Origin of the sequence: Dactylosporangium sp. NPDC000555, assembly GCF_040300025.1 — a bacterium.
Classification (GTDB): domain Bacteria; phylum Actinomycetota; class Actinomycetes; order Mycobacteriales; family Micromonosporaceae; genus Dactylosporangium.
In genome coordinates this window covers 1-55,842 of the sequence record NZ_JBEPDB010000037.1, presented here as the reverse complement: position 1 = coordinate 55,842, position 55,842 = coordinate 1, and the positions used below count along the sequence as shown (strand labels likewise).

Genomic DNA, 55,842 nt, shown 5'->3' with positions numbered 1-55,842 from the left:
ACCTGCTGACCGAGCCCGGCATGGGATACCGCCTTCGGCCCTAGCTCACCCTCGCGAGTGGCTTATGCCCGGTTGGCCGGGGGTATCGCGTGGTCTCCCGATGGAGAGGAACGCGCGCATGCAACCTGAAGGCGACGATTTGGCGCCCCAGGCTGACGATGATGCCCCGGCCGCCACGGAGTTCGACAGCGGTACCGTCTCAGCCCCGCCCGTGGGTGCTCCACCCCCCGAAAGCGGGGCGGCGGCCCCGGCGGTCAACGGCGCGCAGTATCGGCCCGCCGGCGGTTCGTCATCGTCGCCTGCGGCGCTCGCGGGTCTGTGGAACGAGTCCGACCGGCAGCGTATCCGGGGCCGGTGGCAGGAGCTGCAGCTGCGCTTCATCGACGATCCGCACCTGGTCGCGGGGGAGGCGGAGCGGCTCGTGCAGGAAGCGGTGACCTCGCTCACCGCCTCGCTGGACGCCCGCCGGGGGCAGCTGCACCAGCAGCGGGCCGCCCGGGGCCTGGACACCGAGAACCTGCGTGCCTCCCTGCGCGACTATCGCGAGTTCCTCGACCGCATCCTCGGCCTGTAGACAGAGGAGGACCCATGAACTCCACGACGATCACGATCGGGCTGGTGGTGCTCGCCCTGGCGGTGGGCGGCTGGATCCTGCTGCGCGGCGGCAAGGAGGAGGAAGAGGAGACCGGCGCCGGCGCGGTCCCTCCGGCCCAGCCGGTCCAGGCGGCCCCGGCCGCGCCGCGCCCCCCGACGGCCGCGGGGGTACCGCAGAGCGCCCCCATGTCGTCGGTGCCCTACGGCCAGCCCGGGATGGGTGGCGGCTACGGTGCGCCCCCGGCCGCGGCGCCGGGCACGTACGGCACCCCCAGCGCCCCGGCCGGCGGCATGTACGGCGGCGGTGGTGGCGGTGGCGGGCAGTTCATGTCGTCGGCGCCGCTGACCAGCGAGGCGCACGCGTACGAGGTGCGCACCCGCTGGCAGGAGCTGCAGCTGCGCTTCGTCGACGACCCGCAGACCGCTGCGGGTGAGGCCGAGCGGCTCGTCGATGACGCGCTCGCCGGGGTGACCGCCTCGCTCAACGCCCGCAAGGACCAGCTCAGCTCCTGGCGCGTGTCCGGGCGCGACGACACCGAGCAGCTGCGCGCGGCCGTGCACGGGTACCGGGACTTCCTCAACCATCTGGTCGGGACGTGACGCCGGCCCTCGACGGCGCCGGACGCTGAGGCTCGCCCGCTCTGGGTGAGCCTTTTCCGATCACCTACCCGGTGGTAACGTCCCGGTACTGTCGAGTACCGCGGGGGCTGAGGTGACCGCATGACCCTGCATTTCGCGCGTTCGGGCTCGGGGAGCCGCTGGTGCTGATCCACGGGATCGGGCACCATTGGCGGGCCTGGGAGCCGGTGATCGGGCCACTGTCGCGCCACCATGACGTCATCGCCCTGGACCTGCCCGGGTTCGGCCGCTCGCCCGCCTCGGAGGCCAACCGCGGGATGCCGACCGCCGTGGCCGCGCTCGGCGAGTTCTTCGCCGAGCTGGGGCTGGACCGGCCGCACGTGGCCGGCAACAGCCTCGGCGGCGCGATCGCGCTCGAGCTGGCCGCCGCCGGGCTGGCCCGCTCGGTGACCGCGCTGTCCCCGGCCGGCTTCGCCACCCCGGCCCAGGTGCGCCGGGCCCTGGCCGTGCTGCGGAGCCTGCGCTTCGGCGCGTTCGCCCCGACGCCGGTGCTGCGCGTCTTCTACCGCACCGGCTTCGGCAAGCGGTTCTCGTTCGGTGCGCTCGTCACCCGCCCCGGTGTGCTCAGCGCCGAGCGCGCGCTCGCCGACACCCTCGCGCTGCGCGACGGCAAGGCGTTCGCGGAGGTGGCCCGGCACGGCGCCACGTACGCGTTCGCCGGTGACCCGTGCGCGGTGCCGGTCACGATCGCCTGGGGCAGCCGGGACCGCATCCTGGAGCCGGTGCAGGCGTCGCGGGCCCGAGATGTGCTGCCCGTGGCCCGCCACGTGACGCTGGACGGCTGCGGCCACGTGCCGATGAGCGACGACCCGCGCACGGTGGCCAGGATCATCCTCGAGACGACCGCGGCGGTACCCCTCAGAAGCGGATCAGCGTCCGGGCGCCTTGACCCGACCGCATCCGGCTGAACGCCGCGCCGACGCCGGAGAGGTCCGTCTCGTCGGTGACGAGCGCGGCCAGGTCGAGCCGGCCCGCCCGGTAGTGCTCCAGCAGCACCGGTACGTCCACGGCCGGGTCGGTGCTGCCGTACATGCATCCGACGAGGGTGCGGGCGAAGTACGCGACCTCGAGCGCGTTGAACGTGACCGGGTCCTGCGCCGAGCCCAGGCCGACGACCGTGGCGGTGCCGCCGCGGCGGGTGGCCGACCAGGCGGCGCGGATCGTCTCGCCGCGCCCGGCGCACTCGATCGCGTGGTCGGCGCCGCGGCCGCCGGTCAGCGCCCGGATCTCCTTCGACAGCCCGTCGTGCGGGGCCAGGAAGTGCGTGGCGCCCAGCGACAGCGCCAGCCGCTCCTTGGCCGGGGCCGGGTCGACCGCGATGATCGCCGACGCGCCGGCGATGCGCGCGCCCTGGATCGCCGCGAGGCCGACGCCGCCAAGGCCGATGACCACGACCGTCTGGCCGGGCCGCACCTTGGCCGCGTTGGTGACCGCGCCGACCCCGGTGAGCATCGCGCAGCCGAGCAGGGCCGCCTCGGCGAGGGGGATGTCGGCCGGCACCGGGATGCAGGCGTGCGCGCCGACGACGGTCTCGGCGGCGAACGCCCCGGTGCCCAGGCCGGCGTAGACGGGCTCGCCGCCGGCGGTGGCGAACGGCACGGCCCGGGCGTCCTCGGCATGGGCGCACAGGTATGGCTCGCCGGCCTCGCAGAACCAGCACGCCCGGCACGGCGGGGACCAGTTCAGGACCACGTGGTCGCCGGGCGCGACGCCGGTGACGCCCGCGCCCACCTCCACGACGACGCCGGCGCCCTCGTGGCCGAGCACGGCCGGCAGCGGCTGGCGCAGGGTGCCGTTGGCCAGCGACAGGTCCGAGTGGCAGACGCCGGCCGCGGCGAGGCGGACCCGCACCTGGCCCGGGCCGGCCGGGTTGAGCTCGATCTCCTCGACGGCGAGCGGGCCGTCGAGCGTGCGCAGGACCGCCGCGAGCGTCACAGCTGGATCGCCTTCACCGTCGTGAACTCCTCGTAGCCGTACGTGCCCAGCTCGCGGCCGTAGCCGGAGTCGCCGATGCCGCCGAACGGGGCGACGGGGTTGAACGAGCCGCCGTTGATGTCGACCTGACCGGTGCGCAGCCGCCGCGCGACGGCGACCGCGCGCTCCTGCGACGCCGACCAGACCGCCCCCGCCAGTCCGTACCGTGTCGAGTTCGCGATGCGCACCGCGTCGTCCTCGTCACGGTACGGGATGACGGACAGCACCGGGCCGAAGATCTCCTCCTGGGCGATGGCGGCGTCCGGGTCGACGCCGGCGAAGACGACCGGGGCGACGTAGTAGCCGACGTCCGGGACGCGGCCGCCGCCGAAGGCCATCGTGGCGCCGTCCGCGAGGCCGCGCTCGATGTGGCCCAGCACCCGGTCGCGCTGCGCGGCCGAGGCGAGCGGGCCCAGCCGGGTGGCCGGGTCCGCGGGGTCGCCGACGGTGTACTTCGCGGCCGCGGCGACGGCGAGCTCGACCGCCTCGTCGTGGCGGGACTCGTGGACCAGCATCCGGGTCCAGGCCGTGCACGTCTGGCCCGAGTTCAGGTAGCAGTTGCCGACGCCGGCCTTCACCGCGGCGGCGAGGTCCGCGTCGGGGAGGATCACGTTCGCGGACTTGCCGCCGAGCTCGAGCGCGACCCGGGTGACGTGGGCGGCGGCGAGCGCGGCGACCTTGCGGCCGGCGGCCGTGGAGCCGGTGAATGAGATCAGGTCGATGCCGGGGTGGCCGGCCAGCGCCGCGCCGGTCGGGTCGCCGTAGCCGTGGACCACGTTGTACACCCCATCGGGCAGGCCGGCCTCGCGCGCCAGCTCGGCGAGGCGGGCCGCGGACAGCGGGGCGACCTCGCTGGGCTTGTGCACGACGGTGTTGCCGGCCGCGAGCGCGGGGGCGACCTTGGCGATCGTCTGGTGCAGCGGGTAGTTCCAGGGGGTGATCGCGCCGACGATGCCCAGCGGTTCCCGATGGATCGTGGAGTTGCCGACCGTCTCGGCGGTCTCGGGCCGCTCCAGGATGTCGATCATCGACCGCAGGACCGCGAGCGGCAGCCCGACCTGGACCTTCTTCGCGATCGGCAGCGGCGCGCCCATCTCGGCGCTGATCAGCGCCGCGAGCTCGGGCGCCGCGGCGCTCATCGCGTCGAGCAGCGCGCCCAGGTGCGCGGCGCGCTCGGCGCGGGGGAGAGCGGCCCAGCCTGGCTGGGCCGCGCGGGCGGCGGCGACGGCCGCGGGCACGTCGCCGGGCTCGACGGCGCCGATGACCTGCTCGGTGGCGGGATTGATGACGTCGATCACGGTGCGGCCCCCTTACTCGAACGCGCTCACGCCGGTGGGAGCCCGCCCGAACTAACGGTGTTAGTTTCTAGGATCGTACCCATGGCCCGTCCCCGAACGCCGCTGCTGAGCCGCGAGCGCATCGTCGAGGTCGCCACCGCGATCGTCGACGCGGAGGGCCTGGACGCGCTGTCCACCCGGCGGCTGGCACGGGAGCTGGGCGTGCGGGCGCCGTCGCTGTACAACCACTTCGCCACGAAGGAGGAGATCGTCGACGCGATCGGCGACACCATCGTGGCCGGCGTGGACCTGTCGATGCTCGGCCGCGACCCGTGGCCGGCGGCGCTGAGGGCGTGGGCGCGGGCCTACCGGGCCGCGTTTCGCGAGCACCCCAACGTGGTGCCGTTCCTGGCCCGCGGTCCGGCGCGCCGCCCGTCGTCGCTGCGCCTGGCGGACGCGGTCCACGGCGCGCTGGTCGAGGCGGGCTGGCCACCGGCGCAGGCCACCCGGATCGGCGCGGCGATGCGCTACTTCGTGGCGGGCTCGGCGCTGGGCTCGTTCGCGCTGGGCTTCGTGGACGACCCGGACCTGTATGCGGGCGACTACCCCCACCTGCGCGACGCCCACCTGCTCGCGGGCCGCCATGCCGACGTCGACGAGAGCGCGTTCGAGCTCGGCCTGGACGCGCTCATCGACGGACTGGAGCGCCGCTTCGCCGCCCTGTGACCGCCGCGCCCCGCCTATGCGGCGGTCGTCTCCGGCATGACCAGCAGCAGCTGGCCGCCCGGGCGGGTGCTCATCCGCACCGGCAGGCGCAGCATGCGGCCGGCGCGGATCATGACGGTCGCGGTGTCCAGGTCGGCGACGCGCAGGCCCGGGGAGCGGCTGCGGGCCGGGCCGGACACCATCAGCAGGCCGCGCCATGCCGCCTCGGCGAGCTGCCTCGAGTGGCGGACCCGGCGGGTCGAGCGCGGCTCGGCCGGAGCGCCACACAGGTCGAGATAGCCCTCCGTCCACGCCCGGTTCAGGAAGACCGCGGCGTCGGCGTCGGCGAAGACGCGGAAGATCTCGTATCGGTGGCGGTTGCCGGCCGTGTAGCGGTGCACGCTCGCCTCGAAGCCGGCGGTGCTCAGCAGGTCGGCCAGCCGGTCCGCGGCCACGGCGCGGTTGAGCTCGGCCAGCGGCCCGGACGGGGCCGGCACGGAACGTGCCCGGGCGCCCCCCTGTGCCCGGGCACGTCCTCCTCCACCACACACCCCGGTACATCGCACCATCACGGCCGCCTCGAACGCGGCGACGGTCAAGGCGCGGTAGCGCTCGCCGCTCGACACGATGTCCATACCGCACACCGTGGCAATCGCGGCCGTGTCGCGGGAACGACCGGCGCCGTTCCTTGAGGAACTCTTGAAGGTGGCGCTCCCGTACCATGGGCCCACGATGCGGGTGATGCTGGTGGAGGACGACGCGCGGGTGGCGGCGGCGCTGGCCGCGGCCCTGCGCCGGCGCGGGCACGAGATCGTGCACTGCCCGACGGCTCAGGCGGCGCTGGACTCGTTCGCCGGCGAGCCGTTCGACCTGATCCTGCTCGATCTCAACCTGCCCGACGGCGACGGCATCGAGGTGTGCCGCACGCTGCGGCGCAAGGACCAGACGGTCGCCATCATCGCGGTGACGGCCCGCGCCGAGGAGCGCGACCGGGTCGCCGGGCTGCAGACCGGCGCCGACGACTACGTCGTCAAGCCCTACTCGATGGCCGAGCTCAACGCCCGCATCGAGGCCGTGCTGCGCCGCGCCGCGCGGGCGCTGCCGCCGCCGAGCGAGGTCCTCACGGCCGGTCCGGTCAGCGTCGACCTGGCCGCCCGGCGGGTCGTGTCCGGCGGGCGCGAGGTGGCGCTGACCCGCAAGGAGTTCGAGATCCTCGCGGTGCTGGCCCGCACGCCCGGCGTGGTCGTCTCCTACGACCGGCTGATTCTCGCGGTGTGGCAGACCAGCTTCGTCGGCCGGCACACGCTCGACGTGCACGTCGGATCGCTGCGGGCCAAGCTCGACGTGCCGGGTCTGGTGCAGACCGTCCGCGGCGTGGGGTACCGCCTCGCGCCATGAGGGTCCGTCTCGGCGCCGTCTACCTCGTGCTGCTCCTGCTGGTGCTGGCGGCGCTCGAGGTGCCGCTGGCCACGACCATCGCCGGCCGGGACACGCAGCGCCTCGTCGCCGACCGGCTCGCCGACGCGACCCGTTTCGCCACGCTCGCCGAGCCCGCGCTGCGCGCCTCCGACACCGCGGAGCTGGCCGCCGAGCTGAGCCGCTACGACGACGTGTACGGCGTCGGTGCCATCGTCGTGGACCAGGACGCCCACGAGGTCATCGCCTCCAACCCCGTCCTGCGGCTCGCCGCCGCCGACGCGCTGCGCCAGGCCCACCGGGCCCTCGAGGGGCGGGAGGCCAGCGACGACGGCACCATCTGGCCGTGGCGGACCGACCCGCTCGTCGTGGCGGTGCCGGTCGGCCGCGGCGGCGAGGTCATCGGCGCCGTCGTGCTCGTCTCGCCGATCCGCCGCAACGCGGGCGGGGTCGGCACGTCGTGGAGCATCCTCGCCGGCGGCGGGCTCGTGGTCCTCTTCGCCGGCATCGTGGCCGCGTGGTCGCTCGCGCGCTGGACCCTGCGCCCGGTCGCCGAGCTCGACGCCGCCGCGCACGAGCTCGCCGCCGGCGACTACGCCGCGCGCGTCCCCGCCGCCGACGGCCCGCCCGAGCTGCGCCGCCTCGGCAGCGCGTTCAACGAGATGGCCGCGACCGTCGCCGACTCCCTGGAGCGGCAGCGCGCGTTCGTCTCGCACGCGAGCCACCAGCTGCGTAACCCGCTCACCGCGCTGCGCCTGCGGGTCGAGGACCTCGGCGCCGACCTCACCGATCCGCAGGCGGTCGAGGGCCACCGGCTGGCGCTGGAGGAGGCCGATCGCCTGGGCGACGTGCTCGACAGCCTGCTGACCCTGGCCCGCGCCGAGCGCGGCCGCTTCGACCTCGTCGACGTCGACGCCGGCGAGACCGCCTGGGCGCGCGTCGTGGCGTGGCAGCCGGTGGCCGGGAGGAAGGCCGTCACGCTGCGGTACGTCCGCCCGGCCCGCCCCCTGCGCGCCCGCGCCGTGCGCAACGCCCTCGACCAGGCGCTGGACGCGCTGATCGACAACGCGGTGAAGTTCTCCGGCCCCGGCACGACGGTGACGGTACGCCCGTCGGCGGACGACGGCGGCGTGGCGCTCCACGTCGTCGACACGGGCCCGGGCCTCACCGAGCAGCAGCGCGAGCTGGCCACCGTGCGCTTCTGGCGTGCCCCCGACGCGCAGAACGTCGACGGCAGCGGCCTGGGCCTGCCGATCGTCGTCGTGCTGGTGGAGGCCTCGGGCGGCCGCCTCGACCTGCTGCCCAACACCCCGACGGGCCTGCACGCCCGCCTGTGGTTCCCGGCCGCCCCGTAACCTCAGGCCTTCTGGGCGCGGTAGTAGCGGATCGCGCCGGGGTGCAGGGGCAGCGGCGGGGTGGAGATCGCCGAGCGGATGTTCAGGCGCGCCGCGGCCTGGTGAGTCTTCGCCAGATCGTCGCGGCCCTCGAACAGCAGCCGCGTGACGCCGTACGCCAGCGGCTCGCTCATCGACAGGCGTACCACGAGATAGTTGGCGATGCCGATCGCCACCGTCGCGGTGATGCCGGCGTACGTGGAGGACGGCACGACGCGCTCGGCGTAGTAGTTGCCGTAGGTGCGGCGCAGCGGCTGCACCGAGTCGGCGAGGTTGAGCAGCCGGATCGGGAACTGCTTGGCCAGCTCGGCGATCGCGGAGACCGGCAGGCCGCCGGAGAAGAAGAACGCGTCGACCCGGCCGTCGCGCAGGGCCTTGACCGATTCGTCCAGGCCCAGCTGGGCCCGCTCGACGGTGATGTCCATGACCTGCAGGACGCGGTCGGCGGTGATCGCGGTGCCCGAGCCCTGCGCGCCGACCGAGACGCGGCGGCCGCGCAGGTCGTCGAAGGACGCGATCGGGCCGCCGGCGCCGACCACGACGTGGATGTAGTCGTCGTACAGCCGGGCCAGGGCGGCCAGGTGCCTCGGGTGGCTCGCCTCGTTGCCGGCGGCGATGTCGGCCTGGGTGAACGCCACGTCGGCGATGTCCTCCAGCAGGTAGTCGACGTTGATCTGCGAGGCGGCGGTGGACAGCACGCTGGTGTGCACGTTGGGCAGGAAGCGGCGGGCCAGCTCGGCGATGGCGGTGCCGTAGCGGTAGTAGACGGCGCCGGGGCTGCCGGTGGCGATGCGCAGCGTGCCGGTCGCCTCGTCGCCCTCGGACTCGCACGCGGTGAGCAACGGCCCGGTCGCCAGGGCGGCGAGCAGCGCACGGCGTCTCATGGGGCCCGGCCGGGCAGCGGGCGCGGGGCGCCGATGCTGGTGACGGCGTCGCGGTGGTGGTGCGCCATACCGCGGAGAGTAGTCACCCCGTGCCCCGGCGATCCAGACGGTCAAGCCGAGCGGTCAACCCAGGCGCGTCTCCTCGGCGAGGGCCAGCACCGCCTCCCGCTGCGAGCCTGCTCGCCGCTGGCGGGTCGCCGACGTGCCGCGCGTCCGCAGGTCGGCCAGCAGGTCCAGCGCCGTCTCCCACTCGCCGCGGGCCTCCAGCGCGGGGCGGGCATGCGTGAGCAGCGCGTCGATGCGCACCCCGGCCGGCACGGCGGTGCGGGTGGCCGGGTCGACGAGGTGGCCACCGATGCCGGAGCGGGCCGCCCGCCACGTGGCCGCGCGCAGCAGGACCTGCGGCGTCTCGGGCAGCGGCCGCCCGGCGGCGTCCTCCTCGGCGGCGACGGTGACCAGGGCGCGAGCCAGCGAGGCGAGCAGCACCACGTCGTCGATGCGCGGGCAGGAGTCGGCGACGCGCACCTCCACCGTCGGGTACCGCGCCGACGGGCGGGCGTCGAAGTACACCATGCCGGCGTCGCTGATCACGCCGCTCTCCACGAGCGTGGCGACGACCTGGTCGTACTCCGCGGCCGAACCGAGGTCGGGCGGCGGCCCGACGGTCGGCCAGCGCGAGGTGACGATCGTGCGGTAGGAGGCGTACCCGGTGTCCTGGCCGGCGAAGAACGGCGAGGACACGCTGAGCGCGAGCAGCGTCGGCAGCCACTCGCGGATACGGCGGGTGATACGCACCGCGAGGTCCTTGTCGGGCACGCCGACCTGCACCTGGCACGCTGCCACCTGCTGCTCGTCGACGAGCCGGCGGTACTCCAGCGCCATCCGCTCGTAGCGCGCGTCGGGGTACACCCGGCTGGGCGTGCTGCCCGAGCCCGGCACGCTGCCGGCGGCGACGACCGCGAGGCCGAGGCGCCCGGAAGCCTCGACCAGCGAGCGGCGCTTCTTGAGCAGGTCGGCGCGCAGCGCGGACAGCTCGGTCTGCACGCCGCTGGCGGTCTCGACCATCGAGCGGTGCAGCTCGGGCTCGGCGTCCGCGCCGCGCAGCACCCGGCGCGCGGCCGGCTCCAGCGCTCCGGTGCCGGCGTCGACGACGTGGAACTCCTCCTCCACGCCGACCGTGTCGCCGACATTCACCATCGGTCGTGCACCGAACCCCGCAGCAGCTCGTCGTAGACGTCGCGGACGGCGGCGTGGGTCTCGGGCGTCAGCGGCGCCGTCCCGGCCGCGCCGGCGTTGGCGCGGGCCTGCTCGCCGTGGCGGGCGCCGGGGATCACGACGGAGACGGCCGGGTGGTCGATGATCCAGCGCAGCGCGAACCGCGTCATCGTCATCCCGCCCGGCCTGAGCGCCGCGAGACGGCGCACCGCCTCCAGCCCGGTGACGTAGTCGACGCCGGAGAACGTCTCGCCCTGGTCGAAGGCCTCGCCGTGGCGGTTGTACGTGCGGTGGTCGTCGGCGCCGAAGGTGGTGTGCTCGTCGTAGCGGCCGGAGAGCAGGCCGCTGGCCAGCGGCACCCGGGCGATGATGCCGACGCCGGCCTTCCCGGCCGCGGGCAGCACCTCGTCGAGCGGCTTGAGCCGCAGCATGTTGAAGATGATCTGCACGCTGGCCACGTTGGGGCGGGCGATCGCGGCGAGCGCCTCCGCGGTGGTCTCGACGCTCACGCCGTACGCCTTCATCCGCCCTTCCTCGACCATGCCGTCGAGCTCGTCGAAGACCTCGTCGGTGCGGTAGACCTCGGACGGCGGGCAGTGCAGCTGCACCAGGTCGAGCGTGTCGACGCCGAGGTTCGCCCGGGAGCGGTCGTTCCAGGCGCGGAAGTTGGCGAGGTTGTACGCCGCCGGCTCCTGCGGCACCCGGCGCCCCATCTTGGTGGCCACGGTGACCCGCCCCGCCGGCGGCAGTGTCCGCAGGAACTGCCCGACGAGCCGCTCGCTGCGCCCGTCGCCGTACACGTCCGCGGTGTCGACGAACGTCACGCCGGCCTCGTGCGCGGCGATCAGCGTCGCCAGCGCCTCGTCCTCGTCGACCCGTCCCCAGTCGGCGCCGAGCTGCCACGCGCCGAGCCCGACGACGCCGACGGGGACGCCGGTGCGCCCCAGAGCCCTCTGCTGCATGGGGTTCACCCTAAGGCCGCGGCCGATCTTCCCGTCGGCCGCCGCCGGCAAATGCTCGTTTCAGACCCGGGTGGCGTTGAAGATCATGGTGGTCATCACCACGCCGCCGGTGCCCGCGTTCGCCAGCACCAGGCGGGGGCTCAGCGACGTGTACGGGTGGTCCTTGTCCACGTAGGTCGCCGTGCGGTTGCCGGTGGAGTACGCGGTCAGCTCGACCCCGCCGTCGGCGGCCGGCTTGCACGTCACCTGCAGCGGCGTCGACGCCGTCGTGGGCGGCCCGGCGTTCTTCGGCTTCGCCGACGCGGCCACCCTCGGGTGCTGGTCGCCGGCGTGCTTGTAGATCTCGATGATTCCGTCGGCGGTGACCTCGAAGCTGTACCCGTTGCTCAGGTCCGCCCCGTCGTAGCACCCGGCGCCGATCCGCGCCCCGCCGGCCGCCTTGCCGATCGCGGCGAACTCCAGGTCGATCGCGAAGCCGCCGCCCGGCACGCTGAGTCGCTGCTCGGGCCCCGGCGCGAGGCAGCGCACGCCCGGCTGCTCGGCGGTGATCCGCAGCGCGTCCGGGACCTCGATCTTGCAACCGCCGGCGGGGCCCCAGGCGGCCTTCTGCTGCAGCGCCGCCACCGTCCTGGTGCCCTTGAGCGTCCACGGGCCGACCGAGCCGAGCCAGCAGGCGATGACCGGCCGCGGCTGCCAGCCCTTGTCCGCGCCGTCGCCGCCGGGCGGCAGCAGCGGCGCCTCCACCGGCAGGAACGACTGGCCGTACGGTACGCCGAGGTAGTCGCCGTAGGACTGCTCGCACATGGCCCGGGACGCGGCCGCGACCGCCTTGGCGCCCGGGTCCACCGTGAACGGCAGGTGCCCCACGAACGTGACCTCGCCGACGTGCGCGGCGTTGCACGGCGCCACGTAGCGCAGCTGCGAGGAGCCGCCGATCCAGTCGAAGCACTCGCCGGTCCGCAGCTCGAACTGCTCGCCGGCGTAGCTGTCGGCGGCCGAGGACGACGGCGCGGCGAGGGCCTTGGCGATGCGCTCGCCGTCGGCGTAGCCGGAGACCGGGAGCCCTTCGGCGAACAGCTGCCGCAGCGACGGCGACAGCCCGTCGACGGTCAGGCCGGTGTCGTGGACCGCCTGCCGGTGCGTCGGCGCGAGCCCGGCGACGACCACGACCCGCCCGTTCTCGGTGCGCAGGTAGTGCTCGAAGCCCAGCCAGTGCCCGGCGCCGACCGCGCCCAGCGGCACCGCGACCGCGACCGCGAGGGCGGCGTAGCCGGCGACGGTGCCCCAGGCCCGCCCGGCCGAGGCGGCGCTGACCGCGGCGGCCGCGGCGAGCACCCCGCCGAGCAGCGCGATCGCCCCGCCGCCGGACAGCACCAGGCGCAGCGGCTCGGCGATCAGGTAGCCGGCCAGGCCGCCGGCCCGGGAGGTGCCGCCGTCGAGCACGCCAGGGTTGCCGCGCACCAGCTGCAGCAGGCCGAGCGTGGCGAGCACGACGCCGGTGGCCCGGGTCAGCACCCGCTCGCGCAGGAAGGACAGCGTCGCCGTGCCGAGGGTGCGCAGCTCGCGGCCCGACCACAGCCGGCGGTCGGCGACCGGCACCAGCGGGATCCGCCACGGCCAGGGCTCCCGCGGCAGCCGGGGCAGCGGCCGGGCGAGCAGCAGCGGCAGGACCGGCAGGGCATAGGCGGCGTAGCCGAGGAAGAACGTGGCCACGGCGCGGGCGGGGCCGTGCACCGGCAGCTCGGGTACCCACAGCAGGACCGCGAGCACCAGCGCGACCGCGACGGTCGCGGCCAGCCGGACCCACGACGGGCGCCGGAGCTTCGGGCGCTCCGGCCGGCGCTCCTCGGCCGTGCGGGGCGGCGGCGCGGTGGCGATGGATCCGCTGTGTTCACCGGTGCGGTCCAGGTCCGGGCGCGGTTGAGCGACGACGGCACGCCGGCGGCGGTGCACCCCGGACTCGGCGGCGGTCGCGCCCCGCCAGTCGGTGAGCGCGGCCCGCACCTGCTCGGCGGCGGCCAGGGCCAGCAGCAGCGCCACGACCAGGGTCAGCACGATCCGCCAGGCCGCCGGCAGGGGCGCGAACCCGAGCAGTGTGGACAGCCCGAGCATCGCCCCGGTGGCGAGGACCAGCAGGGCGGCCGCGGGCAGAGCGGTGCGGGCTCGCCGACCGGCCTCGGACATGGCTGGGAGCATGGCACCCGCGCTCGCGCGCTGGCAAACGGCCTAAACCTGCCTTAAAACTTCCGCGCGTGGCCCGCGGCGCGCGCCTACGCCGGCACGATCCGGTGCAGCAGCGCACGGGCCGCGTCCAGGACGAGGTCGCGGTCGTAGGTCAGCGCGTAGGTGAAGCGGCGCCCGGCGTCCGGGCCGGCGTCGGCGAGGTCCCGGGCAACCAGGGCGCCGGCGAAGTGCGGGCCGACGACGATGACGTTCCACTCGCCACGCAGCGCGTCGTCGCTCGCGAGCGCGACGCCGCGCACGCCGGGCGCCGGCACCCCGGGCAGCTCGGTGCCGAGCACCGCGACGAGCGCGGCGGTCTCGGCGGCGGCGGCGTAGCGGCGCGCGGTCGCCGGCGTGAAGTGCCCGCCCTCCTGCAGCGACGCGAGCAGCATCGGCGGCTCGGCCGGGTCCAGCGCCTGCGCCTCCAGGCAGCGGCTCAGCGGCAGCAGCATGCGCTTGGTCGCCTCGGCGGTCGGCCGGCGCGCGGCGACGACCTCGTACGGGGTGCTGTGCCCGGTCCGGCTCGATCGGGCGCCGGGCTGACCGGCCCGGGCCGGGCGACGCGCGTCCGGGCTCGGGGCCGGCGGCGCGACGAAAGGCACGGCGAGCGAGCAGGTGCGCCCGGCCACGTCGTCCGGCAGGGGGCCGGGCCGGCCGAACAGCCAGCCCTGGCCGAGCGTGGCGCCCATGCCCAGCGCCGCGGCCAGGTGCTCGCGGGTCTCGATACCCTCGGCGAGCACCGCGGCGCCGGCGCGCTCGGCGTAGGCGGCGACGGCGTTGACCACCCGGGCCGCGAAGACGCCCCCGGGCTGCTGGGTGAGGTGCCGGTCGAGCTTGACCACGTCGGGCTGCACGAACGGCAGCACCGACAGCGACCCGGGCCACGCCCCGACGTCGTCCAGCGCCACGCCCCAGCCCGCGGCGCGGCACGCCTCGGCCGCGGCGAGCGGCACCGCCGGGTCGCCGCCGACGGCCCGCTCGCTCATCTCGGTGACGACCCGCAGCCGCAGCTGGGCGTCGAGGATCGCCGGCGCCAGGTCGGGCGGGCACGGCTCGCTCAGCGCGGCCGGCTCGGCGTTGACGAACAGCGTCAACCCCGGCGGCAGCCCGGCGTCGATCGCGGCCCGGTAGGCGCCGGCCCGGCAGGCCCAGTCGAGCTCGGCGAGGCGGCCCCGCTCGGCGGCCGCCTCGAACAGCCGCAGCGGCTCCTCCCACGGGGTGCCGGCCGGGCCGCGGGTCAGCGCCTCGTACCCGACGACCTCGCGCCGGTCGTGCTGCCACGGGTCGAGCCGGACGATCGGCTGGAAGACGGTGGTGACCGCGCGGAGGTCGAGCACGTCGTCGATCGTGCGGATGATGGTGGTGTGGCCCTCCATGTCCGTTCTTTCGGCCCGCCCGGCCGCCGGCTGAGGGTTTCCGCCCGTTCGGGGTAGGTTGTGCCCCCATGGGCAGCTGGCGGGAGATCATCGACGGGATCGCCGAGGACGGGGACTTCGGCGCGGCCCGCCTGGTGCGCGACCCGCGGCGCAAGGGCGGCTGGACGCTGCTCGTCGAGGAGGTGCAGCAGTCGTACGTCGACATGCGCGACCCGACGCGCCTGTCCTTCGAGTACACCCGCCGCCTCGGCTCGATCGTCGACGCCGCCGCGCCGGCCGGGAAGCCGCTGCGGGTGCTGCACCTCGGCGGCGGGGCGTTCACGATGCCCCGCTACGTCGCCGCCACCCGGCCCGGCTCCGCGCAGGTGGTGGTGGAGCGCGACCGCCGGCTGGCCGCGTTCGTCCAGCGGGTGCTGCCGCTGCCGCCGCAGGCCGGGATCGAGCTCGTCTTCGGCGACGCCCGCGAGACCGTGGCCGAACTCGAACCGGCCGCCTACGACCTGGTGATCGGCGACGTGTACGAGGCCGCGCAGATGCCCGAGAGCGTCGCCGATGTCACGTTCGCGGCGTCGGTGGCCCGGCTCCTGGACCCGGACGGAATCTACGCGGTCAACGTCGCCGACCTCGCGCCGCTGGCCTTCTCCCGGTCGCAGGCGGCGACGCTGCGCACCGCGTTCGTCGACGTGTGCCTCATCGTGCGCCCGGACCTGCTGCGCGGCCGCCGCTTCGGCAACGTGGTCTTCGCGGCCGCGGCGCGGGCCGACCGGCTGCCGCTGGCCCGGCTGGCCGCGGTCGCCGCCCGCGACGTGCAGCCGGCGCGGGTCGTCAGCGGCGCCGGCCTGGACCTGCTGGCCGCGGGGGTCGAGCCCGTCCGCATCGACCCGTGAGGCATCCGTCTCGCGTGGATCAGGGCCGATGTGTGATACATGTCACAGCCGACGGTCCGGCTTTGGTGCCCCGGGTGGGATTCGAACCCACACTGTCGGAGGTTTGAGCTCCGTTCCTCTGCCGATTGGGATACCGGGACAACTACGCCGCACCAGGGTACCCACTACTCTGATCGCGACGGTAATCGCCGTCGGACGAGTCGGATCGGATCGGGAGAGCCAGTGGCCGAGGCACAGAGCCGTCGAGTGCTCATCGCGGAAGACGAGGCGCTCATCCGTCTCGACCTGCGGGAGATGCTCGTCGAGGAGGGCTACGACGTCGTCGGCGAGGCCGGCGACGGCGAGACGGCCGTGCGCCTCGCCGAGGAGCTCAAGCCCGATCTGGTCATCCTGGACATCAAGATGCCGATCATGGACGGGCTCGCGGCGGCGGAGAAGATCGCCGGCGGGCGGATCGCGCCGGTCGTCATCCTCACCGCGTTCAGCCAGCGGGACCTTGTCGAGCGGGCGCGGGCCGCCGGGGCGATGGCCTACCTGGTCAAGCCGTTCCAGAAGAGCGACCTGGTGCCGGCCGTGGAGATCGCGGTGTCCCGCTACGCGGAGCTGTCGGTCCTGGAGTCCGAGGTGGCCACCCTCACCGAGCGGCTGGAGACCCGCAAGGTCGTCGAGCGGGCCAAGGGTCAGCTGATGGCGACGTATGGCATGAACGAGCCGCAGGCCTTCAAATGGATCCAGCGCACGGCGATGGACCACCGCATGACGATGCGTGAAGTGGCCGACCGGATCATCGCGGAGACCAGCGGAGGTAACGGTTCGGTCACCGCGGAAATGTAACGGCAACCTTCGACACGCACGACCCCCGCCAGGGCGAAGAACATCGCCGTGGCCCAGGTAATCGGCACTGGGTAACGGTCGGATAAACGCCCCATCGAAGAATCTACCGCGCGGACCGAACGTGGGATAACGTCCCGCCCGCAGGCCGCAGACAACGGTTTGGCCCTTGCGCCGCGTGGTCCCGCTCACCCGCGGGTGCGAGCGCGAGGTCTTCGACGGAGGAGGGTTCGAAGCCTTGAGGCAACGACTGGTACGCGTGGTAGGTGGCATCGCAGCCGCTACGGCCATGCTCGCCGGAGCAGCTGCGTGCAACAGCACGAACAACAACACCAGCGGCTCATCGGGCGGGGGCGACAAGTGCGGCCTTGAGCTTGCGTTTTTCGGCGCGCTGACCGGTTCGTCGGCGAACCTCGGTGTGAACATCGCGCAGGGCGCCGAGCTCGCGGTCAACCAATACAACGAGAAGCACAAGGACTGCCAGGTCAACCTGAAGAAGTTCGACTCGCAGGGCCTCGCGGACGTCGCGCCCGGTCTCGCCCGGCAGGTGATCCAGAACAAGAAGATCGTCGGCGTCATCGGCCCGGCGTTCTCCGGTGAGTCGGAGTCCGCCGACCCGATCTTCGAAGAGGCCGGCATCCCGCTGATCACTCCGTCGGCGACCCAGCCGAAGCTGTCGGCCAACGGCTGGAAGGTCTTCCACCGCGCCGTCGCCAGCGACACCGCGCAGGGCCCGGCCGCCGGCAACTACATCAAGTCGGTCCTGAAGGCGGAGAAGGTCTTCGTCGTCGACGACCAGTCGGCGTACGGTTCCGGCCTCGCGGAGCAGGTCAAGAAGGTGCTCGGCGCCGCGGTCGTCGAAACCGACAAGGTCCAGGCGGACGGCAAGCAGAACGACTTCTCGGCGACCGTCACGAAGATCACGTCGAGCGGCGCCACCGCGCTCTTCTACGGCGGCTACTACCAGAACGCCGGCCTGCTGCGCAAGCAGCTCACCGGTGCCGGCTGGAAGGGCGTCCTGGTCGCCGGTGACGGTGTCAACGACGCCGGCTACATCAAGGCCGCCGGCAACGACGCCGCCGAGGGCACGATCCTGACCTGCCCGTGCGCCCCGGCCTCCAAGGCGAGCGGCACGTTCGTCGCCGACTACAAGGCGAAGTGGAACGTCGACGCCGGCACCTACAGCGACGTGGCCTACGACGCGGCGAACATCTTCCTGCAGGGCATCGACGCCGGCAACACCACGGCGGAGAAGCTCATCACCTACCTGAGCACCGTGAACTACAAGGGCATCGCGAACACCTACAAGTTCACGGACAAGGGCGAGCTGGACCCGGCGCAGATCATCGTCTGGGCCTTCAAGGTCACCAACGGTGAGGTCGTCCCGGACGTCGAGACTCCCAAGAGCTGAGCGGATCGGCTGGGCACGTTTCTAACGCACTACGTCGATCGACCGGTGCGGCCGGAATCGAATTCCGGCCGCACCGACCGTTTCCAGCCGGGAGTCGTACTTGCATTACCTCTCCGAACATTTCAGCAGCCTGTTCCGTGACTTCGGACAGCTGACCACCACCGGGCTCGCCCAGGGCGCCATCTATGCCCTGTTCGCACTCGGCTACACCCTGGTCTACGGCGTGCTGCGCCTGATCAACTTCGCGCACTCCGAGGTCTTCATCGTCGGCACCTTCGGCGCGGTGCTGACCTGGAGCGCGTTCGGCCTGGACCAGAACTCCCACATCGACGGAGTCGGCTTCGTCGTGCTGTACCTGCTGGTGGGCCTGCTGGCCGCGGTGATCGCGTCGGGCGGCACGGCCGTCGTGGTCGAGCTGACCGCCTACCGCCCTCTGCGGCGCAAGAACGCGCCGCCACTGGTCTTCCTGATCACCGCGATCGGCGCCTCAACCGTGCTGTCCGAGCTCGTCGGCGTGCTGACCGATCGCAGCGTGCGCAGCAGCCCGATCTTCGTGCAACCACACGATCTGATCAGGATCGGCAACATGTCGCTGACCAACGTGCAGCTGATCCTGATCGTCACCGCGCTGGTGATGATGGTCGCGCTCGACCTGTTCATCAACCGCACCCGGCTGGGCCGCGGCGTCCGCGCGGTCGCGCAGAACCCGGACAGCGCCGCGCTGATGGGCGTGAACAAGAACCGGGTCATCTCGCTGATCTTCCTGCTCGGCGGGCTGATGGCCGGGGTCGCCGCGGTGATGTACATGATGAAGATCGGCACCACCCGCTACGACGCCGGCTTCTACCTCGGCATCAAGGCGTTCACCGCCGCGGTCCTCGGCGGCATCGGCAACCTGCGGGGCGCGCTGCTCGGCGGCCTGATCCTGGGCCTGGTCGAGAACTACGGGTCCGGGTTCTTCGGCACGCAGTGGCACGACGCCGTGGCGTTCGTCGCCCTCGTCCTGATTCTGCTGTTCCGCCCGACCGGCCTGCTCGGTGAGTCGTTGGGGAGGGCGCGAGCATGAGCGAGACCACCGGAGCGACCAAGCGGGAGCTGCGCAATCCACTGCGCGGCTGGTACGCGAACCTGCCCCGGCCGGCCAGGTGGGCGGTGCTCGCCGTCGTCGCCGCGCTGGCCTACCTGCTGCCGTACGTCGGGCAGGTCCCCGTCGTCGGGCCGCAGATCATCACGGCCGGCATCGACTGGCCCACCGCCCTGTTCAACATGTCGTACTACGTGCTGCTCGCCCTGGGCCTCAACGTGGTCGTCGGATTCGCCGGCCTGCTCGACCTGGGCTACGTCGGTTTCTTCGCCGTCGGCGCGCTCACCGTGGCCGTGCTGACCTCTCCCGACAGCCAGCTGGGAACCAAATGGTCGTGGCTGGCCGCGGTGCCGGTCGCGATCGCGCTGTCACTGATCAGCGGCCTGGTCCTGGGCTGGCCGACCCTGCGGCTGCGCGGCGACTACCTGGCCATCGTGACGCTCGGCTTCGCCGAGATCATCCGCGTGGCCGCGGACAGCACCGAGTTCCTGCGCGGCGACCGGGGCTTCTCCAAGCTGCCGCACCCGCCTGGCACGTACGCCGACGGCAAGCCCATCTTCGCCATCATGGATGCCACGCCGTACTTCTGGCTCGGCGTCACGCTCATCATCCTCGTGGTGATCGGCGCGCGGAACCTCGAGCGCAGCCGGGTCGGGCGCTCCTGGCTCGCGATCCGCGAGGACGAGGAGGCCGCCGAGGTCATGGGCGTGCGCACCATCAAGTTCAAGCTGTGGGCGTTCGCCATCGGCGCCTCGATCGGCGGCTTCGGCGGCGTGCTGTTCGCCGGTCAGCCCGGCTTCGTGAACTCCTCGTCCTTCCAGCTGCTGTTCTCGATCCTGGTGCTGGCGGGCGTCGTCATGGGTGGCTCGGGCAACATCCCGGGCGCCATCCTCGGCGGCGTGCTCATCTCCTACATCCCGGACCGGCTGCGCAACGTCGAGGTGTTCGGCAAGGACGCCTTCGAGTACCGCTTCCTGTTCTTCGGTTTGCTGATCATCCTGATCATGATCTTCCGGCCGCAGGGGCTGATCCCCAGCCGCCGGCGCGCCGCGGAGCTCAAGGACCGCGCGAAGGAGGTGCAGGCGTGAGCGAGACCCAGCGGGAGGAGCACAGCGCCGCCGGGGCGGAGACCCCGATCGACTCGCCGGTGCCGACCGGCTCCAGTCCGGGCGCGTCCCCGCTGGAGTTCCACGAGCGGCCCTTCAGCTCGGGCAAGCGCGGCGACGACGTTCCCATCGGCGAGCCGCTGCTCGAGGTCGACCAGGTGACGCTGCGCTTCGGCGGCGTCGTCGCGCTCAACGACGTGTCGTTCACCCTGCGCAAGGGCGAGATCTTCGGGCTGATCGGGCCGAACGGCGCCGGCAAGACGACCTGCTTCAACGCGATGACCGGCGTCTTCCGCCCCACGTCGGGGCAGATCCGCTTCGCCGGTGAGACGGTCACCGGGCGCAAGAAGCACGAGATCACCCGGATGGGCATCGCGCGCACGTTCCAGAACGTGCGGCTCTTCCCGGAGATGACCGCGCTGGAGAACGTCATGGTCGGCGCCGACTCCCGGCACAAGACCAGCGTGTTCAGCGCCCTGTTCCGGCTGCCGCGGCACTGGCGCGAGGAGCGCGAGGGCCGGGCGAAGTCCATGGCGCTGCTGGAGTTCGTCGGGATCGCCGAACGGGCGGACGACGTCGCCCGGAACCTGCCGTACGGCGCACAGCGGCGACTGGAGATCGCCCGGGCGCTCGCCACCGAGCCGACCCTGCTCTGCCTCGACGAGCCGGCCGCCGGCTTCACCCCGGCGGAGAAGGTCGAGCTGCTCGCGCTGATCCGCGCGATCCGGGCGCGGGGCGTGACCGTGCTGCTCATCGAACACGACATGCGCCTGGTCATGGGCGTCACCGACCGGATCGTGGTGCTCGAGTTCGGCAAGAAGATCGCCGAGGGCACCCCGGCCGAGGTCCGTGACGACCCGGCCGTGGTCGCGGCCTACCTGGGGGTGCCGGCAGATGCTGCTTGAGCTGGACAACGTCAGCCTGCTGTACGGCCGCATCCAGGCGCTGCACGGCATCAGCCTGGCCGTCGAGGAGGGCGAGGTCGTCGCGCTCATCGGCGCCAACGGTGCCGGCAAGAGCACGACGATGCGGGCCATCTCCGGGCTCCGGCCGATCCACGGCGGGGCGATCCGCTTCAACGGCGAGGACATCAGCCGGCTGCGCTCCGACCTGCGGGTCGTGCGGGGCATCGGCCAGTCGCCGGAGGGCCGGGGCCTCTTCCCGGGCATGACGGTCCGCGAGAACCTGGAGATGGGTGCCTACACGCGCCGCGACGCGGCCGGCATCCGGGAGGACATGGAGCGGGTGCTGAACCTGTTCCCCCGGCTGCGGGAGCGCATCAAGCAGCCCGGCGGCACGCTCTCCGGCGGTGAGCAGCAGATGGTCGCCGTCGGCCGGGCGTTGATGACGCGGCCGAAGCTGCTGCTGCTCGACGAGCCGTCGATGGGCCTCGCGCCGATGCTCATCCAGCAGATCTTCTCGATCATCACCGAGATCAACCAGCAGGGCACCACCATCCTTTTGGTCGAGCAGAACGCGCAGCAGGCGCTGTCCCGCGCCCACCGTGCGTATGTGCTGGAGACCGGCCGGATCGTCAAGGCCGGCAGCGGCGCCGACCTGCTCCACGACCCCGCCGTCGCCGAGGCGTACCTCGGCGTCGCGTGACATCGATAACGAAGAAAGAAGGCATCCCCGGATGTTTCTGACGCCCTCCCGGCGACGCGCGGCCGTCGGCCTTGCCGGCGCTGCCGCCCTAGTGCTCTCCATGGCCGCCTGCGGCGAGAAGAAGGACGAGAACACGCCCGGCGCCGGCGGATCCGCGGCGGCCAGCGTCTCCTCCGACAGCGCGCTCGCCGACAAGGTGCCCGCGGCCATCAAGGCCGACGGCAAGATCACCGTCGGTACCGACTCGACCTACGCCCCGAGCGAGTTCCTCGACAACGACGGCAAGACCGTCATCGGCTTCGACGTGGACCTGTTCAGCGCCGTCGCCGGCAAGCTCGGGCTGAAGGCGGAGTTCCAGTCGTCCAAGTTCGAGGACGTCATCCCCGGCGTGCAGTCCGGCAAGTACGAGGTGGGCGTCTCCTCGCTGACCATCAACGACGAGCGCAAGAAGCAGGCGCTGATGGTGAGCTACTTCTCCGCCGGCACGCAGTGGGCGGCCAAGAAGGGCTCCACCATCAACCCGGACGACGCCTGCGGCAAGCGAATCGCGGTCCAGACCGGCACCGTGCAGGAGACCGACGACCTGCCCATCCGGCAGAAGAAGTGCAAGGACGCCGGCAAGCCGGAGATCAAGGTCGACTCGTACCAGGCGCAGAGCGAAGCCACTGCGGCGGTCATCAGCGGCAAGGACGACGCGATGCTCGCCGACTCGCCGGTCTGCGCGTACGCGGTGAAGCAGACCGATGGCCAGCTGGCCCTCGTCGGCCAGATCTACGACTCGGCGCCCTACGGCTACGTCATCAAGAACGACCAGCAGGCCTTCGCCGAGGCGATCCGCGACGCGGTCAAGGCGCTCATCGCCGACGGCACCTACAAGACGATCCTGGCCAAGTGGGGCGTCGACGCGGGAGCGTTGAGCACCGACCCGGCGATCAACCCCTAACCTGCGCGGATGGCACCCGATCCCGCTCCGGCGCCGGCACCGCCCGAACCAATCAAGGCGGTGCCGGTCCGGCACCCCTGGCGCTGGGTCCTCATCGCGGTCCTGGCCGTGCTCACGGCGATGTTCATCCACCTCCTGGTGACCAACGACCACTTCCGGTGGGGGTTCATCCTCGACAACGCGTTCCGGCCGCCGATCATCGCCGGGCTCCGTGGCACGATCCTGCTGACCATCTTCTCGATGGTCATCGGCGTGGTCCTCGGCGTGCTCATCGCGGTCATGCGCCTGTCATCGAACCCGGTGCTGCGCGGGGTGGCGTGGATGTACACCTGGATCTTCCGGGCCATGCCCCGGCTGGTCCTCGCCGTGCTCTTCGGCAACCTGGGCATCCTGTGGGCACGGCTGGAGTTCGGCCTGCCGTTCGACACGCAGATCGGCCGGCTCTTCGGTATCGACGACCTGCGCGTGCGCATCTTCGGCGTGGACGCGCCGACATTCCTTTCCGGTTTCGTCGCCGGCATGCTCGCCCTGGCGCTGTCCGAGGCGGCGTACATGGCGGAGATCGTGCGGGCCGGCATCCAGTCGGTCGACCCGGGCCAGGCCGAGGCCGCCGAGGCGCTGGGCATGAGCCGCGGGCAGGTGCTGCGACGCATCGTGCTGCCGCAGGCGATGCGGCTCATCGTCCCGCCGACGGGCAACGAGACGATCGCGATGCTCAAGGACACCTCGCTGGTGGCGTACACGCCGGTGACCGGTGAGCTGTTCTTCCAGCTGCAGGCGGTCGGCCACCGGACCTTCGTGGTGTTTCCGATGCTCGTCGCGGCGGCCGGCTGGTACATCGCGCTCACCAGCGTGCTGCTCGTCATCCAGCACTTCGTCGAGCGGTACTTCTCCAGGGGGTACAACCGGACCCAGAAGGCCCGCGCGCGCCTTCGTGACCTGGGCGCCGAGACCGGAGGCCGGGTGACCGCGGCATGACCTCAGTGAGTGAATCGATGGTGCGGGCGGAGAACGTCCACAAGTCCTTCGGCCGCCTCGAGGTGCTCAAGGGCATCGACCTGGTGGTACGGCCGGGCGAGGTCTGCTGCGTGATCGGCCCCTCCGGCTCGGGCAAGTCGACGTTCCTGCGCTGCATCAACCATCTGGAGCGGCTCGACGCCGGCCGGATCTGGGTCGATGGCGAGCTCGTCGGCTTCCGCGAGCGCGGCGGGCGGCTCTACGAGATGCACGACCGGGAGGTGGCGATCCAGCGGCGGAACATCGGCATGGTGTTCCAGCGCTTCAACCTGTTCCCGCACATGACGGTGCTGGAGAACGTCATGGAGGCACCGCTGCGCGTGCGCCGCGAGTCCCGGTCCGAGGTGCGGCAGCGCGCGCTGGCACTGCTCGACCGCGTCGGGCTGGCGAACAAGGTCGACTCGTACCCGAACCAGCTCTCCGGCGGCCAGCAGCAGCGGGTCGCGATCGCGCGGGCGCTGGCCATGCGCCCGAAGCTCATGCTGTTCGACGAGCCCACGAGCGCGTTGGACCCCGAGCTGGTCGGCGAGGTCCTCGACGTCATGCAGGATCTGGCCCGGGAGGGCATGACCATGGTGGTCGTCACGCACGAGATCGGTTTCGCCCGCGAGGTCGGCGATACGCTGGTCTTCATGGACGGCGGTGTCGTGGTCGAAGCGGGCAACCCACGCGAGATCATCGCCGGCCCGCAGCACGAGCGGACGAAGGCCTTCCTGGCCAAGGTGCTCTGACCACGGTTCGCCGGGTGGCACGGCACCGGCCGCGCCGCCCCCCGGAAGGGTTCGGGAGGGATTCCGCGACGCGGGGTCGCGGAAAAATGTCAGAGGGGGCGACTAGAGTCGCCAGGCGTGACGGGTTCGACTGACTCCAGGCTGCTGCTGCTCGACGGGCACTCGCTCGCCTACCGGGCGTTTTTCGCCCTGCCCGCGGATAACTTCTCCACCGCAACGGGCCAGGTGACCAACGCCGTCTTCGGCTTCACGTCGATGCTGATCAACATGCTGCGCGACGAGCAGCCCACGCACATCGCCGTGGCCTTCGACGTCTCCCGGCACACGTTCCGGCTGGAGAAGTATGCGGAGTACAAGGCCAACCGGTCCGCTACCCGGCCCGAGTTCTCCGGCCAGGTCGACCTCATCAAGGAGGTCCTCAACGCGCTGCGTATCCCGACCGTGGAGAAGCCGGGCTACGAGGCCGACGACGTGATCGCCACGCTCGCCCGGCAGGCCACCGAGCATGGCTTGCAGACGTCGATCGTCACCGGCGACCGCGACGCGTTCCAGCTGGTCAGCGATGCCGTCACCGTCCTGTATCTCAAGCGCGGCGTCACCGAGATGGACCGGATGACCCCGGCGAAGGTCGAGGAGCGCTACGGGATCCCGCCGGCGCGGTATCGCGACAAGGCCGCGCTCGTCGGCGAGGACAGCGACAACCTCTCCGGCGTCCCCGGCGTCGGCGACAAGACCGCCGCCAAGTGGATCCTCCAGTTCGGCGGCCTCGACGGGATCATCGCCCGGGTCGACGAGATCAAGGGCAAGGCCGGGGAGAACGTGCGCGCCCACCTCGCCGAGGTCATGCGCAACTACGAGCTCAACGAGCTCGTCGACGGGCTCGAGCTGCCCATCGGCCCGCAGGACCTGCGCTGGCACGGCTGGGACCGCGAGGCCGTGCACCAGGTGTTCGACTCGCTGGAGTTCCGGGTGCTGCGCGACCGGTTGTATCAGTATCTCGAAGCCGTCGAGCCCGAGGCGGAGTCCGGCTTCGAGCTGTCCGGCGAGGTGCTGCACGGCGGCGTCGGGGCCTGGCTCGGCGAGCACGCCCCGCCCGGCATCCGGGTCGGCGTCGCCGTCGTCGGGCAGTTCGGCCGCGGCACCGGCTCGCTGACCGGCATCGCGCTCGCCGCCGCCGACGGGCCGGCCGCGTGGTTCGACCCCACCGAGCTCGACGCGGCCGACGACGCCGCCGTCGGCGCGTGGCTCGCCGCCGACGACCGGTTCAAGGTGCTGCACGAGGTGAAGCCGGCCCGGCTCGCGTTCCTGGCGCGCGGCTGGGACCTGAACGGGGTGGCCTCCGACACCGCCCTGGAGGCCTATCTCGCCCGCCCCGACCAGCGTTCCTACGACCTCAACGACCTCGCCCTGCGCTACCTCAAGCGCGAGCTGCGCGTCGACGCGCCCGACAACGGCCAGCTCACCCTCGATGGGCTGGGCGGCAACACCGGCGAGGCAGAGGAAAACCTGATGCTGCGCGCCCGGGCCACGCTCGACCTCGCCGAGGCCATCGACGAGGAGCTGCACCGCGACGGCGACTCCTCGGCCAGGCTGCTCGCCGAGGTCGAGCTGCCGCTGGTCAACGTGCTCGCGGAGATGGAGCGGGCCGGGATCGCGGCCGACACCGAATACCTCAGCGAGCTGGAGGCGCAGTTCGCGGCCGGGGTGAAGGGCGCGGCGCAGAGCGCCTACGGCGTGATCGGGCGCGAGTTCAACCTCGGCTCGCCCAAGCAGCTGCAGGAGATCCTGTTCAACGAGCTCGGGTTGCCGAAGACCAAGAAGATCAAGACGGGCTACACGACCGACGCCGACGCGCTGCAGGGGCTCTTCGCGCAGACGCAGCACCCGCTGCTGGAGCACCTGCTGCGCCACCGGGACGTGGCCAAGCTCAAGACCACCGTCGACGGGCTGCTCAAGTCGATCAGCGACGACGGGCGCATCCACACGACGTATTTCCAGACGGTCGCCGCCACCGGCCGGCTCTCCAGCACCGACCCCAACCTGCAGAACATCCCGATCCGCACCGAGGAGGGGCGGCGCATCCGCCGGGCGTTCGTCGTCGGCGAGGGGTATGAGACGCTGCTGACCGCCGACTACAGCCAGATCGAGATGCGCATCATGGCGCACATGTCGAAGGACGAGGCGCTGATCGAGGCGTTCAACTCCGGCTTCGACTTCCACGCCGCCACCGCCTCGTCGGTGTTCTCAGTCCCCGTCGGCGACGTCGTCCCCGACCAGCGCCGCAAGATCAAGGCGATGAACTACGGCCTGGCCTACGGGCTGTCCTCCTACGGCCTGGGCACCCAGCTCGGCATCAGCCCGGCCGAGGCGACGGTGCTCATGGAGGAGTATTTCGCCACGTTCGGCGGGGTGCGCGACTATCTGCGCCAGATCGTCGCCCAGGCGCGCCGCGACGGTTACACCGAGACGGTGCTCGGCCGCCGGCGATACCTGCCGGACCTCAACAGCGACAACCGCCAGCGCCGCGAGATGGCCGAGCGGATGGCGCTCAACGCCCCGATCCAGGGCTCCGCCGCCGACATCATCAAGGTCGCGATGCTGCGCGTCGACGCGGCCCTTCGCTCCTCCGGCCTGCGCTCGCGCATGCTCCTGCAGGTCCACGACGAGCTGGTGTTCGAGGTCGCCCCGGGCGAGCGCGAGGCCGTGGAGGCCCTGGTGCGCGAGCAGATGGGCGGCGCCTACCCGCTGGACGTGCCGCTCGGCGTCTCCGTGGGCGTCGGAAGGGACTGGAACGCCGCCGACCACTGACGCTCCTCCAGGGCTTCCCCGCCCCGCCCCGCTCTCGTCCGTCCCGCCGGCCGTTCCGCCGCCGGCGGGTCTGGCTGTTCTCTGCCGCCTATGCCGCTGACTCGTTTCGGCCGAGCGGCCGGCTCGGTCTCCCACCGGCCCCGCCCGTCGGCTGGTTCTTGGTCGGCGGGTTGGGCTGGTCTTGCCGGTGCCGTTGCGTGGTCTTCGGTTGGGCGGCCGGCTTGGTGTGCGTCGGCCCGCCCGTCCGCTGGTTCTTCGTCGGGTGGGCCTCGGCTGGTCTTCGTCAGGTGTGCGACGCGCTGGTTCTTGGCTGGGCGTCGGCCGGCGGAGTGATGTCTCGGGTGATGCCGTGCGTCTTGGCCCGGTGGGCCGGGTCTCGTCGGCTGGTCGTGCTGGGGCGTCGGCTCATGCCCTTCTCCGGCCCCCGGTGACTTCGGCTTTCGTGTCCTCGGGGGCGCGCCCTCGTGTTTCGGGCCTCGTCCTCGTAGCTTCGGCCGACGCGGGGGGATTTGTTAGGGACGAATTCTGAAATGTGTGATTTTATGCGGGTTTATTGGCGACAAATATCGCCGTGCCCGGGAAGATCCGGCCTCGTAGCGGGCTCCATTGACCCCACGTCTGCTGGTGGTGGTCGGGCCATTCCGGCTCGATGAGGTCGTTGAGCACGAAGCCGGCGGAGACCAGCTCGCGGATGCGGTCGCCCAAGGTGCGGTGCTGCTCGACATAGGTGGCGACGTGGCGGTCGTCCTCCTCGACGTACGCGCGGCGGTCGAAGTAGGAGTGGACCGCGACCAGGCCGCCCTCGCCCGGGTCGTCGAGGAACACCCAGCGCATCGGGTGGGTGACGGAGAAGGCCCAGCGGCCGCCGGGCCGCAGGACCCGGTAGACCTCGCGCATGACGCGGGCCGAGTCGGCCACGAAGGGCACGGCGCCGAAGGCCGTGCAGGCGATGTCGAATACACCGTCGGCGAACGGCAGGGCGTTCGCGTCGGCCTGCAGGAGGGGCACCTCGACACCCGATCGGGTGACGCCGTCGCGGGCGTGGCGGAGCATGCCGGCCGACAGGTCGGACGCCACGACGTCCGCGCCCTGAGTCCTGAGCCAGCGCGAGCAGGACGCGGCGCCGCAGCCGATCTCGAGCACGCGCTTGCCGGCCACGTCGCCGAGCAGGCGGGCGTCGGCCTCGCGCAGCCCCTCCGGGCACCACACGAAGTCCACGTCGCCCAGGAAGGGACCGTGTTCCTCCTGGTAGGCGTCGGCGTCGTCGTCCCACCATCGCCGGCTGGCCCGGCGGCTCTCGGCGGGACTCACGGCGCGTCGTGTGACGCCTGCGTCAGGTGACGATTCCATGAGGAGCAACGGTAGGCCCTGGCAAAGTCGGCAGATCGGGTCTGGGGGAGGGTTGGACCATGTGGTATTGCGCAGGGTAGGCTGATCGGTGCACTCGTGGGTTTGTGCGCCTCGGCATGGAGCAGGCTCACGGTCGCCGAACACATCCTGAGCTTCCAATGCGTTGATCCTGCACTGCGGCAGGCGGGTTGTGCCCGACGACGGGTCCGCGGGAGCGCGCTAGGTTCACCAGGCAAATCCACCGACCGGAGCAACAGCCCACATGACGAGCAGCATCGAGGCCACCTCGAGCGCCAGCAGCAACAAGGTCACCATCGACGACATCGGTTCCGAGGAGGCTTTCCTCGCCGCGATCGACGAGACCATCAAGTACTTCAATGACGGCGACATCGTCGAAGGCACCGTCGTCAAGGTCGATCGGGACGAGGTCCTGCTCGACATCGGCTACAAGACCGAGGGTGTCATCCCCTCGCGCGAGCTGTCGATCAAGCATGATGTCGACCCTGCTGAGGTCGTGTCGGTCGGTGACCACATCGAGGCCCTGGTTCTCCAGAAGGAGGACAAGGAAGGCCGCCTGATCCTGTCGAAGAAGCGTGCGCAGTACGAGCGCGCGTGGGGCACGATCGAGAAGATCAAGGAGGACGACGGCGTCGTCCGTGGCTCGGTCATCGAGGTCGTCAAGGGCGGCCTGATCCTCGACATCGGCCTGCGTGGCTTCCTGCCCGCTTCCCTGGTCGAGATGCGCCGGGTGCGCGACCTGCAGCCGTATGTGGGCCGTGAGCTCGAGGCGAAGATCATCGAGCTGGACAAGAACCGCAACAACGTGGTTCTGTCGCGTCGCGCCTACCTCGAGCAGACCCAGTCCGAGGTCCGCACCGAGTTCCTGCACAAGCTGCAGAAGGGCCAGGTCCGCAAGGGCGTTGTGTCCTCGATCGTCAACTTCGGTGCGTTCGTCGACCTCGGTGGTGTCGACGGCCTGGTCCACGTCTCCGAGCTGTCCTGGAAGCACATCGATCACCCGTCCGAGGTGGTCGAGGTCGGCCAGGAGGTGGAGGTCGAGGTCCTCGACGTCGATCTGGACCGTGAGCGCGTCTCCCTGTCGCTGAAGGCGACCCAGGAGGACCCGTGGCGGCAGTTCGCCCGGACCCACGCGATTCAGCAGATCGTGCCGGGCAAGGTCACCAAGCTCGTTCCGTTCGGCGCGTTCGTGCGGGTCGACGACGGCATCGAGGGCCTGGTGCACATCTCCGAGCTGGCCGAGCGGCACGTGGAGATCCCGGAGCAGGTCGTCCAGGTCGGCTCCGACGTCATGGTCAAGGTCATCGACATCGACCTGGAGCGCCGCCGGATCTCGCTGTCGCTCAAGCAGGCCAACGAGGGCTTCGTCGAGGGCGAGGAGCACTTCGACCCGACCCTCTACGGCATGTCGGCCACCTACGACGAGCAGGGCAACTACATCTACCCGGAGGGCTTCGACCCGGAGACCGCCGAGTGGATGCCCGGCTTCGAGAAGCAGCGCGAGGCGTGGGAGCAGCAGTACGCTGAAGCCCGCCAGCGCTGGGAGGCTCACACCAAGCAGGTGCAGACCGCCCGCCAGGCCGACGCCACCGCCGAGCCGGCCGCGGCCGCCCCGGCCACGGGCTCGGTGTCCACGTCGACCCCGACCGCGGCCCGCGCGCCGGAGGAGCCCTCGGGCACCCTGGCCACGGACGAGGCCCTGGCCGCCCTGCGCGAGAAGCTCGCCGGCGGCAAGAGCTGACACCAGCATCGCCATAGCGAAAAGCCCCGGCCCGCAAGGGTCCGGGGCTTTTCCCATTCCGCCCCCCGCGGTCGCGGCGCGGCCGCGATACGCCTGGGTGCGCCCGCGCCGGCCGTGGCGATGACCCGCGATGGGCCGCGGCGCTGGGTTGGGGTCGCAACGATCGGCGAGCCTGGCCTCCGGCGCAGGGTGAGGCCATCCGCAGCGGCGGTGCGGCCACGGCGCGGCGTCGCCCGGGCTTCGGTGCGCGCCTGGACGGCTCCTGGCGATGACAGCGGTTGCGCCGCAGTCTGGGTCGGGGTCGCAACGAGCGGCGGGGCGCGGGGCAAAACGGCCATACGCGGTGACGACCAGGCCGACGTCCAGCGAGCGCGGCTCTGGCGCCCCCAGACGCCCCGCCTTCGGCGGCCACCCGGCACCTGAGGGCCGGGTCCGGAGCGTCCCGGGGCCCCAGGCCGGGCATGGTCCTGGGGACGCGCGGAGGGTGCGGTGTCGGCCTACTTCACGCCGGCTACGTCCATGGCACGGAGTTCCTTCTTCAGTTCGGATACCTCGTCGCGGATGCGGGCGGCCAGCTCGAACTGGAGCTCGCGGGCCGCGGACAGCATCTGCTCGTTCAGGTCCTGGATCAGGCCGGCGAGCTCGGCGCGAGCCATGCCTGCGCGGGCAGGGGCGGACGGGGCGCCGGCGGTGGCCGCCGCGCCCTTGGTGCCGCCGCCCTTCTGGCGGGCGCGGGTGCCCTCCGGGGACTTTCCGCGGCTCATTTGGCGTCCGCCGCCGATCACGACGGCGCCGCCCGGGCCGTGGCCGCTCACGGCGCCGGCCGTGTCCTCGGCCTCGCGATAGATGTCGTCGAGGATGTCGCCCAGCTTCTTGCGTAGAGGCTGCGGATCGATGCCGTTGGCCTTGTTGTATGCGACCTGCTTGTCGCGCCGGCGGTTGGTCTCGTCGATCGCGTGGGCCATTGACGGGGTCATCTTGTCCGCATACATGTGCACCTGACCGGAGACGTTGCGCGCCGCCCGGCCGATGGTCTGGATGAGGCTGGTGCCCGAGCGCAGGAAGCCCTCCTTGTCCGCGTCGAGGATCGCCACCAGGCTCACCTCGGGCAGGTCGAGGCCCTCGCGGAGCAGGTTGATGCCGACGAGCACGTCGAACTCGCCGCGGCGCAGCTCCCGCAGCAGCTCCACCCGGCGCAGCGTGTCGACCTCCGAGTGCAGATAGCGGACCCGGATGCCGTGCTCGAGGAGGTAGTCGGTGAGGTCTTCGGCCATCTTCTTGGTCAGCGTGGTGACCAGGACCCGCTCGTCGCGATCGGTGCGCAGCTTGATCTCGTGCATGAGGTCGTCGATCTGGCCCTTGGTCGGCTTGAGCACGACCTCCGGGTCGACCAGGCCGGTCGGGCGAATCACCTGCTCGACGACATCGCCGTGGGTCTTGCCCAGCTCCCACGGGCCGGGCGTGGCCGACAGATACACCGCCTGGCCGACCCGCTCCTCGAATTCGTCGAAGCGCAGCGGGCGGTTGTCCTGCGCGCTGGGCAGCCGGAAGCCGTGCTCGACGAGCGTGCGCTTGCGGGAGGCGTCCCCCTCATACATCCCGCCGATCTGCGGCACGGTGGCGTGCGACTCGTCGATGACGGTCAGGAAGTCGTCGGGGAAGTAGTCGAGCAGGCAGTGCGGCGGGCTGCCGGCCTCCCGGCCGTCGATGTGGCGGGAGTAGTTCTCGATGCCGTTGCAGAACCCGACCTGCCGCATCATCTCGATGTCGTAGGTGGTGCGCATCCGCAGCCGCTGCGCCTCAAGCAGCTTGCCCTCCCGGTCGAGCTCGGCGAGCCGCTCCTCCAGCTCCGCCTCGATAGCGGCGATGGCCCGCTCCATGCGCTCGGGGCCGGCCGCGTAGTGCGTCGCGGGGAAGATCAGCAGGGAGTCGGTCTGGCGGATCTCGTCGCCGGTGAGCGAGTGCAGGTAGGACAGGCGCTCGACCTCGTCGCCGAAGAACTCGATGCGGATCGCGAGCTCCTCGTAGGCCGGGATGATCTCCAGCGTGTCGCCGCGGACCCGGAACGTGCCACGGTTGAACGCCAGGTCGTTGCGTGTGTACTGGATGTCGACCAGGCGTCGCAGCAGCTTGTCGCGCTCGACCTCCTCGCCGACGCTGACCTTCGCGGCCCGGTCCAGGTATTCCTCCGGCGTGCCGAGGCCGTAGATCGCCGACACGGTCGCGACCACGATGACGTCGCGGCGGGTCAGCAGGCTCATGGTCGCCGAGTGCCGCAGCCGCTCGACCTCCTCGTTGATCGACGAGTCCTTCTCGATGTAGGTGTCGGTCTGCGGGATGTAGGCCTCGGGCTGGTAGTAGTCGTAGTAGCTGACGAAATATTCCACCGCGTTGTGCGGCATCAGATCGCGGAACTCCTTGGCCAGCTGCGCGGCCAGGGTCTTGTTGTGGGCGAGCACCAGCGTCGGGCGCTGCAACCGCTCCACCAGCCAGGCCGTGGTCGCGCTCTTGCCGGTGCCGGTCGCGCCGAGCAGCACGGTGTGCCGGTCGCCGGCCCGCACCCGCTTGGCGAGCGCGTCGATCGCCGCGGGCTGGTCGCCGGAAGGCTTGTACTCGCTGACCACCTCGAAACGGCGGTCCAAGCGTGGGATGTCGAGCGCCATGACCCCAACCGTACGCGGGGGGTATGACATTTTCCGGATCCTCGCCCTGGGTGCTCGATCGTATTCAGCTTGACGATTGTGTGGGAAACATCACCGGTCTACGGTAGACGTCGTAGGCCGCTCGCGGCGGCCGACCGGAGAGCAGGCCGGCCCATCACGCCGGCCCTCCCGGCGCCCGGTTGCAGCCCCGGCCCGTCACGGCCGGCGAGCGCACCGAGGCGGGATCGCGCGCAGCGCGCGACCGGCCGCCGCGAGCGCCTATGAGCGACCGTCAATTGGCTGGCAGCGGCAGTCCGCGAGCAAAGTCTCCGTGGTCATGCGCCCGGAGCCCACAGTGCACGGGGTTCTCCATGGTCACGGAGCGAATGTGCTGCCCCGTGTGCATTTTACTCCGTGATCATGGAGGACACGATGTCGCTCGACGCCAACGCAACAGGGCGCGGGACGATCGTCGGCGGCGCGGGCCAGAGGTGCGGCTGGATGGCGCTGCGGGCGGCGAAGGGCAGCGCGGAGAGCGTGCGTCACGAGGTACGACTGGCGGGAAATCGGCGTCAGGCGGACCTGATGCGCTCCCACGCGGCCGCGACGGCCCGATCCAGTTCCTCCGGCGTCCCGTCGTTGTCGATCGCGATGTCCGCGACCGCTCGGCGCTGCTCGTCGGTCGCCTGCTTCGCGATGCGCGCCATCGCCTCGTCCCGGCTCATCCCGCGCAGCCGCGTCAACCGGTCCAGCCTCGTCCCGAGCGGGGCGAATACGACGATGACCAGCTCGTACAGGCCGGCCATGCCCTTCTCCACGATCAGCGGCACGTCGTTGACCACAACCGCGTCGCCGGGCGCCGCCGCGATGAGCTCGGCCGTCCGCTGCCGCACCAGCGGATGCGTGATCTCCTCCAGTCGCCGGCGGGCGTCGTCGTCGGCGAAGACCACCCGCGCCAGCGCCGCCCGGTCGAGCGAGCCGTCCGCGGCGAGTACCAACGGCCCGAACGCCTCGACGACCCGGGCCAGGCCCTCCGTGCCCGGCGCGACCACCTCCCGGGCCAGCCGGTCGGCGTCCACGATCACCGCGCCGAGCGCCGCCAGCCGGGCCGCGACCGCGCTCTTGCCGGCGCCGATGCCGCCGGTCAGCCCAACCATCCTCATGGGGCAATCACACCGGAAGGTGAATCGTGCGCCCGCGCCGGGGTGGCGCGGCGTGGTCTGCACGGATTGCGAGGTTTGTCAAGATAACTTCCGACTCAAGCGAGATCCCGGGGGGCGATCATGACAGTGGGGCGACACAGCCTGGGCCGGCCGGGCCTGGCGCGCCGCGACTGGGCAGGCTTCATGCCGAACGGTAGCGGTCCGGCAGCGGAAGGTTGCGGTCCCGCGCGTCGCGCGCGGCACCGCCGCGTGCGCACGAGACGGCAGTCGACCACCGAGGCGATGGCGTTCCTCGCCACCGCGGCCGTGCTGGGCATACTCGCCGTGAGCGGCTGGTATACGGCCACGGGTGCCACCGCGGTCGTGCAGATGCTGGCACGCTGAGAGGGCCCTTTCCGCCGTGGCGCAAGCCGTCGCGGTCAGCGATACTCTGCCGGGCAACTGCACATCTGCCAGGACCAGAAGGACACGCTGCATGGAGCCGGGACACCCCCCACGGCAGGATCCGCCGACGGAGCACAGCCACGACCAGGTGAACGGTTCGCCACCTCGGCCCGCGAGCCGGCGCGGCTGGATGTCCGACTCGCCGCTGGACGGCGGGTCCGGCTGGCCGACATCCGCATATGCGGTCGTGCCGCGCCAGGCGGCCGCGCCGGTGGAAGAGTCCGCGCCGGTTCCTCCGCCGGCGGAGGAACCGGAACCCGTGGCGCGCACCTCGCGAAAGGGGCGGATCGCCGTCCTGCTCGTCGGGCTGGTCGTCCTCGTCATCGCGGCCGCCGGTGGGGTGCTGGCGACCCGCGACGACTCCGCGAAGGACGGCACCGGCTCCACCACGCAGTCGCCGGGCGCGCCGACGGGGAAGCCGGCCCTGCCCGTGGCCGACCCGAGCGCGATGCCGAGCGGCAGCGCCAACGGCGGCGGTGCCGGTGGTGCCTCCGCGAGCGCCTGGCCCAGCGCCGGCCCGAGCGCCGATCCGAGCGGTGCGGCCGGCCCGAGCGCGGGCGCCTCCGCGCCGCCTGCCGCGCTGCCGGCCACCGCTGTGCTGCGCGCCGGGACGGCGCAACTCGCGGTCCTGGCCGGGCAGCCCGACGAGGCGTACGACTTCGACACCGGCAGCAAGCAGACCGCCGGAGCGGACGTGACGGCCGGTGTGATCGGCCTGTCTGCGGCCAACGGCGCCAGGCTCGCGGTGCTGCTCACCAGCGACACCCCGTCGCTGGCCACCTGCTCGGCGGTGCCGGCGGGGCAGTGGACCGGTCAGGTCGTCCTGGCGAGCCTCCTGCCGGGCTCGAAGGTCTGCGTGCGCACCAGCGAGGATCGGTACGCCTGGTTCATGACCCGCGCCGGCGAGTTGGTCAACGGCGCTGTCTACTCCGCGAACCTGGACTTCATCGTCTACAAGAAGGCCGGCGACCAGGGTTAGGGCTCGACGTCGGTGAAGTGCTCCACGCGGGGCGCGCCGTCGAAGTACGGGCCGATGAGCCCGCGCCACTGGGTGAAGCGCTCGGTGGCCCGGAAGTTGTCCAGGTGCGCCTCCACCGAGTCCCACTCGACGAGCAGCACGAAGCGCGACGCGCTCTCGATGCCCCGGGTCATGCGCACCGAGCGCAGGCCGGGGGTGGAGGCGAGGACCTCGTAGGCCTTGCGGTACGCGGCCGCGAACTCGTCCTCGCGGCCTTCCTGCACGTCGATCAGAGCGACTTCCAGAACCATCCGACAAGGGTAGACCGTGCCCGGCCGGCGGCCTCCGAGGGCTTCGATCTTGCGTCGCCGCTGCTCCCGGTTCGCGCACCCGGAATTGTCGGAGGGTGCTGCTAACGTCCCGGCCATGACGATCGGCGGCAACATCACCTCGTTCGCGGGCCTTCCCGTGCGGCGCTTCGAGCCCGGCCCGGTGGGCCGCCGCGACGCCCGCCGGGCCGGCCAGGACGTCGCGTGGCGCATCGGCGTCGACTTCGGCGACGGCGAGGACCGGTTCGCCGCCACGCTGGACGCGCTGCTCGACGCGGTCGGCGGCGCGACGGTGCGGGCGCTGGTGATCGGGTCATGGGGCGAGCCGCATTCCGACGTGCCGCCGCTGCATCTGCTGATCGCCGCGCGGGACCGGCTGCCCAGCCTGCGGGCCCTGTTCGTGGGCGAGATGACCCACGAGGAGTGCGAGATTTCGTGGATCAACCAGAGCGAGTATGCGCCGCTGCTCGGCGCGTTCCCGGCCCTGGAGGTGTTGCACATCCGTGGCGCCGACGGGCTGCGGCTCGCCCCGGTGCGCCACCGGCGGCTGCGCGAGCTGAGCGTGGAGAGCGGCGGCCTGCCGGCCGCGTTCGTCCGCGGCCTGTGCGACTCGTCGTTCCCGGCCCTGGAGGACCTCGAGCTGTGGCTGGGCGTGCAGGAGTACGGCGCCGACGCCACGATCGAGGACTTCGCGCCGATCCTGTCCGGCGCGGAGCTGCCCGCGCTGCGCCGCCTCGCCCTGCGCAACGCCGAGATCGCCGACCAGCTCGCCGAGGCGCTCGCCGCCGCGCCCGTCGTGGCCCGGCTGCGCAGCCTGGACTTGTCGATGGGTGCGCTGTCCGACGCCGGCGCCGAGGCGCTGCTGCTCGGCCAGCCACTGACCCACCTGCGCTCGCTGGACCTGTCCCACCATTTCATGTCCGAGGACGTCGCCGCGCGGTTCCAGCAGGAGCTGCCCGGAGCCGCCGTCGACGTCTCCGACGAGCAGGGCGCCGACGAGGACGGCTTCCGATACGTGTCGGTCATGGAGTGAGCACCATGACTGCGCCGCTGACGGTGATCGGGATCCGCGGCCATCGGCGCGTGGAGCTGTTCCGCGCCGCCGCCGTCGCGGCCAGGCTGCCCGAGCCGGCGTTCGTCGACTGGCGCGACGTGTGCGCGGACCGGTTCGACATCGCGCCCGGCTCGACGGTCCGGCTGGAGTCGCCGGGCGAGGACGCCGAGGTCGACCGGCTGCTGCGCGGCGCCGACCGCCCGGCCGAGCATGGCGAGATCGTCGGCCTCGCCGCGTGGTACGCGGGCTTGCTCGAGGCGGCCCGGCGGGTGCGGCGTCGCGCGAGCGGCCCGGTGCAGCCGCCGGTCGGTGACCTGGCGGTCATGTTCGACAAGCGCCGCTGCCACGCGCTGCTGCGCGATCGTGGCGTGCCGGTGCCCGACGGGTTCGCCGCGCGGGACTACGAGCAGGTCCGCGCGGCCGGGTGGGGCCGGGTGTTCGTCAAGCCGGCCCACGGCAGCTCGGCGTCCGGGGTGGTGGCCCTGGCCCTCGGCCCGGGCCGGGTGAGTGCCTACACCTCGGCGGCGCTGGACGGCGGGCGGTTGTTCAACGAGCTGCGGGTCCACCACTACACCGACGAGCGGCACGTCGCCGCGATCATCGACCGGCTCGGCGCCGACGGGTTGCACGTCGAGCGCTGGTTTCCGAAGGCGTCGCACGAGGGGCGGGTGTTCGACCTGCGGGTGGTCGTCATCGCCGGGCGGGCGAGCCACGTGGTGGCGCGCACCAGCCGGTCCCCGCTGACCAACCTGCACCTGGGTAACGCCCGCGGCGACCTGGCCGCGATCCGGGCTGCGGCGGGACAGCGGCGGTGGGCGGAGGCGATGGAGACCTGCGAGCGGGCCGCGGCCTGCTTCCCGGGCAGCCTGCACGCCGGCGTCGACCTGATGTTCGCGCCGGGCTTCGGCTCGCACGCGGTGGCGGAGGTCAACGCGTTCGGCGACCTGCTGCCCGGCCTGCTCGTCGACGGGCGGGACACATATGAGGCCGAGGTCGCGGCGCTCACAGCGGCGGTGGTCGCATGAGGTCGCTCCTCGGCAGTCACGACCTACTGTTCGTCACCCTCGACACGCTGCGCTACGACGTCGCCGCCGACCTGCTCGCCCGTGACCGCACGCCCAACCTGGCCCGGGTGCTGCCCGGCGGGGCGTGGGAGCGGCGGCACACCCCGGCGTCGTTCACCTACGCGGCCCACCACGCGTTCTTCGGCGGGTTCCTGCCCACGCCCGCCGCACCGGGGCCGCACGAGCGGCCGTTCGCGGCGCGCTTCCCGGGCAGCACCACCGTCGGCGCCGACACCTGGGTGTTCGACGCGCCGGACGTGGTCACCGGCCTGCGCGCCGAGGGTTACCACACGATCTGCCTCGGCGGCGTCGGGTTCTTCGCGATGACCTCGGCGCAGGGCACGGTCCTGCCGGGGCTGTTCGACGAGGCGCACTGGGAGGAGGCGTTCGGCGTGACCGACCCGACGTGCTTCGAGGCGCAGCTGGAGCGGCTGGCGCGGGTGCTGCCGCCGGCAGCTCGAGCGCTGCCGGTGTTCACGTTCGTCAACGTCGCCGCGATCCACCAGCCGAACCGGCACTACCTGCCCGGCGCGGCGCGGGACTGTCTCGCCTCGCACGGCGCGGCACTGGAATACGTCGACCGGCACCTGCCGACGCTGCTGCACCTCGTCGCGTCGCGCGGCCGCCCGTGCCGCGTGATCCTCTGCAGCGACCACGGCACCGCCTACGGCGAGGGCGGCCACACCGGGCACCGCTTCGCGCACGACGTCGTGTGGACCGTGCCGTATGCGGAGTTCACGCTGGAGGCCGGCGCGTGGTGAACCTCGGCTCGCCGTATCAGGGATACCTCTACGCGTATCCGCACAAGACCGCCTACCGGCCGCTCGACCCGCGGCCCCGCCTCGCCGACGTGTGGGCCGGAGAGGACACGGGCGCGCTGTTCCTCTACGCGCACGTCCCGTATTGCGAGATGCGCTGCGGCTTCTGCAACCTGTTCACGCGGGCCAACCCGCCCGAGGGGCAGGTCGACGCCTACCTGGCGCAGCTGCGCCGGCAGGCCCGCCGGGTCGCGGCCGCCATCCCCGGCGCCCGGTACGCGCGGGCGGCGATCGGGGGCGGCACCCCGACGTACCTGAGCGCCGGCCGGCTGACCGAGCTGTTCGACCTGCTCGAGGACGCCACCGGCGCCGACCTGCGGGCCGTGCCGATGTCGGTGGAGACCTCGCCGGCCACCGCGACCGCCGACCGGCTCGCGGTGCTGGTCGAGCGGGGCGCCACCCGGATCAGCATCGGCGTGCAGAGCTTCCTCGACGCCGAGGCGCACGCCGCCGGCCGCCCGCAGAAGCGCGCCGAGGTCGACCGGGCGCTCGCCGCGATCCGCACCGCCGGGGACGCCGAGCTCAATCTCGATCTCATCTACGGCATCCCGGGTCAGACCCGAGAGACCTGGGAGGCGTCGCTCACCACCGCGCTGCGGTGGCGTCCCGAGGAGTTGTACCTCTACCCGCTGTACGTGCGGCCGATGACCGGGCTCGGCAGGCGATCCGATGGCGGGGGAGACCCGCGGTGGGACGCGCAGCGGCTCGAGCTCTACCGCCACGCCGTCGCCCGGCTCACCGGCGCCGGCTACGAGCAGCTGTCGATGCGGCAGTTCCGGCGGCGCGACGCGGCGGGTGTCGAGCCGGCACCGGACGAGACCGGGTACTGCTGCCAGGACGACGGCATGGTCGGGCTCGGCTGCGGCGCCCGCTCGTACACCTCGGCCCTGCACTATTCGTTCGACTACGCCGTCGGCGTGCGGCAGGTGCGTGGCATCCTCGACGACTACCTGTCCCGGCCGGAGTGGGACTTCGACGCCGCCGAGGTCGGCTTCGCTCTCGACGGCACCGAGCAGCGTCGCCGCTGGCTGCTCAAGTCGCTGCTGCGCGCCGAGGGGCTCGACGCCGATCGGTATCTGGCCCGGTTCGGCACCGCGGTCGACGACGACTTCCCGGCCCTGGCCCGGCTGCGCGACGCCGGCTACCTCGACGGGCACCGCCTCACCGCCGAGGGGCTCGCGCACTCCGACGCGATCGGGCCCTGGCTGATCTCCGCCGGTGTCCGCACCGCCATGGCCAGGCACGTGACGCGATGAGGATCCTGTATCGGGGGCCGCTCGCGAGCTGCAACTACGACTGCCCGTACTGCCCATTCGCCAAGCGCCGCGACCCGCCGGAGCGGCTGCGCGCCGACCGGGCCGCACTGCTGCGGTTCGTCGCCTGGGTGCGCGACGAGTCGGCGGCGGTGGCCCGCGCCCCGGTCGAGGTGCTGTTCACCCCATGGGGGGAGGGGCTCACCCGGTCGTGGTATCGCGACGCCCTCGTCGAGCTGTCCCGGATGCCGCACGTCGGCCGGGCCGCGATCCAGACCAACCTGTCCGCCCGCCTCGGCTGGGTCGCCGCCGCGGACCCGGCGAAGCTGGCGCTGTGGTGCACGTACCACCCGGGCCAGACGAGCATTGAGCGCTTCCTGTGGGCGTGCGCGACCCTGCACCGCCACGGGATCCGCCACTCCGTGGGGATCGTCGGCCTGCCGGAGCACCTCGGCGACGCGATCGCCCTCCGCACGCGCCTGCCCCCCGAGGTGTATCTCTGGGTGAACGCCGCCGACGGCCACGCGTACACGGCCGCGGAGGAGGCGGCGTGGACCGCGATCGACCCGCTGTTCGGCTACAGTGTGCGACCGCACGAGTCGCTGGGCCGCGACTGCCGCACCGGCGACGACGTGGTCTCGGTGCTGGGCGACGGCACGGTGCGCCGCTGCCACTTCGTGCCGGAACCGCTGGGCAACCTGTACGACGGGTCGTGGACGGCCAGCCGTGGCGCCCGGCCCTGCCCCAACGTCAGCTGCGACTGCCACATCGGCTACGTCCATCTGCGGACGCTGCCGCTGTACGACGTGTTCGCCGGCGGCGTGCTGGAGCGGATCCCGCACGAGCGTCCACTGTGGTCGATCCCGGCGGCCGCGCTCGCGGCTACCGCGGCGGGTCCCGGCCGATGAAGGCGAGCGGCTTCGGTCGCGCCCGCACGAGTTCGGCGAGGCGGGCGGCGGTGGCGTGCTGGTCGTCGGCGGGCGTCGCCGACCGGGCCTCCTCGGCGGACGAGTCGAGGGCCATACTTGTCGCATGAGTTACTTGATCGCGTTCGCGTCGCGGCGGCTGGTGGAGGACGAGTCGCTGACCCCCGGATACGTCTACCACGACCCGGAGGACGCCACGTTGCCACCCGCCCCCGACGGGCGCCGGGCCAGCGGCTGGAACCTGCTCGTCGGGGACGAGACCGACGAGCAGCTGGCCGACGCGGGGGAGCTGCTCATGCCCGACCTGGAGTGGCTCGTCGAGCGCTACCCGGCGTTCGGCAAGATCGTCAGCGCCGGCTCCGAGGGGCGGCAGTTCGAGTGGGACGGCGACGCCGGCCGCTACACCGACGTGGGCCCCTCGACGTTCGACGATCAGTAGTTGCCGGCGCGGCTGCGGTCCATCAGGTAGAGCACGTTCTGCACATACGTGCCGTTGGGGAAGGCTCCCATGCCGGGCTCAACGCCGCCCGTGCCCCAGTTGTAGGCAGAAATGACCGGTTTGAGCAGTTCTGGGTTCGACGCGTCGTAACTGGCCTCCGTCCCGCGCTGCGTGGCGATCCTGTCGCCGTAGAACGCGATGAGCCAGGCGAGGTAGTTCGCGCCGAGCATCACGTTGTCGGACGGTTTCGCGCGGTCCCAGGCGGTGCCGAAGCGGTCGTTCACGAACTTCTGGGTGTTCGGCATGACCTGCATGAGGCCCAGGCCGCCGTCGCAGGCCTTGATGTCGGACTGCCAGCCGCTCTCCTGCTCGGCGATCGCGTACAGCAGTCGCTGCGGCACGAGGATGTCCGCATACTCCACCTTGGTCTTGGTGCCCCAGAAGTGGGTGGTCGCGGCCTTGTCCAGGTAGCCCTTGACGGTCGCCTTCGGCAGCTGGTCGGGGCCCCTGCTCGGGGTGCAGCCGGGCGGGGTCGAGTGCGCCGGCGCCGGCGCCTGCGTCGTCTCGGTCGCCTTCGGCTTCTTCGTCGGGGACGGGGCCCGGCTGGGCGGCGCCGAGGACTTCTCGGCGAGCGCGGCCGGTGCCTCGGTCGTCGGTGGCGCGAAGGCCGACGACTCGACCGGCATCGACGGGGTGTCCTTCGACGGGGTGTCCCTCGACGCGCTCGCCGCCGCCGGCGTCCGATCGTGGCCGACGTCCTTGAGCAGCGTCGCCACCACCCCGCAGCCGACCAGGACCACGGCCACCGCGACGCTGAGCAGGATCACGCCGAGCCGTCGCCTGGACCGCGGCCGCTCGAACTCCGCGGTGTCGTCCTCTTCCTGGAAGTCGCGGCTCATCGATTTCAGTCTCCTCCCCGTGCCGATCAGGCTAGCCGTATGAAGAGACGCTCGCAGCCCCGCGAACCGATGACACGGCTCGTCAGGTCACACCGGCCGTAGCGGGGCACGGGCGGCGAAGGGTCCCTGGAACAATGGGGATATGCAGACCCGTTCAGACCTCCGCAATGTGGCCATCATCGCCCACGTCGACCACGGCAAGACCACCCTCGTCGACGCGATGTTGCGGCAGGCCGGCGTGTTCCATGCCCGCGCCGAACTCACCGACCGGGTCATGGACTCCATGGACCTCGAGCGCGAGAAAGGCATCACCATTCTCGCCAAGAACACGGCCGTGCGCTACGTCCCGCAGGACGGCGGCGAGCCGGTGACGATCAACATCATCGACACGCCGGGCCACGCCGACTTCGGCGGCGAGGTCGAGCGCGGCCTGACCATGGTCGACGGCGTCGTGCTGCTGGTCGACGCGAGCGAGGGGCCGCTGCCGCAGACCCGGTTCGTGCTGCGCAAGGCGCTCAAGGCCCGGCTGCCGATCATCCTGGTGATCAACAAGGTCGACCGGCCCGACGCGCGGATCAAGGAGGTCGTGGACGAGACGTATGAGCTGTTCCTCGACCTCGACGCCGACGAGGAGCAGATCGAGTTCCCGATCGTCTACGCCTGCGCCCGCGACGGCATCGCGTCGCTGTCCCAGCCCAAGGACGGCACCGTGCCCGAGGACAGCGACAGCCTGCAGCCGCTGTTCCGCACCCTGCTCGACAGCATCCCGGCGCCCGCCTACGACGAGGACGCGCCGCTGCAGGCCCACGTGACCAACCTTGACGCGTCGCCGTTCCTGGGCCGCCTGGCGCTGTGCCGGGTGCGGCAGGGCACGATCCGCAAGGGCCAGACGGTCGCCTGGTGTCGTGCGGACGGGACGCAGACCAGCGTGCGGATCTCCGAGCTGCTGATGACCGAGGCGCTGGAGCGCAAGCCGGCCGAGCAGGCCGGGCCGGGCGACATCATCGCCGTGGCCGGCATCGCCGACATCATGATCGGTGACACGCTCGCCGACGCCGAAAACCCGGTGCCGCTGCCGCGCATCACGGTCGACGAGCCGGCCATCTCGATGACCATCGGCACCAACACCTCCCCCCTGGCGGGGAAGGTCAAGGGCGCGAAGGTCACCGCCCGGCTGGTCAAGGAGCGCCTCGAGCGCGAGCTCGTCGGCAACGTGTCGCTGCGGGTGCTGCCGACCGAGCGCCCCGACTCCTGGGAGGTGCAGGGCCGCGGTGAGCTGGCCCTGGCGATCCTGGTGGAGCAGATGCGCCGCGAGGGCTACGAGCTGACCGTCGGCAAGCCGCAGGTGGTCACCCGGGAGATCAACGGCAAGGTCCACGAGCCGACCGAGCGGCTTACGATCGACTCCCCGGAGGAGTATCTCGGCGCGATCACCCAGCTGCTGGCCACGCGCAAGGGCCGCATGGAGCAGATGGTCAACCACGGCACCGGCTGGATCCGCATGGAGTGGCTGGTTCCGGCGCGTGGCCTGATCGGCTTCCGCACCGAGTTCCTCACCGACACCCGCGGCACCGGCATCCTGCACCACGTTTTCGAGTCCTACGAGCCGTGGTATGGCGAACTGCGCATCCGCGCCACCGGCTCGCTCGTCGCCGACCGCTCCGGCGTCGCCACGCCGTTCGCGATGATGAACCTGCAGGAGCGCGGGTCGATGTTCGTCGAGCCGGCGACCGAGGTGTACGAGGGCATGATCGTCGGTGAGAACTCCCGGGCCGACGACATGGACGTCAACATCACCAAGGAGAAGAAGCTCACCAACATGCGCTCGTCCGCGGCCGATGAGACCGAGAAGCTGATCCCGCCGCGGAAGCTGTCGCTGGAGCAGGCGCTCGAGTTCTGCCGCGAGGACGAGTGCGTGGAGATCACGCCCCAGGCAGTCCGCATCCGCAAGGTCATGCTCGACCAGAAGGACCGCGAGCGCGTGGCCCGCAAGCGGGCGCACGCCTGAGGATCAGTCGGTGGGGTGTCGCTGGACGGGCGGCTCGGCCGCGACGTAGCGGCCCGACTCCATCGACCAGTCCACGTTGGCGCGGATCCAGTGGACCAGGTCGCCGATGCCGATGACCGCCGTGCGGTCGTCCCAGTAGCGGGTCTCGAGCCGGTCTCGGGCGACCTGGAACTCGAGCATCCGCTCGTCGTGCTCGGCGACGGCGGCGGCGACCGCGTCCGGCAGCGGTAGCCGCCGCTCGTGCTGGAACGCGAAGACGATGTTGTGGTGGTCGCCGATCGCGGCCTCCTTCGGCCACGAGATCAGGTCGTTGAAGATCCCGATGACCGTGCCGGCGGTCCGCCGCGCCGTGACGAAGTCGGGGTCGTCGAGCAGCGCCTGCGGCAGCTCGATGCCGTGCATCGGCTCGATCAGGTCGAAGAACATGTCGGTGGCCGCGCTGCGGTGGCGCATCCGGCGATACTCCTCCAGCAGCGGCGGGCGGTCCGCGGCCCGGTTGCCGGCCTCCCACAGCGTGCCGGCCAGGTAGTCCGCGACGTTCGCGACGAAGCGCTCCCGCCACGCCGGGCCGACCCGCGGCTCGGTGCGCCGCCACACCTCGCTCAGCGCGCCGGCGAGCGGCCGGCCGAGCGCGGTGGACAGGATCGGGGCCGGCTGCTGGTCGCGCAGCAGGCTCACGACCTCGGCGACCGCGGCCTGGGCCGGCTCGGGGTCGCGCACCAGGGCGCGCTCCAGCAGGTCGTCGAGGACGAAGATGCTGATCAGCCAGGCGGTGGCCAGGCGCAGCTCGGCCTCGCCGGCGTGCGGGTGTGCCCTGGCCATCAGGTTGGCGAACCGGGCCCGCGCGAAGGCCGCGCGGGCCCCGGGCCGGTCGAGCAGGCCGTGCCGGGTCGCCCAGTGCAGCGACCAGCGCTGCACGGCGTCGGCGTGCGGTGAGATTCGTGGCGCGAACGGACACAACACCGCCGGAGCCGTAAGTTGGCCCCGCTGCGTCATTTCGTGCAAGATGCATCACCTGCCCCGCCGTGGTACCCCATACTCGCGCTGATTCACGCTCAGCGCGAGCCCCGACACGGCATTAGGAGGCGTTGTGAGTTTTGTCTGGTTGTGCGCTCCCTGCACGCGCGTCGCGCTTCGACTTGACCAGTGAAGCGATGGTCGTGATTGCGAGGGTGCCGATGATGACAGCCAGTGACAGCTCGATGCCGATGTGCGGGGCCCACCCGACGGGCTCGCCGCCGTTGACGAACGGCAGGTTGTTGTCGGCCAGCGCCTCCAGGAACAGCTTCACGCCGATGAAGCCGAGCACCACGCTGAGGCCGATCGACAGGTACACCAGCCGGTCCAGCAGGCCCCCGATCAGGAAGTACAGCTGGCGCAGCCCCATCAGCGCGAACACGTTCGCGGTGAACACCAGGTAGGGCTCGGAGGTCAGGCCGAAGATCGCCGGGATCGAGTCGAGCGCGAAGACGAGGTCCGTGGTGCCGATCGCGATGAGCACCACGATCATCGGCGTCATGTGCAGGCGGCCCCGCTCGTCACGCGCCGTGAGCCGCGACTCCTGGTACTGCTGGGTCATCGGCAGCACCCGCCGCGACCACCGGATCAGCGCGTTCTCCTTGAAGTCGCCCGCCTCGCTCTCCTTCTGCACGGCGAGCTTGACGGCGGTGTAGATCAGGAACGCGCTGAAGATGTAGAACACCCACGAGAACCGGCTGATCGCCGCGGATCCGACCGCGATGAACCCGCCGCGCATGACCAGCGCGAGCACGATGCCGATCAGCAGGACCTTCTGCTGGTACTGCCGCGGCACCTTGAACCGCGACAGGATGATCACGAATACGAACAGGTTGTCGATGGACAGACTGTATTCTGTCAGCCACCCAGCGTAGAACTCGCCGGCGTACTTGCCGCCCCACTCCAGCAGGACGAACAGTCCGAACACGACGGCGAGCCCGACGTACACCGTCACCCAGATCGTCGACTCTTTGATGGACGGCTCGTGCGGGCGACGGGCCACGATCGCGAGATCGAACAGCAGAATGGCGCTCAGCCCGACGAGAGTCGTCGTCCAGATCCAGCCAGCAACGTCCACTTGCAGATACCTCCGGTAGACACACCACAGGCCACGCCGACCCCGAGGGGCGCGCGGGCTGTGCAGTTGACACCGGAGGTCTCTTCCATCACCCGCGGTTACCGGGTGACCGACGGCGCCGGGTGTGATCCCCACGTCACCGTGGGGCACCGTGCTGACGACGACCGTCGCGAGGGAATACTCCCCTCCTGTTGCTTGGCAACCATTGTCCATCAGGTCGCCACGTCTCAACGAGCGGGGCCGGAAAACTGTCGTACCCCCCGTCTATCGTGCTGCCCGACAGCGGTTGACGGGGGCGTTCTTTCAACGCTCACTCATGCCAGGCCGCCGAGGGGAGCGCTCGTGTATCGGCAAGGTGACGTTCTGTTGATTCCCGTGCCTGTCGCGGAGGTGCCGGCAACCGCCGTCCCGGCCCCACGTGACCGGGCGGGCCGCATGGTCCTGGCCCGCGGCGAGGCGACCGGCAACGCCCACGTGATCGTCGGCGCCGACACGGTCCTGCTCGCCGACCGCGACGACGTGGATCGGCTCTTCGTGAAGATCGTCAGCCGGGCCCGGGTGGTGCACGAGGAGCACGGCACGATCACCGTCCCCGCCGGGGCCTACCGCATCGTTCGCCAGCGCGAGTACGTGCCGGGCGCCTACCGCTATGTGGCCGACTGATGACCGCACCCACCGCCGGGTCGCGGGCTGCCGCCCTCGGCGCCGTCTCCGCCAAGTGGCTCGCAGCCGGGCTGTCCACCGCTCCCGCCGACCGCCAGGCCGCCGCCGAGGCGGCCCGGCTGGCCTATCGCTCGGCCGGCCTGCCGGAGCCCCGGCACGTGGTCTGGTTCGCCTCGCCCCTCGCGGGCGCGCGGGCCGCGGCGCTGCTCACCGGCCGCCGCGGCCTGCCCGGGGCCACCCCCGACCCGGCCGAGGAGGCCATCGCCGCGCAGCTGCGCGGGCAGGGCTGCCCGCCGGTTCTCGGCAGCGCTGGCGCCTCCGTGCGCACCGCGGTCCGCACCGCCCCGTGGGCCGCGGCCCGGGCCGAGGCCCACGACCTGCTCGGCCCCGACGGCTGGGCCGGCCTGTGGGCGGCGTGCGGCGCCGACGTCTGGCGGCTCGTCAACGACCGCATCGCGACCCCGCTGCGCACCCACCTGCGCGGTGAGCTGCCCGTCCACGCCCGCGCCGTGCTGCTCGACGCCGTCGGCGGCCAGCACGACGCCGGGTGGCTGGCCGTGTTCGACGCGGCCGCCCCGGTTCCTACCGTGCCCCCGGCCGCCGCGAAGGGCACGCCCGCCGCGGCCCCGGTCTTCAGCGCCGGCCCGGTGGCCGCCGCGTGGGTCTGCGCCCCGGGCTCCGGCGGCGCCGATGCCGTCCCCGGCTCGCCTCCGGGCTCCAGTCCGAGGTCCGGCGCGGGCCCGGTCTTCAGCGCCGGTCCGGTCGGCGCGGTCTGGGCGCACCTGGGCGCGGGGGAGGCGGCGCTGCACCCGGTCCAGCGGCTCGCGGGCCTGGCCGGGGTGGCGCGCTCCTCGTCGTGGTGGTGGCCCTACGCGAACGTGGCGATCCTGACCGACCGCCCCGACGCCCTGCACCGCGACAACGTCGGCCGCCTGCACGCGGCCGCCGCCCCGGCCCTGCACTACCGCGACGGCTACGCCCTGCACGCGTGGCGCGGCATGCCGATCCCGTCGGACCTGGTCGACCGGCTGGCCCACCTGACGCATCGCCAGATCGCCGACGAGCGCAACGCCGAGCTGCGCCGAGTGATGCTGGAGCACTTCGGCTACGAGCGCTACGTGCGCGCGGCCGGCGCCCACAAGGTGGCCCAGGACGACTGCGGCGTCCTGTGGCGGCTGAACTTCGCCGACGACGAGCCGCTGACGATGGTCGAGGTGATCAACAGCACCCCGGAGCCGGACGGCACGAGCCGCGTCTACTGGCTGCGCGTGCCACCCCAGACCCGCACCGCCCGCGAGGGTGTGGCATGGACGTTCGGCCTGACCGAGCAGGAGTATCGCCCCCTGATCCAAACCTGACCCCGTGCTCGGCTGATGGGACAGATACGGCCAAAACGAGGAGAACTGGGAGATAACGTGACGAACCTGCCCGATCGACCCAACACCGCGCTGCTCGTCATCGACGTCCAGAACGGCACGGTGAACGGCACCCACAACCGGGACAGCGTGATCGGCAACATCAACACCCTGCTGGACAAGGCCCGCGCCGAGGATGTGCCCGTCGTGTGGGTCCAGCACTCCGACGAGAACCTGCCACGGGACAGCGAGAGCTGGCAGCAGGTGCCGGAGCTGGTCCGCCAGGAGTCCGAGCCCCTGGTGCACAAGAGCTACTTCGACTCGTTCGAGGACACGGACCTCGAGGAGCGCCTGGCCGAGCGCGGGGTCGGCCGCATCGTCGTCACGGGCGCCCAGACCGACGCGTGCATCCGTTCGACGCTGCACGGCGCCCTCGTGCGCGGCTACGACGCCACGCTCGTGGGCGACGCGCACACGACCGAGGACCTCCGCGAGTACGGGGCACCGTCCCCGGAGCAGGTCATCGCGCACACCAACCTGTACTGGGACTGGCAGACCGCCCCGGGCCGTCGTGGTGGCACCGTGGAGACGAAGGACGTCACCTTCGCCCCGGCCGAGGTGCCCTGAGCGGTGACGGTGTCACATCGTGCTGTCCGGGAGGCGGGGCAGGCGGACCTCGGCGCGGACGCCGGGGCGGCCGTCGGTCAGTCGGACCGTGCCGCCGTGGCGGCGTGCCAGCTCGCGGACGATCGCCAGGCCCAGGCCGCTGCCGCCCGCGTCGCGTGCGCGGCCGTCGTCCAGGCGCGCGAAGCGGTCGAAGACGCGCTCACGCAGCGGGGCCGGGATGCCCTCGCCATCGTCCGTCACCGTCACGAGGACCTCCGACGATCCCTCCGGGGAGGCGGCCAGGACCACGCTTGTCCGGGCGTGGCGCACCGCGTTGTCGACCAGGTTGAGCACGATGCGGTGCAGCGCGTCCGGGTCGGCCTCGGTCCACAGGGACTCGCCGGGCTCGACCGTGACAGTGTCGTAGCGCTTCGCCAGCGACGACAGCAGCGTGCCCAGCTCCACCGGCTCCAGCGCGGTCCGGCGGGGGTCGGACGCGTCCGCCCGGGCCAGCAGCAGCAGGTCGTCGACCAGGCGGCTCAGGCGGTCCAGGTCGGCGATGACGTCGTCGGAGACCGCGGCCCAGTCGCCGAGCTTCTGCGCCACCTCGATCTGGATGCGGATCGACGCGAGCGGGCTGCGCAGCTCGTGTGCGGCGTCGGCGATGAACGCGCGCTGCCGGGCCCGGGACACGGCCAGGCGGTCGAGCATGTGGTTGAGCGTGACCGCCAGGCGCTGCATCTCGTCGCTGGACGGCGGCACGGGCAGGCGCTCGTCGGTGGCGGCGCCGGTGATGCGTTCGGCGCCGAGGCGCAGGCGGTCGACCGGGGACAGCGCCGCGCCGACGACGCGCCAGGCGATGATGACGAGGACGAAGACCAGCGCGGGATACGTCACCCACAGTGCGGTGCGCAGGAGATCCAGGCTGCGATGGAAGTCGCCGAGCGGCATGCCGACGAGGATGATCCGGCCGTCGGGGACCTGGTGGGCGGTGACCCGCAGCGTGTCGGGCTGCACGGCCCGGTCGCCTGGAACCTCGATCCGCTCGCCGTGCAGCGCCTGGTCGACCTCGGAGCCACGCAGCAGCGGTATCAGGAGATCGGCGGTTTGATCGCCCGCCAGGACGCTACGGTGCTGCGGGTCCAGGACCTGCACGACCTGGTTGGACGGGGCCGGCAGCGGCTCGGGCAGCCGGCCACCCTCGTTGAGCAGCGTGGCGATCTCCGTCACGGTGCCGTCGGCGGAGCGGTCGAGGGAGCCGCGGAAGCTGTATGTCATCGCGGTCGCCATGGCGATGCCGGCGATGGACAGGCCGACGATGAGCCCGCTGGTGCCGAGCAGGACGAGGCGCCCGCGCAGGGAGAGTGAGGCCCACCACTTCATGTGCGCAGCCGGTATCCGGCGCCCCGGACGGTCTCGAGCAGGTCGCGGCCGAGCTTGCGGCGCAGGTAGCCGACGTACACCTCGACGGCGTTGGGCGCGGTGTCGACGCTGGCGTCCCAGACGTGGTCGAGCAGCTCGGTCTTGGACACGACCTGGCCGGGGCGGCGCATGAGGTACTCCAGCAGCGCATACTCCCGCGCGGTGAGCACGATCTCGTCACCGGCGCTGGTGACCCGCCGGCGTGCGGGGTCCAGGGTCAGCTCACCGACGGTGAGCACGCTGGGACGCTCCGGTGCCCCGCGGCGCAGCAGGGCGCGCAGGCGTGCGACGAGCACGACGTACGAGAACGGCTTGGTCAGGTAGTCGTCGGCGCCGCAGTCGAGCCCGTCGGCCTGGTCGTACTCGCCGTCCTTCGCGGACAGCATGAGCACCGGCACCCAGTTCTTCTCCGCGCGCAGGGTTTGTACCACGCGATACCCGGACAATCCGGGCAGCATGATGTCCAGGATCACCGCGTCGTAGCCCCCGTGCCGGGCCATCTCCAGACCGTTCGGGCCGTCGACGGCCACATCCACGGCGAAACCCTCCGCCTGCAGCCCGCGCTGCAGCGCGTTCGCCATGCGAATCTCGTCCTCTACCACCAGCAGCCGCACGCGATACAGCGTGGCACGCCGGCCTGTGGTACGGCACAGGCAGTCTCAGCGCTGTCACAGCCGGCTCAGAGCACCATGGTTGTCAGGAGGTGTACCAATGTCCAACTTCACGTCACGACCCGTCCTTCGGTGGGCGGTGCCCGCGGCAGCTGCGGTCGCTGTGGTCGGTGCTGGCGTGGCAGCGAAGACCCTCGCCGTCGCGGCCGAACCCGACCTGCCGGCGCGCACCGCCGCGCAGCTTCTCGTCGACCTGCAGACCGCCAGTCTGGACGGGCTGTCCGGCACGGTGGTCGAGCGGGCCGATCTCGGCCTTCCGGCGATCCCGCTGCTGACCGGCGACCAGAGCGCCAAGCTCACGTCGCTGGTATCCGGCAAGCACACCCTGCGCGTGTGGTACTCCGGCCCCGACAAGGCCCGGGTGTCACTGCTGGGCACGCAGGGGCAGAGTGATGTCATCCACAACGGCACCGACACCTGGATCTGGGACAGCCAGACCAAGGAGGCGCGGCACTTCACCGGGCGCCCCGACAGGGAGAAGACGGGCGCCCCGGGCGTCCTGGCTTCCCCGTCCGACCTGCCGAAGTCGCCGCAGGAGGCCGCCGACCTGGCGCTGAAGGCGATCGACCCGACGACACAGGTGACGACCGGCAACTCGGCGAAGATCGCCGGACGCGACGCCTACGAACTCATCCTCCGCCCGCGCGACACCTCGTCGCTCGTCGGTGAGGTGCGCCTGGCGATCGACGCCCAGAAGAAGCTGCCGCTGCGGGTGCAGGTCCTGCCCCGCGGCACGGCCAACCCGGCGTTCGAGGTCGCGTTCACGCAGGTGAGCTTCGTCCGCCCGGATGACGCCGAGTTCACGTTCAACCCGCCGGCCGGGACCAAGGTCACGGAGCAGGACCCGGCGAAGGCGCAGCACGAGCTGAAGGACAAGGCGCAGCAGCACGACGGCGGCGCCGCCGACAAGCCGAAGAGCACAGTCATCGGTACCGGATGGACGTCTGTCCTGGTGCTGCGGACCTCGGACGGCGCGCAGGGCGCCAATGCCGAGGAGCAGAAGAAGGCGCAGGACGCGATCGCTCAGCTGCCCCAGGGCAACGGCGGCCGCACGTTCAACAGCAAGCTGCTGAACGTCCTGTTCACCGACGACGGCCGGGTGCTCGTCGGCTCGGTCACGCCGGAGCGGCTCAACCAGGTGGCCGCTGACCCGGCCGCCGCGCTGAAGTAGCCGCCGCTCAGCTCAGCCGGGAGGGACCGTGGCCGCCGTGTCACGGTCCCTTTCCTGTTCTCGTTCACGTTCCCGTTCCTGTTCTCGTTCCTGTTCCCGTTCCCGTTCCCGGCGCCGGTGCTCGCCCGCTCGGGCGAGGGTCGCCATGGAGTACATGTCCCGGGCCCGGCGCAGTAGCGCCTCCTCCGTTGCGGTGTCCTGGCGCACCGAGAAGCCGACAGTGCTGTACGCCAGGCCGGACAGCAGGAGGCAGGCCAGCACGCAGACCGGCGTCAGCAGGGCGAACAGCGTGACACCGGGGACCTGCGCGCCGATCGGGGCGGGCTGCACGCGCACCGCCGCCATGACCGTGTAATGGGTGCTGCACACCGCCAGTGCCATGGTCACCGCCGCGCACAGCATCGCCGGGCGGCCGCGCACGACACTGGCGCACCACAGTGTCACCGTTGCACCGACGATCGCCGTGTCGGCCGCGACCAGCAGGGTGTGCGGGTCGTACGTCACGGTCCCGGCCACGCGCATGGCCAGTGGCCCGGTCACGTGCACCGCGGTCAGCCCGAGCCCGGTCAGTACCCCCGCCGGGAGGATCTTCCAGGCGCTCGGTCGCCCGAAGCCGACGATGTACAGGCCCGGGCAGTAGACGGCCACGGCGATGCCCAGGCCGAGCGCCATGGTGGCGATGTCGTACCGCACGACCGTGTCCGGCACGTCGACGCCCAGCATCGCCATGAAGTGCGGGACCCACGTGCCCGTGCCGCCGATCGCGACGGCCGACAGTGTCAGCCAGCGGGCCCGGCTGCCACCGGTCGAGGCCCGGGAGCGACCGGCCAGGTAGGTGCCCAGCAGACAGCCGAGGATCGACAGGACGAGGGCCAGCGCCGGCGTAATCCAGCCGTACGCGAACTGCTCCACCGTGCTCACAAGGATCGATTCAGCCAGGCCGGCGGCGCCGCCGGTCGCACAGTTTGTGCGGGTTTGCTCCTCGCCTCCCCGGGTAGGTGAAAGCAGTGCGGACTGAACCTGACGAGTACGTCGAGAGGCATTCGACCATCGGTTCCGGCGCCGCGGGCCGCGCCACCGACGGGGAGATCGACGAGACCCTCGAGGCCGAGCGGGCCGCCGGGTGGATGCCCCCGGGCGACACTCCGCCCGAGTCGGCCACCACGCCGCCCGACATGACGCAGATGCCCGATCCCGACGGCTCCCGCCACGAGATCTGAACGGGGCGCTCAGGCCCCGTTGGAGAGCAGGGCCTGCTGCTGTTCCCGGCTCGGTCCCAGGTCGGGCCAGCTGCGCGCCGCATCGGTCTCGGCGAGTTCGATCCGGTCCTCGGGCAGCACGCGCTGCGGCAACTCGCCGAAGCGAACGTGGCGCAGGAACCCCAGCTCCGCATCCGTGAACCGCTCTTCCGCCACCTACCGATCGTGCATCCGCTGGGTCAGAGTGCGCAAGAAGGCCGGACACGGGCGAGCATGACGGACACGAGCAGTGCGTCCATGACGGACACGAGCAGTGCGTCCATGACGGACACGAGCAGTGCATCGAAGGCCGGCCGCGACCTGCCGCTCCGTGGCGGGGGAGCCAGACGACGGGCGGCAGGCCGACGACGGTGGCGCAGCCCGTCCTGTTTGGCGCGGCTCGGTGTCCCGCGGCCTGGGCTCGGCGGTGGCCATGGGCCTGCAGTGGCCCATCGAGCAGCACCGACCCGGTCACGGCCTCTTGGCCTGGGGGATCGGGGGTGACCGCCGTGCGAAGATCGGACGGCTACGCTCGGGACGCATGAGGCTTGATCCGGTTGGTCGCTTGCTCAAACTGCCACCCGCGGTGGCCGGCCGGGTCAGGGTGACGCGAGCGATCCCGGTCCGGATGCGCGACGGCGCCATCCTCCGCGCCGACCACTACGCGCCGACCCTGGACGCCGAGATCCCGACAGTGCTGGTGCGCACCCCATACGGCCGGGGCGCCCCCGTCAGTGTCCTCTGCCGAGCCGTCGCCCAGCGCGGCTTCAACGTGCTCATCCAGTCCTGCCGCGGCACCGGCGACTCGGGCGGCGCGTTCGAGCCGCTGCTGCAGGAGCGCGAGGACGGCCTCGACACGCTGGACTGGCTGCGCTGCCAGCAGTGGTACGACGGGCGCCTGCTCACCTACGGCCCCAGCTACGTCGGCTTCGTGCAGTGGGCGCTCGCCGCCGAGGCCGGTGACGAGCTCAAGGCGATGGCCACGATCGTGACAGCGTCGGACTTCGGCCCGCCCACCTACGCCGGCGGCGCGTTCTCGCTCGACACCGTGCTGACCTGGTCGGCGCTGCTGGAGGCGCAGCGCGGCCCGAGGCTGGACAACGCCGTCGAACTGCTCCGCGGCCAGCCCAGGCTGCAGCGCGGCCTGGCGCGCGTGCCCATGGCGGAGGCCGATCGCATCACCACGGGCACCGAGATCGAGTTCTACCAGCGCTGGCTCGCCGAGGCCGACCCCGCATCGCCCTACTGGACGCAGCGCGGCCACGCCCACCGCCTGCCGCATGTCACTGCTCCGGTCCTCATGATCGGCGGCTGGCACGACATCTTCCTGCCCTGGCAATTGGCCGACTACACAGCGTTACGAGCGGCGGGCCAGCAGCCGTACCTCACGATCGGCCCCTGGAACCATGGCAGTGCCGCACTGTTCCAGCAGTCCGCGGCCGAGGCCGTGGCCTGGTTCCGCGCACACACCGGCGGCCCCGAGAGCATCCGCGAGCGCCCGGTCCGCGTGCATGTCGGCGGCGCCGACGGCTGGCACGAACTGGCCGACTGGCCGCCGCCCAAGAGCCAACCCCAGCAGTGGTACCTCGAACAGGGCGCCCGCCTCACTCCGGAACCCGGGGCCGAGGGCGCGGTGCTCGACTCGTTCGTGTACGACCCCAAGGACCCGACCCCGGCCCTCGGCGGCCCGCGCCTGGTCGGCAAGATCGCCGGGCGCCGCGACAACCGCCCGCTGGAGGCCCGCCCCGACGTGCTGACCTTCACGTCCGCCCCGCTGACCGAGCCACTGGACGTGGTGGGCCCGGTGCGCGCTGACATCAGGGTCCGCGCCACCAGCCCGGCCCGCCAGGGGTCCGCGCGGACACCGTCCTCCTACTTCGACGTCTTCGTGCGCCTGTGCGAGGTCGACGAACAGGGCCGCTCATGGAACATCTGCGACGGCCTCGCCCGCGCCGCGAGCAACCACGACCCCGACGACCCGGTGCGCGTCGAGCTCTGGCCGACCGCCCACCGCTTCGCAGCCGGTCGCAGTGTCAGGGTCCAGATCAGCGGCGGTGCTCACCCGCGCTTCTCGCGGAACCCTGGCACCGGCGCGGCCTTCGGTCACGAGCTGGAACTGCGCCCGGTGCGCCAGGAGATCCTCGCCCCGTCGTCGATCACTCTCCCGCTGGTCGGCTGAGCGCACTGCAACCAGCGACCGTGACCCCGAACCGTGCGGCCGCCGCGGTGGTTCCCGCCCGCGTTCGCCCTTTCGCGTGACGTGGCAGAGGCAGATGACTCCGGTCCGTGCAACGCGCGACCGTTCCTCCCGTGAGTGACCGGGCCGGGGCCTGCCTTGAGGGCGGCCCCGGCCCTGCCGGGTCCGCGGTGCCAAGGACACCGGGCCAAACGGCGAAAGGGCCGGTCACCCGCGGAGGGTGACCGGCCTTGTCG

The 55,842-nt window shown here is 72.0% G+C and carries 53 protein-coding genes, 1 tRNA gene and 1 pseudogene (1 of these 55 only partly in view); 34 read left to right on the top strand and 21 right to left on the bottom strand.

The features are described from left to right. The 4 genes from ABT297_RS22430 to ABT297_RS22415 all read left to right on the top strand — a co-directional run. Window positions 1-44, top strand: the 3' portion of a protein-coding gene (locus ABT297_RS22430; RefSeq protein WP_350552783.1) for a response regulator. It extends 622 nt beyond the left edge of the window; 44 of the gene's 666 nt are visible here — the last part of the coding sequence; its start codon lies beyond the left edge, outside the window; the stop codon is at window positions 42-44. Between the two features lie 167 nt (window positions 45-211). Further along, window positions 212-574, top strand: coding sequence for a hypothetical protein (locus tag ABT297_RS22425; RefSeq protein ID WP_350552780.1), 363 nt, complete (start codon window positions 212-214; stop codon window positions 572-574). A gap of 14 nt (window positions 575-588) precedes the next feature. Beyond that, complete coding sequence (locus tag ABT297_RS22420) at window positions 589-1,194, top strand: hypothetical protein (RefSeq protein ID WP_350552777.1); 606 nt, start codon at window positions 589-591, stop codon at window positions 1,192-1,194. Window positions 1,195-1,355: 161 nt separating this feature from the next. Then, window positions 1,356-2,141, top strand: a complete 786-nt coding sequence (locus ABT297_RS22415) for an alpha/beta fold hydrolase (protein WP_350552774.1) — start codon at window positions 1,356-1,358, stop codon at window positions 2,139-2,141. On the opposite strand, the gene ABT297_RS22410 is transcribed toward ABT297_RS22415, so the two are convergent. Beyond that, window positions 2,092-3,168: a zinc-binding dehydrogenase gene (locus ABT297_RS22410; RefSeq protein ID WP_350552771.1), complete on the bottom strand. Its 1,077-nt coding sequence runs from the start codon at window positions 3,166-3,168 to the stop codon at window positions 2,092-2,094. The two genes, ABT297_RS22415 and ABT297_RS22410, sit on opposite strands and share 50 nt — an antisense overlap. After that, window positions 3,165-4,505 (bottom strand): aldehyde dehydrogenase family protein, encoded by a 1,341-nt coding sequence (locus ABT297_RS22405; RefSeq protein ID WP_350552768.1) that lies wholly within the window; start codon window positions 4,503-4,505, stop codon window positions 3,165-3,167. The genes ABT297_RS22410 and ABT297_RS22405 overlap by 4 nt, the downstream gene beginning before the upstream one ends. 81 nt (window positions 4,506-4,586) lie before the next feature. Between ABT297_RS22405 and ABT297_RS22400 the strand changes: the two genes are divergently transcribed. Then, a complete protein-coding gene (locus ABT297_RS22400) occupies window positions 4,587-5,210 on the top strand; it encodes a TetR/AcrR family transcriptional regulator (protein ID WP_350552765.1) in 624 nt (207 codons plus the stop codon). A 14-nt stretch (window positions 5,211-5,224) separates the two neighbouring features. On the opposite strand, the gene ABT297_RS22395 is transcribed toward ABT297_RS22400, so the two are convergent. Beyond that, the gene (locus ABT297_RS22395) at window positions 5,225-5,824 is read right to left on the bottom strand and encodes a hypothetical protein (RefSeq protein ID WP_350552762.1); all 600 of its coding nucleotides are present in this window, start codon (window positions 5,822-5,824) and stop codon (window positions 5,225-5,227) included. 97 nt (window positions 5,825-5,921) lie between these two features. On the opposite strand from ABT297_RS22395, the gene ABT297_RS22390 reads away from it, so the two are divergent. Continuing rightward, window positions 5,922-6,587, top strand: coding sequence for a response regulator transcription factor (locus tag ABT297_RS22390; RefSeq protein ID WP_350552759.1), 666 nt, complete (start codon window positions 5,922-5,924; stop codon window positions 6,585-6,587). Further along, entirely contained in the window at window positions 6,584-7,960 is a 1,377-nt protein-coding gene (locus ABT297_RS22385; protein ID WP_350552756.1) for a sensor histidine kinase, read from the top strand. Before ABT297_RS22390 ends, ABT297_RS22385 begins: the two co-directional genes overlap by 4 nt. Window positions 7,961-7,962: 2 nt before the next feature. On the opposite strand, the gene ABT297_RS22380 is transcribed toward ABT297_RS22385, so the two are convergent. The 5 genes from ABT297_RS22380 to ABT297_RS22360 form a co-directional block, all read right to left on the bottom strand. Next, a complete protein-coding gene (locus ABT297_RS22380; protein WP_350552753.1) occupies window positions 7,963-8,883 on the bottom strand; it encodes a TAXI family TRAP transporter solute-binding subunit in 921 nt (306 codons plus the stop codon). A gap of 123 nt (window positions 8,884-9,006) precedes the next feature. Continuing rightward, window positions 9,007-10,080 (bottom strand): carboxylate-amine ligase, encoded by a 1,074-nt coding sequence (locus tag ABT297_RS22375; RefSeq protein WP_350552750.1) that lies wholly within the window; start codon window positions 10,078-10,080, stop codon window positions 9,007-9,009. Next, the gene (locus ABT297_RS22370) at window positions 10,074-11,060 is read right to left on the bottom strand and encodes an aldo/keto reductase (protein WP_350552747.1); all 987 of its coding nucleotides are present in this window, start codon (window positions 11,058-11,060) and stop codon (window positions 10,074-10,076) included. The genes ABT297_RS22375 and ABT297_RS22370 overlap by 7 nt, the downstream gene beginning before the upstream one ends. 60 nt (window positions 11,061-11,120) lie before the next feature. Continuing rightward, on the bottom strand, window positions 11,121-13,244 hold the full coding sequence (locus ABT297_RS22365) for a hypothetical protein (RefSeq protein ID WP_350552745.1): 2,124 nt from the start codon (window positions 13,242-13,244) through the stop codon (window positions 11,121-11,123). An 86-nt stretch (window positions 13,245-13,330) separates the two neighbouring features. Beyond that, entirely contained in the window at window positions 13,331-14,659 is a 1,329-nt protein-coding gene (locus ABT297_RS22360; protein ID WP_350552742.1) for a sensor domain-containing phosphodiesterase, read from the bottom strand. 68 nt (window positions 14,660-14,727) lie between these two features. Here ABT297_RS22360 and ABT297_RS22355 point away from each other — a divergent pair, with 68 nt between their 5' ends. Next, complete coding sequence (locus ABT297_RS22355; protein ID WP_350552739.1) at window positions 14,728-15,546, top strand: spermidine synthase; 819 nt, start codon at window positions 14,728-14,730, stop codon at window positions 15,544-15,546. A 63-nt stretch (window positions 15,547-15,609) separates the two neighbouring features. Here the strand turns inward: ABT297_RS22355 and ABT297_RS22350 are convergent. After that, a tRNA-Leu gene (locus ABT297_RS22350) sits at window positions 15,610-15,686 on the bottom strand. An 82-nt stretch (window positions 15,687-15,768) separates the two neighbouring features. Between ABT297_RS22350 and ABT297_RS22345 the strand changes: the two genes are divergently transcribed. From ABT297_RS22345 to polA, 10 genes are all read left to right on the top strand, one after another. Beyond that, window positions 15,769-16,380 carry an ANTAR domain-containing response regulator gene (locus ABT297_RS22345; RefSeq protein ID WP_350552736.1) on the top strand — a complete coding sequence of 204 codons (612 nt, stop codon included), beginning with the start codon at window positions 15,769-15,771 and terminating at the stop codon, window positions 16,378-16,380. 235 nt (window positions 16,381-16,615) lie between these two features. Further along, a complete protein-coding gene (locus tag ABT297_RS22340; RefSeq protein ID WP_350552733.1) occupies window positions 16,616-17,788 on the top strand; it encodes a branched-chain amino acid ABC transporter substrate-binding protein in 1,173 nt (390 codons plus the stop codon). A gap of 100 nt (window positions 17,789-17,888) precedes the next feature. Continuing rightward, window positions 17,889-18,854, top strand: a complete 966-nt coding sequence (locus ABT297_RS22335; protein WP_350552730.1) for a branched-chain amino acid ABC transporter permease — start codon at window positions 17,889-17,891, stop codon at window positions 18,852-18,854. Continuing rightward, a complete protein-coding gene (locus tag ABT297_RS22330; RefSeq protein ID WP_350552727.1) occupies window positions 18,851-19,960 on the top strand; it encodes a branched-chain amino acid ABC transporter permease in 1,110 nt (369 codons plus the stop codon). Before ABT297_RS22335 ends, ABT297_RS22330 begins: the two co-directional genes overlap by 4 nt. Before the next feature lie 92 nt (window positions 19,961-20,052). Then, complete coding sequence (locus ABT297_RS22325) at window positions 20,053-20,883, top strand: ABC transporter ATP-binding protein (RefSeq protein ID WP_502885627.1); 831 nt, start codon at window positions 20,053-20,055, stop codon at window positions 20,881-20,883. Beyond that, the gene (locus tag ABT297_RS22320; protein WP_350552725.1) at window positions 20,873-21,583 is read left to right on the top strand and encodes an ABC transporter ATP-binding protein; all 711 of its coding nucleotides are present in this window, start codon (window positions 20,873-20,875) and stop codon (window positions 21,581-21,583) included. Before ABT297_RS22325 ends, ABT297_RS22320 begins: the two co-directional genes overlap by 11 nt. A gap of 31 nt (window positions 21,584-21,614) precedes the next feature. Beyond that, complete coding sequence (locus ABT297_RS22315; RefSeq protein ID WP_350552723.1) at window positions 21,615-22,526, top strand: ABC transporter substrate-binding protein; 912 nt, start codon at window positions 21,615-21,617, stop codon at window positions 22,524-22,526. 9 nt (window positions 22,527-22,535) lie between these two features. Next, a complete protein-coding gene (locus tag ABT297_RS22310; RefSeq protein WP_350552720.1) occupies window positions 22,536-23,504 on the top strand; it encodes an amino acid ABC transporter permease in 969 nt (322 codons plus the stop codon). Then, window positions 23,501-24,274 carry an amino acid ABC transporter ATP-binding protein gene (locus ABT297_RS22305; RefSeq protein WP_350552717.1) on the top strand — a complete coding sequence of 258 codons (774 nt, stop codon included), beginning with the start codon at window positions 23,501-23,503 and terminating at the stop codon, window positions 24,272-24,274. The genes ABT297_RS22310 and ABT297_RS22305 overlap by 4 nt, the downstream gene beginning before the upstream one ends. Before the next feature lie 117 nt (window positions 24,275-24,391). Next, window positions 24,392-27,082, top strand: a complete 2,691-nt coding sequence (gene polA / locus ABT297_RS22300; RefSeq protein WP_350552714.1) for a DNA polymerase I — start codon at window positions 24,392-24,394, stop codon at window positions 27,080-27,082. 540 nt (window positions 27,083-27,622) lie between these two features. Here the strand turns inward: polA and ABT297_RS22295 are convergent. Beyond that, window positions 27,623-28,432 carry a class I SAM-dependent methyltransferase gene (locus ABT297_RS22295; protein WP_350552711.1) on the bottom strand — a complete coding sequence of 270 codons (810 nt, stop codon included), beginning with the start codon at window positions 28,430-28,432 and terminating at the stop codon, window positions 27,623-27,625. A gap of 262 nt (window positions 28,433-28,694) precedes the next feature. Here ABT297_RS22295 and rpsA point away from each other — a divergent pair, with 262 nt between their 5' ends. After that, on the top strand, window positions 28,695-30,191 hold the full coding sequence (rpsA, locus tag ABT297_RS22290) for a 30S ribosomal protein S1 (RefSeq protein WP_350552708.1): 1,497 nt from the start codon (window positions 28,695-28,697) through the stop codon (window positions 30,189-30,191). A gap of 497 nt (window positions 30,192-30,688) precedes the next feature. On the opposite strand, the gene uvrB is transcribed toward rpsA, so the two are convergent. Together uvrB and coaE are read right to left on the bottom strand one after the other, a co-directional pair. Next, complete coding sequence (uvrB, locus tag ABT297_RS22285) at window positions 30,689-32,854, bottom strand: excinuclease ABC subunit UvrB (protein ID WP_350552705.1); 2,166 nt, start codon at window positions 32,852-32,854, stop codon at window positions 30,689-30,691. Window positions 32,855-33,426: 572 nt separating this feature from the next. Then, a pseudogene (coaE, locus tag ABT297_RS22280) lies at window positions 33,427-33,996 on the bottom strand (dephospho-CoA kinase); the annotation flags it as partial. 249 nt (window positions 33,997-34,245) lie between these two features. Between coaE and ABT297_RS22275 the strand changes: the two are divergent. Both ABT297_RS22275 and ABT297_RS22270 read left to right on the top strand, forming a co-directional pair. Further along, the gene (locus ABT297_RS22275) at window positions 34,246-34,380 is read left to right on the top strand and encodes a hypothetical protein (RefSeq protein WP_350552702.1); all 135 of its coding nucleotides are present in this window, start codon (window positions 34,246-34,248) and stop codon (window positions 34,378-34,380) included. A gap of 91 nt (window positions 34,381-34,471) precedes the next feature. Beyond that, window positions 34,472-35,419 (top strand): hypothetical protein, encoded by a 948-nt coding sequence (locus tag ABT297_RS22270; protein ID WP_350552699.1) that lies wholly within the window; start codon window positions 34,472-34,474, stop codon window positions 35,417-35,419. On the opposite strand, the gene ABT297_RS22265 is transcribed toward ABT297_RS22270, so the two are convergent. After that, a complete protein-coding gene (locus ABT297_RS22265; RefSeq protein ID WP_350552696.1) occupies window positions 35,416-35,709 on the bottom strand; it encodes an antibiotic biosynthesis monooxygenase family protein in 294 nt (97 codons plus the stop codon). The genes ABT297_RS22270 and ABT297_RS22265 overlap by 4 nt on opposite strands. Before the next feature lie 115 nt (window positions 35,710-35,824). Here ABT297_RS22265 and ABT297_RS22260 point away from each other — a divergent pair, with 115 nt between their 5' ends. The 5 genes from ABT297_RS22260 to ABT297_RS22240 are packed head-to-tail and all read left to right on the top strand — an operon-like array spanning window position 35,825 to window position 40,824. Beyond that, the gene (locus ABT297_RS22260) at window positions 35,825-36,760 is read left to right on the top strand and encodes an STM4015 family protein (protein WP_350552693.1); all 936 of its coding nucleotides are present in this window, start codon (window positions 35,825-35,827) and stop codon (window positions 36,758-36,760) included. Window positions 36,761-36,765: 5 nt separating this feature from the next. Continuing rightward, the gene (locus ABT297_RS22255) at window positions 36,766-37,806 is read left to right on the top strand and encodes an STM4014 family protein (RefSeq protein ID WP_350552690.1); all 1,041 of its coding nucleotides are present in this window, start codon (window positions 36,766-36,768) and stop codon (window positions 37,804-37,806) included. Continuing rightward, complete coding sequence (locus tag ABT297_RS22250) at window positions 37,803-38,606, top strand: STM4013/SEN3800 family hydrolase (RefSeq protein WP_350552687.1); 804 nt, start codon at window positions 37,803-37,805, stop codon at window positions 38,604-38,606. The genes ABT297_RS22255 and ABT297_RS22250 overlap by 4 nt, the downstream gene beginning before the upstream one ends. Continuing rightward, complete coding sequence (locus ABT297_RS22245) at window positions 38,600-39,919, top strand: STM4012 family radical SAM protein (RefSeq protein WP_350552685.1); 1,320 nt, start codon at window positions 38,600-38,602, stop codon at window positions 39,917-39,919. The genes ABT297_RS22250 and ABT297_RS22245 overlap by 7 nt, the downstream gene beginning before the upstream one ends. Next, on the top strand, window positions 39,916-40,824 hold the full coding sequence (locus tag ABT297_RS22240; protein ID WP_350552682.1) for an STM4011 family radical SAM protein: 909 nt from the start codon (window positions 39,916-39,918) through the stop codon (window positions 40,822-40,824). Before ABT297_RS22245 ends, ABT297_RS22240 begins: the two co-directional genes overlap by 4 nt. Here ABT297_RS22240 and ABT297_RS22235 read toward each other — a convergent pair. Beyond that, complete coding sequence (locus ABT297_RS22235; protein WP_350552679.1) at window positions 40,799-40,939, bottom strand: hypothetical protein; 141 nt, start codon at window positions 40,937-40,939, stop codon at window positions 40,799-40,801. The genes ABT297_RS22240 and ABT297_RS22235 overlap by 26 nt on opposite strands. A 9-nt stretch (window positions 40,940-40,948) precedes the next feature. Between ABT297_RS22235 and ABT297_RS22230 the strand changes: the two genes are divergently transcribed. Beyond that, window positions 40,949-41,281: a hypothetical protein gene (locus ABT297_RS22230; protein ID WP_350552676.1), complete on the top strand. Its 333-nt coding sequence runs from the start codon at window positions 40,949-40,951 to the stop codon at window positions 41,279-41,281. On the opposite strand, the gene ABT297_RS22225 is transcribed toward ABT297_RS22230, so the two are convergent. Continuing rightward, the gene (locus tag ABT297_RS22225) at window positions 41,275-42,180 is read right to left on the bottom strand and encodes a transglycosylase SLT domain-containing protein (protein ID WP_350552673.1); all 906 of its coding nucleotides are present in this window, start codon (window positions 42,178-42,180) and stop codon (window positions 41,275-41,277) included. The two genes, ABT297_RS22230 and ABT297_RS22225, sit on opposite strands and share 7 nt — an antisense overlap. A 142-nt stretch (window positions 42,181-42,322) precedes the next feature. On the opposite strand from ABT297_RS22225, the gene typA reads away from it, so the two are divergent. Then, window positions 42,323-44,188: a translational GTPase TypA gene (gene typA / locus ABT297_RS22220; RefSeq protein WP_350552670.1), complete on the top strand. Its 1,866-nt coding sequence runs from the start codon at window positions 42,323-42,325 to the stop codon at window positions 44,186-44,188. Between the two features lie 3 nt (window positions 44,189-44,191). On the opposite strand, the gene ABT297_RS22215 is transcribed toward typA, so the two are convergent. Next, window positions 44,192-45,151 carry a terpene synthase family protein gene (locus tag ABT297_RS22215; protein WP_350552667.1) on the bottom strand — a complete coding sequence of 320 codons (960 nt, stop codon included), beginning with the start codon at window positions 45,149-45,151 and terminating at the stop codon, window positions 44,192-44,194. Between the two features lie 115 nt (window positions 45,152-45,266). Then, window positions 45,267-46,283 carry a TerC family protein gene (locus ABT297_RS22210; protein ID WP_350552664.1) on the bottom strand — a complete coding sequence of 339 codons (1,017 nt, stop codon included), beginning with the start codon at window positions 46,281-46,283 and terminating at the stop codon, window positions 45,267-45,269. A 342-nt stretch (window positions 46,284-46,625) separates the two neighbouring features. Here ABT297_RS22210 and ABT297_RS22205 point away from each other — a divergent pair, with 342 nt between their 5' ends. The 3 genes from ABT297_RS22205 to ABT297_RS22195 are packed head-to-tail and all read left to right on the top strand — an operon-like array spanning window position 46,626 to window position 48,928. Then, window positions 46,626-46,946 (top strand): DUF8820 family protein, encoded by a 321-nt coding sequence (locus ABT297_RS22205; protein ID WP_502885626.1) that lies wholly within the window; start codon window positions 46,626-46,628, stop codon window positions 46,944-46,946. Further along, the gene (locus ABT297_RS22200; protein ID WP_350552661.1) at window positions 46,946-48,304 is read left to right on the top strand and encodes a DUF6745 domain-containing protein; all 1,359 of its coding nucleotides are present in this window, start codon (window positions 46,946-46,948) and stop codon (window positions 48,302-48,304) included. Before ABT297_RS22205 ends, ABT297_RS22200 begins: the two co-directional genes overlap by 1 nt. A gap of 57 nt (window positions 48,305-48,361) precedes the next feature. Continuing rightward, window positions 48,362-48,928 (top strand): cysteine hydrolase family protein, encoded by a 567-nt coding sequence (locus tag ABT297_RS22195; RefSeq protein WP_350552658.1) that lies wholly within the window; start codon window positions 48,362-48,364, stop codon window positions 48,926-48,928. A gap of 12 nt (window positions 48,929-48,940) precedes the next feature. Here the strand turns inward: ABT297_RS22195 and ABT297_RS22190 are convergent, their stop codons facing one another. Then, window positions 48,941-50,290, bottom strand: coding sequence for an ATP-binding protein (locus ABT297_RS22190; RefSeq protein WP_350552655.1), 1,350 nt, complete (start codon window positions 50,288-50,290; stop codon window positions 48,941-48,943). After that, window positions 50,287-50,943 (bottom strand): response regulator transcription factor, encoded by a 657-nt coding sequence (locus ABT297_RS22185; protein ID WP_350552652.1) that lies wholly within the window; start codon window positions 50,941-50,943, stop codon window positions 50,287-50,289. Before ABT297_RS22185 ends, ABT297_RS22190 begins: the two co-directional genes overlap by 4 nt. A 97-nt stretch (window positions 50,944-51,040) precedes the next feature. Between ABT297_RS22185 and ABT297_RS22180 the strand changes: the two genes are divergently transcribed. After that, window positions 51,041-52,171 carry a LolA family protein gene (locus ABT297_RS22180; protein ID WP_350552649.1) on the top strand — a complete coding sequence of 377 codons (1,131 nt, stop codon included), beginning with the start codon at window positions 51,041-51,043 and terminating at the stop codon, window positions 52,169-52,171. 12 nt (window positions 52,172-52,183) lie between these two features. Here ABT297_RS22180 and ABT297_RS22175 read toward each other — a convergent pair whose 3' ends face one another. Next, window positions 52,184-53,083, bottom strand: a complete 900-nt coding sequence (locus ABT297_RS22175) for an MHYT domain-containing protein (RefSeq protein ID WP_350552647.1) — start codon at window positions 53,081-53,083, stop codon at window positions 52,184-52,186. 95 nt (window positions 53,084-53,178) lie between these two features. Here ABT297_RS22175 and ABT297_RS22170 point away from each other — a divergent pair, with 95 nt between their 5' ends. Next, complete coding sequence (locus ABT297_RS22170; RefSeq protein ID WP_350552645.1) at window positions 53,179-53,391, top strand: hypothetical protein; 213 nt, start codon at window positions 53,179-53,181, stop codon at window positions 53,389-53,391. A 9-nt stretch (window positions 53,392-53,400) separates the two neighbouring features. Here ABT297_RS22170 and ABT297_RS22165 read toward each other — a convergent pair whose 3' ends face one another. Beyond that, window positions 53,401-53,586 carry a hypothetical protein gene (locus ABT297_RS22165; RefSeq protein WP_350552642.1) on the bottom strand — a complete coding sequence of 62 codons (186 nt, stop codon included), beginning with the start codon at window positions 53,584-53,586 and terminating at the stop codon, window positions 53,401-53,403. Between the two features lie 364 nt (window positions 53,587-53,950). On the opposite strand from ABT297_RS22165, the gene ABT297_RS22160 reads away from it, so the two are divergent. Continuing rightward, entirely contained in the window at window positions 53,951-55,588 is a 1,638-nt protein-coding gene (locus ABT297_RS22160; RefSeq protein ID WP_350552639.1) for a CocE/NonD family hydrolase, read from the top strand. Window positions 55,589-55,842: the final 254 nt, after the last annotated feature.

Coding starts and splice junctions, on each gene's coding strand:
- ABT297_RS22295 (WP_350552711.1), bottom strand. CDS start 28,432: ATGGAATCGTCACCTGACGCAGGCGTCACACGACGCGCCGTGAGTCCC.
- ABT297_RS22365 (WP_350552745.1), bottom strand. CDS start 13,244: ATGTCCGAGGCCGGTCGGCGAGCCCGCACCGCTCTGCCCGCGGCCGCC.
- ABT297_RS22180 (WP_350552649.1), top strand. CDS start 51,041: ATGTCCAACTTCACGTCACGACCCGTCCTTCGGTGGGCGGTGCCCGCG.
- ABT297_RS22230 (WP_350552676.1), top strand. CDS start 40,949: ATGAGTTACTTGATCGCGTTCGCGTCGCGGCGGCTGGTGGAGGACGAG.
- ABT297_RS22160 (WP_350552639.1), top strand. CDS start 53,951: ATGAGGCTTGATCCGGTTGGTCGCTTGCTCAAACTGCCACCCGCGGTG.
- typA (WP_350552670.1), top strand. CDS start 42,323: ATGCAGACCCGTTCAGACCTCCGCAATGTGGCCATCATCGCCCACGTC.
- ABT297_RS22420 (WP_350552777.1), top strand. CDS start 589: ATGAACTCCACGACGATCACGATCGGGCTGGTGGTGCTCGCCCTGGCG.
- ABT297_RS22310 (WP_350552720.1), top strand. CDS start 22,536: ATGGCACCCGATCCCGCTCCGGCGCCGGCACCGCCCGAACCAATCAAG.
- ABT297_RS22255 (WP_350552690.1), top strand. CDS start 36,766: ATGACTGCGCCGCTGACGGTGATCGGGATCCGCGGCCATCGGCGCGTG.
- ABT297_RS22375 (WP_350552750.1), bottom strand. CDS start 10,080: ATGGTGAATGTCGGCGACACGGTCGGCGTGGAGGAGGAGTTCCACGTC.
- ABT297_RS22250 (WP_350552687.1), top strand. CDS start 37,803: ATGAGGTCGCTCCTCGGCAGTCACGACCTACTGTTCGTCACCCTCGAC.
- ABT297_RS22200 (WP_350552661.1), top strand. CDS start 46,946: ATGACCGCACCCACCGCCGGGTCGCGGGCTGCCGCCCTCGGCGCCGTC.
- ABT297_RS22370 (WP_350552747.1), bottom strand. CDS start 11,060: ATGCAGCAGAGGGCTCTGGGGCGCACCGGCGTCCCCGTCGGCGTCGTC.
- ABT297_RS22315 (WP_350552723.1), top strand. CDS start 21,615: ATGTTTCTGACGCCCTCCCGGCGACGCGCGGCCGTCGGCCTTGCCGGC.
- ABT297_RS22225 (WP_350552673.1), bottom strand. CDS start 42,180: ATGAGCCGCGACTTCCAGGAAGAGGACGACACCGCGGAGTTCGAGCGG.
- ABT297_RS22390 (WP_350552759.1), top strand. CDS start 5,922: ATGCGGGTGATGCTGGTGGAGGACGACGCGCGGGTGGCGGCGGCGCTG.
- ABT297_RS22355 (WP_350552739.1), top strand. CDS start 14,728: ATGGGCAGCTGGCGGGAGATCATCGACGGGATCGCCGAGGACGGGGAC.
- rpsA (WP_350552708.1), top strand. CDS start 28,695: ATGACGAGCAGCATCGAGGCCACCTCGAGCGCCAGCAGCAACAAGGTC.
- ABT297_RS22320 (WP_350552725.1), top strand. CDS start 20,873: ATGCTGCTTGAGCTGGACAACGTCAGCCTGCTGTACGGCCGCATCCAG.
- ABT297_RS22260 (WP_350552693.1), top strand. CDS start 35,825: ATGACGATCGGCGGCAACATCACCTCGTTCGCGGGCCTTCCCGTGCGG.
- ABT297_RS22330 (WP_350552727.1), top strand. CDS start 18,851: ATGAGCGAGACCACCGGAGCGACCAAGCGGGAGCTGCGCAATCCACTG.
- ABT297_RS22360 (WP_350552742.1), bottom strand. CDS start 14,659: ATGGAGGGCCACACCACCATCATCCGCACGATCGACGACGTGCTCGAC.
- ABT297_RS22240 (WP_350552682.1), top strand. CDS start 39,916: ATGAGGATCCTGTATCGGGGGCCGCTCGCGAGCTGCAACTACGACTGC.
- uvrB (WP_350552705.1), bottom strand. CDS start 32,854: ATGGCGCTCGACATCCCACGCTTGGACCGCCGTTTCGAGGTGGTCAGC.
- ABT297_RS22395 (WP_350552762.1), bottom strand. CDS start 5,824: ATGGACATCGTGTCGAGCGGCGAGCGCTACCGCGCCTTGACCGTCGCC.
- ABT297_RS22190 (WP_350552655.1), bottom strand. CDS start 50,290: ATGAAGTGGTGGGCCTCACTCTCCCTGCGCGGGCGCCTCGTCCTGCTC.
- ABT297_RS22380 (WP_350552753.1), bottom strand. CDS start 8,883: ATGAGACGCCGTGCGCTGCTCGCCGCCCTGGCGACCGGGCCGTTGCTC.
- ABT297_RS22305 (WP_350552717.1), top strand. CDS start 23,501: ATGACCTCAGTGAGTGAATCGATGGTGCGGGCGGAGAACGTCCACAAG.
- ABT297_RS22385 (WP_350552756.1), top strand. CDS start 6,584: ATGAGGGTCCGTCTCGGCGCCGTCTACCTCGTGCTGCTCCTGCTGGTG.
- ABT297_RS22265 (WP_350552696.1), bottom strand. CDS start 35,709: ATGGTTCTGGAAGTCGCTCTGATCGACGTGCAGGAAGGCCGCGAGGAC.
- ABT297_RS22270 (WP_350552699.1), top strand. CDS start 34,472: ATGGAGCCGGGACACCCCCCACGGCAGGATCCGCCGACGGAGCACAGC.
- ABT297_RS22400 (WP_350552765.1), top strand. CDS start 4,587: ATGGCCCGTCCCCGAACGCCGCTGCTGAGCCGCGAGCGCATCGTCGAG.
- ABT297_RS22235 (WP_350552679.1), bottom strand. CDS start 40,939: ATGGCCCTCGACTCGTCCGCCGAGGAGGCCCGGTCGGCGACGCCCGCC.